Origin of the sequence: Marinobacter lacisalsi (genome assembly GCF_042651045.1) — a bacterium.
Lineage (GTDB): Bacteria > Pseudomonadota > Gammaproteobacteria > Pseudomonadales > Oleiphilaceae > Marinobacter > Marinobacter lacisalsi.
In genome coordinates this window covers 452756-510426 of record NZ_JBHSDI010000001.1, presented here as the reverse complement: position 1 = coordinate 510426, position 57671 = coordinate 452756, and the positions used below count along the sequence as shown (strand labels likewise).

Sequence of the window (57671 nt, the reverse complement as noted above, 5' to 3'; positions counted from 1 at the left end):
ACGGAACTATCCGTCGGCTCTTTGCTTAGTTTCCCATCAAGGCTGACAGGGGTAGGGTCTACTCCCTCGTAGTCGAAGAAACAGAATTTGTGTCCGTCAGGGTGGCTTCTACCCAGAACCTCCACAATCAACTCACGCTCTTCTTCTTCGGAGGTGGACCTTGGCTGTAACAGACTGTCTGGCGCGCTGGACGTGTCTGTCTACTTGCTGACCGGAGCGTCGGTGCTCCGGGTAGCTGGCGTCGGTGCCTCCTGAGCATTCTGCTTGACCGTCGGCCCGGAGTCCGCCTTATCCACCGGCTTATCAATGTGCTCTGCCAGCATCTCGGCCTCCAGCCCGTTGTAGGGGCTGCCGGAGATTTTTTCACCCACGGCAACCGTGCCGTTACCCTCAACGACCTGCCCACCGTGAGACGTCATGCTCCCGACATAGGCAACGGGCTGTCCTTCGCAGAAGACACCGGTCGATCCGGTTTCAATGGTGTCCGATCCGCACTCGCACGCAAGCTTGTCGTTGACGCGTGCAACGGGCAGGCCTCCGGTGGTGACCGTTCTGGCCGCCTTGAAAATCTTGCCACCGACATGGTCCTTGCTGCCTGATTTTTTTGGGCAGACGTGGTAGGCGGTCAGAAAGGCAATGGGGTTTCCCATGATCACAACTCCCTGTGAGTCTCAATGGAGATTTGATGTCGCTGTTGAAATCTGGCGGACGACCGGTCCGAAAAGTATGGATGAAACAGACAATGGGCGAGGGAATTCGAGGGCCTCATCAGAGGCAGGGCACCGCACTCCTTTAGCAAGGATACGATAGACAATACGGGTAGCAGCAGACTTTCCCATCCTGGGTTTTCCTCCGTGAAACGTCCTTGGTTTTATTCCATCAGGCCAGCAGTATACCCATCAGCGCCAGCACGTCCAATGACGTAGTTGGCAATCTACCGTCGCCTCAGGGCACAGTTGCCTTGATGGCTGCCACCCGCCGCGCCAACCCAAACACATGCTCATCCTCAGCCCCCAGATCCTCCAGGGCCCTGGCCAGGTGCAGCAGGTACTCGGCATTGGCCCCGCTGGGCCCATGGGAGCGGGCTATATGTTTCGCCATCTCATCCAGCGGTGCGGGGCCGAGGAAGGCGGCGTTATCGGGGCCGGCGACGTAGACCAGACCTTCCGCATGGCCCTTGTCGGCGAAGGTCATGGGGGTGAAGAAGCGCAGGTAGCCGTTCTTTTCCCGGTGGTCCAGGTGCTCGAAGGTGTCCGGTGATACCCGGTAGGCCATGCCGACGCAAGTTTCGCCCGGGGCTTCCACCAGGGTGGCGACGCGGCCGGGGGCCTGCGGGGTGCCGCGGTGGTCGTGGGAGCCCTGCCAGAAGCGGCGCGCCCAGCCCTGGATGCTGGCCACCCGGCGCTCCAGGTAGGGGAAGTCCACCTTGTAGATCAGCGAGCCATAGCCAAACAGCCAGACGTCATCCAGGTGGTCCAGCTGGTAGCTTTGGCGGTTGAGTTCGGTGGTGTCCAGGGCCATGGGTGTTGCGCTGTTTCCGGGTATTTGTGGGTATACCGCCATTCTCCGTGGCGGGGGCTGTTACGTCCAGAAGGTCCATGTCCGAAAATGACCAGACAAGCCCGGGTGCCGGCGTTAAGCTCTTTCCATGAGTCACCCTATGCCGACTGCCATGATGCTATCAGACGAACAGTGCTATCAGATTATCCACGCCCGGGACGCCCGCTTCGACGGGCAGCTGTACGTGGGTGTGCGCAGCACCGGCATCTATTGCCGCCCGGTGTGCCCGGCGATCCGGCCACGACCTGATAGCTGCCGGTTCTTTGCCAATGCGGCGCTGGCGGAACAATCCGGCTTCCGGCCCTGCCTTCGCTGCCGGCCGGAACTGGCCCCGGGGTTGGCGCCCATGGATGGCTCCCGGCGGCTGGCCTGGGCGCTGGTGGATCGCATCCATGGTGGTGCCCTGGAGGAGTCCGGGCTGGAAGCCCTGGCGCACGAGTTCCAGCTCAGCAGCCGGCAGGTACGCCGGATAATCATGGCAGAGTTCGGGGTAACGCCTCTGGCCATCGCTCGTACCCGCCGGCTGCTGCTGGCCAAGCAGTTGCTCACGGACAGCGACCTGCGGCTGGTGGACGTGGCCTTTGCCAGCGGGTTTGCCAGCGTCCGCCAGTTCAACCGGGTGTTCCGCCAGGCCTATGGGCTGACGCCCTCCAGGCTGCGGCGGTCGCGGGCGTTTCCGGCGGACGAGGGTATCCCGCTGCGGCTGGGCTTTCGGCCACCGCTGGCCTGGGAGGCGTTGACGATGTTTCTGGTCAGTCGTTCCGATGGTCATACCCAGGGGCTGATGGACGGCCACTATGTCCGCACCCTGCGCGTGGGCGAAGTGAAGGGCTGGCTGGCGGCACGGCCCGTAGCGGACAACGTGCTGCAGGTGCAACTGTCCCCGTCCCTGCTCCGCTGCCTGCCGGTGCTGCAGCAACCGCTGCGGCAGCTGTTTGATCTGGATGCGGATTCGCAAAGCATTGGCCAGTGCCTGGCAGGGGACGATCAGCTCGCGCCCCTGGTGCGGCAAACACCCGGGCTGCGCCTGCCCGGCACCCTGGATGGTTTTGAGCTGGCGCTGAGGGCCATTCTGGGCCAGCAGATCTCGGTGAAGGCCGCCACCACGGTGTTCAGGCGTATCGTGGAACGCTTCGGGGAGCCCATGGATACCCCCTTTGCCGGCCTGGATCGCCTACCGCCCACAGCGGAGCGTATCGCCGGCCTGTCGCAACAGGATCTGCTGGACTGCGGGCTCACCCGGCGGCGGTCGGATACCTTGCTGACGCTGGCCCGGGCCGTAGGTGACCACTCACTACGCCTGACTGCGTCTGCCGACCGGGACAAGACCCGGCAACAGTTGCTGGCCTTACCGGGCATCGGCCCCTGGACCACCGAATACATCGCCATGCGTGCCCTGGGCGACCCGGATGCGTTTCCGGTGTCGGACCTGGGGCTGCTCAGGGGCGCTGGCGTCGACAAACCGGCGGAACTGGACGCCCGTTCACAACAATGGCGGCCCTGGCGCGCCTATGCCGCCTTTCACCTTTGGCACGCGCTGGGCCAGGGCGGATAATCGGACCCATCGGGAGGATCACACCATGCATCCACAAACAGACACGGTTTACTACACCGAGCTGGACTCGCCCATCGGCACCCTGCTGATTACCGGCGATGGCGACGCCATTACCGGACTGCACATGGAACAGCAGGCGACCCGACCAACCATGGGCGAACATTGGCACCGTGACGACCAGCGCTTTCAGGAGGCCCTGGAGCAATTAACCGCCTATTTCGAGGGCACACTGCAGCAGTTCGACCTGCCCCTGGCCGGCGCCGGAACCGGCTTCCAGCAAGCGGTCTGGGCGGCGCTGCGGGAGATTCCCTACGGGCAGACGGAAACCTATGGCCAGCTGGCCCGGCGTATTGGCAACCAGAAAGCCTCCCGGGCGGTGGGTCTGGCCAATCGCCGCAACCCCATCGGTATTATCGTGCCCTGCCACCGGGTGATCGGGGCCAACGGGTCGCTGACCGGGTATGCCGGTGGCATTGAGCGGAAACAGTGGTTGCTGGCCCATGAGCAGGCGCACATGGGCTGATAGCGGCCAGTTTCCCTCGCCTCAGTCCCAGTTGGGGGCGAAATCCGGGTTGGCGATGCGCTCGTTCCGGTCCAGGGCGTCGATCGTGCGGATCTCGTCATCGGTCAGCCTGATCTTCAGGGCATCCAGGTTCTGGGTCTGATGTTTGGGCCGGGTGGACGACGGAATGGGCACCACCCCGCGGGCGGCACACCAGGCAATGGCCACCTGGGCCGGGGTGATATGGTGGGCACTGGCGATCTGCTGCAGGGTCTCATCCTCCATCACCTTGCCCACGGCCAGAGGCATGTAACCGGTCACCGGGATGCCCAGTCGTTGGGCATGGTCCACCAACTTGCGGTTGGCCAGGAACGGATGCACTTCCACCTGATTGGTGAAGATGGGCGTGTCGCCGAGGATCTCCCGGGCCTGGTCCATCTGGGCGCAGGTGAAGTTGGACAGGCCGATATGGTCTGTTAACCCTTCCCGCTGGGCGTCCCGCAACGCGGTCAGGTACTCCTCCATGGGCACTTCATCGTCCGGCGAGGGCCAGTGGATCAGTGCCAGGTCCACGTGGTCCGTCTTCAGCTGTTGCAGGCTGGTCTGCAGGCTGTTGATCAGGTCGCTGCGATGGAGACGGTCAAACCAGATCTTGGTGGTGATGAAAATCTCCCGCCGGGGAATGCCACTGGTGGTGATGCCATCGCCCACGGCGGCTTCGTTGCCATACATCTGCGCTGTGTCGATATGACGGTAACCCAGGGACAGGGCACTGCGAACCGCCTCCCTGGCATCATCGCCCTTGAGACGAAAGGTGCCCATGCCGATGGGGGGTAATGCGTCGAACGCCATAGTGTCCTCCTGTCGCTGAAACCATATGATTCGGTAGAATCACTGGATTAGTGTCCGGTTTGGCTCATTCGCCAGACGGGACACTGACCTCAAACCTACGATGGGGCACGCTGATCAGTTCTGCAAGGCCACCGTGACCGGACACGTCCTGCTTTCAGACGTTGCGGGCAGGATCAGGCACAGCGTACGGTTGCGATACAAGACGGAAGGCGTCAAGTATACCATCGCACCGGTTACCATGGATTGCACGGATTCAGCGGAGTGTCACGATAACCTATGGATTTCCGTGCTATTGAGATGCGGTACTTGAGACATCAGCAGACAATGACGACAGATATGATAAAACAAGCAATGATCCGCACGGGCATGGCCGGCATTGTTGCCCTGGCGTTGCAGGGCTGTGCCAGCAGTGAGGAGGAAGCCGCAGTCAAGGCCGAAGCCTCCGAAAAGACGGCGGAGACCCACGTCAGCTGCGATACCGTTTTCCATTGCCCGGCAGACCCGCAGGACATCCGCATCTGCCGTGACCAGCAGCAACTGGAGGTGATCTGGCAGACGCCAGGCATAGAAGCCTACCGCCTGGCAGGCTCCCTGGGCGAGACTTTCACGGCACAGTACAGCCAGCGCTTCCAGGTGATTGAAAACACCCTGAGCTGGCAGCATATGGGTATCCGCTACACCGCCTACCACTACCTGGATGAAAGCCGCCCGGAGACCCTGGAGGCAATCGGCGTCACCCTGGAAACCCAGGGCCGCAGCCGCACCATCTCCTGCAACGACAACGCCGTAAGCAACCTTGCCCGGTTACACCAGGCCACCAGCGCTGGGGAATCTGCTCCCTCAGCGAAGTGACCGGCTGCAACCGGACAGCGCCCCGCTCAGTAGGACGGCCAGCCGTCGTCGGTCCACACGAGGTTATTGATCAGCAGTTTGGCATTGCCGTTGTCGCTGGCATCGTAGGCGTGGCGGGCGATCACGCTGGTACCGGCGATATCCTGGCCACCGGGCCCTACCCAGCGATCATTGCCACCATCCAGCAGGCTGCCGCCGCCGTTCATCATGTCGCGACCGCTACGGTCCACGTAGGGGCCGGTCACGTTCCGGGAGCGGCCATAAAGGATGCGATAGGTACTGTTCACCCCTTCACAACACTTGCCCACTGACACAAACAGGTAGTAGTAGCCGTTGCGATGGACAATGGTGGGCGCCTCGATACCGCCGGACCGGTTGGCCAGGGAGTAGTGGCGGCCCGTGGGCTTCATGGTGGACGGGTTCAGCTTCACCAGTTTGATGCCGGACCAGAAGGAGCCAAAGGTCAACCAGGGTTCGTTGTTGGCATCAATGACCAGGTCCGGATCAAGCGCGTTGAAGTTATCGGCGGTAGTGGAACTGAGCACCGCACCCTCATCCCGCCAGTTGTCCGCTGCCAGGCTGGGGGACGAGGCCAGGCCGATCACCGACTGGTTGGAGCCGAAGGTAGACACCGCGTAGTACATCCATACCCGGCCGTTGTAGGCCTTCACATCCGGCGCCCACACATCATTGCCCTGCTGACCGGGCACGTAGTTGCGCCACCACCAGAGGCCAGAGCCAAACACCGACGGCAGCGGCTCCCAGAAGCGGCCACCATCGTAGGAAATCTTGCGATAGATGCCGGGGCCGGTCTGAAACTCGTACCAGATGCCGTTCTCCCGGGCGATGGTGGGGTCGTGGGTGCCCAGGTTACCGGACAGTTCCCAGAATTCGCTCTGGCCATTGCCGGGGCCCGGATCGGGCGCGGGTGGTTCCGGTTCAGGTTCCGGATCTGGCTCTGGTTGCGGAGATGCCCCGCCGCCGTCGCCCTCAACGCGAACGTCGGCAATGGCGTAGGACTCGAAGTAACTGCTGGCATCGGTGGAAAAGCGGATTGCCAGGCGCTCGGCGCCGGGTTCCAGGGGAAAGACCGCGCTACCGGAGACATTATTCGAGGCTTCAATGGTCTGGAACGGGCCGCCGTTGATGGCCACCTCGATACGGCCGGATTCGCCGGCATCCAGCCGCCTGGTCTGGCGGCTGACGGCCAGCTGCAGGTTGCTGTAACCGGCCACGTCGATGTCAGGGGAAACCAGTGAACCGGGGCTGTAGCCACCACGCAGGGTGACAGAGCCACCTCCGGAACTGACGCGACCAGTCGCATTGAAGGCGCCGATGCCGCTGGAAAAACCTTCTTCGAACAGGACGTCGCCGATGGCGGCAGTGGGGGTGCCGAGGGCCAACACCATCAGGGGAACCGCCCCTGGTTTCAGGATGGGTGTCATTGTTCTTCGCTCCTTGCGATAGTCGTTGTTATTGGCCTTCGCAACATAGCGGCTGAACAATTTTTAGACAATCACTCCAGGCGCGTAAAATACCGGTTGAGCGTTGTTGACATAGGCCGACTTTGACGACGCACGCACCTGGCTCATCCGGGAGTCCCGGTCAGTAAAACATCAACAACACCCCGCCGATGTACAGCACCAACACCGCCATACTCTCGGCACCAATGTGCCCGATACCCTGGCGCTCCCGGCGGATCAGGCCCATGATCAGTATGCCGGACATCAGCAGCGTCAGCGCCACCCAGAACTCGGCATCCTCACTCATGGCATGGTAGATAGAGCCTTTGCGGTAGGCGATGTCCGAGGCGGCGGTAAACAGCGTATCAAAGGCGTTGCCACCGATAATGCCGCCCACCGCCAGGGTCAGGGCCCCACGCCTGACCGCCGCCACGGAGGTCACCAGTTCCGGGATCGATGTGCTGATGGCTGTCAGCAGCACACCGATGACTGTCTGCCCCAGGCCGGTTTCCTTCGCGATAATGGTGGCTGAGGGCTCCAGGGTCCAGCCAGCAAACCCGAGCACGGCCATCATGATGAGGAACTCCACCCAAAGCCGGATCATCGAGGGCATGGTGGTGATGTCGTCCGGCACATCCTCGCGGGTTTCCCGGGTCTGGAAGGGCCGCCACATGGGTGACTCGGAGCTCTTGTGCACCAGATTGATGCCGTACAGGTAGAACCCGAACAGCAAAGGTGTCATGGGATGGATGCCCCATACGGTGACGTCCGGCATCAACGGAGCCAGCATGATGATGGCCAGCAGGCAGATCAGCAGGCCGTTCTGCATCAGGTTGGGAACCGAGGCCGCTGCGTGTTCCAGGTTGGCCCGGCGGTAGAACATATCCGCCACCGCCAGGAAGAACGTCTGTACCGCAATGCCACCAAGGGCGTTGCTGACCGCCAGTTCCGGATGATTGTTCCAGGCTGCCGTTACCGACAGTACCGAACCACCCAGGGAGGTGGCCGCACCCAGCAGGACGGCGCCAGCGGCAGCCTCGCCAATGCCGGTACGGTCGGCCAGCTGGTCGACCACCCGGGTAATACGGGTACCAACGATGGCAATGACCGAGGCACAGACGCCGAACACGATCAGCGCCTGGGTCAGGCTCCAGGCATCGGGATCCAGTGGTATCAAAGTGACAGCTCTACTGCCCGCGCTTGCGACGATGGGTGACCTGTTCGCCGCCGATGCCCCAGTTGTCGGTATTCACTTCGTCAATGACCACCACGGTGGTGGCCGGGTTCTTGCCGAGTACGTCCTGCAGCAGTTGCGTCGCGCCCTCGATCAGGGCTTTCTTGTCTTCCGATGACACGTTTTCGTCAGTAATCTTGATGTTTACGTATGGCACGAACACGCTCCCTCGTCCGGGTAGAAAGAGTTCATATCCTGCGCCCTCAACCCGAGATTGGCAACCACGCCTCAGCGGCGACACAAGGGCAACAGCGACACCAGGCCCAGCACCGGGCCGATCACCAGCAACCAGGTTACTCCCGTGCCCAGCCCCTGCCAGAAACTGGCGGTCAACTGTATGGAAAACACCGTCAGCAGGAAACCGATACTGTTCATGATGGCCAGCGAGCTGCCCACGGATTCGGCAGGGGCGGCCTCGGCCGCCAAGGCGGAAAACTGGGGCGAATCGGCGATGACGGCCATGCCCCAGACCACCAGCAGCAACAACGAGAGCCAGGTAGGCAGGGCGTCCAGCCAGGGCCAGAACAGGCACATCAGCCCGGAAACCGCCAGGGCCACAAACGCCACCAGGGCACTGCCGATACGCCGGCTGACCACGCCTCCCAGCACGCAGCCGACGGTGCCAGCGGCGATGAAGACAAAAGTGGCGGCCGGCACCATGGCCGAATCCGGCTCTGCCTGACCCAGGCTCCGGGCAACCAGCAATGGTGCCAGCGCCCAGACAGCATAAAGTTCCCACATATGCCCGAAGTATCCCAGGGCGGCAGCCCGGAAACGGGGCTGGTGAAACGCGCGGATCACGCCGCCCCAGTCAAAGCGTCCAGTGGCGGGCAGGCCGGGGCCATCGCCGAGCCATGCGATCATGGCGCCGGCGAAGACCGCCAGTACCGACGAGGCAAGCACCACCGGCTGCCAGCCCCAATCCGGGCTGATGGCCCGCATCAGATGGGGAAAGGCGGTACCCAGCGTCAGCATGCCCACCAGCCAGCCCAGGGCAAACCCTTTACGCTCCGGCGCCCAGCTGGCCACCAGTTTCATGCCCACCGGATAGACACCGGCCAGGCAGAGCCCGGTGATAAACCGCCACACCATGGCGGTGTCCGGCCCCGCCGACAGCACAAACAACCCGTTCGCCAGTGCGCCGGCCAGCGCACTGACCAGGAAAATTCGGCTGGCCCGCCAGCGGTCCGCCAGGCCCGACAATGCGAACACCAGGGTACCCAGGATGAACCCCAGCTGGACCGCACCGGTGAGGGCACCGATCTGTTCCGTGCTGGCATTCCATTCGGCCATCAGGGGCGTCATGACGGCATTCGGGGTAAACCAGAGGGACGTCGCCATGAACTGGGCGGCGACGATGACCGCCAGGGCCAGACGTGGACCGCTCACCGAGTCCTCCGCGCTTTCCTTAACAGGAGATCGCGGCGATAGTCCGCGGGTGTGCTGCCGGTCCAGCCGCGGAAGGCGCGAATGAAAGAACTCTGTTCGGAGTATCCCAGTCGCAGGCCGATCTCGGTATTGGAGAGCGAAGGATCTTCCATGAATTGCCGGGCCAGCCTCAGTCTCACCTCAGCCAATATGGAACGGTAGCTGCAGCCTGCCGCACCCAGCTTCCGGTAGAAGGTTCGCAGCGGATATCCCATTACATGGGCAATGTCAGCTGCCGCCACATGACCATATTGAAGTGATTGCACCACCGTGGCGTGCACCTGTGAGATAAACCCGTCACTGTCGTGGCGACGCAGGGTCAGGCCCAGCGCTTTGTTGGCATGCTCCTCCAGCATACGCTGCAACTGGGGATCACGACCGGACAGGCGCATCGCCATGGCGGACTCCGGCACCTCTACGTACATAGCGTCGGCATCGAACCGCACCGGACACCCTACCAACGCTTCGTAGAGCCCGGGCTCAGCCGGCTCACAAAAGGGAAAACCAACGCTGAACACCGGATACTGCCCGTCCACCAACGAGCGATAGAGCTTGAGGAAAACCGCCACGCTGAATTCCAGAGCCAGCCGCGTGTTGGCCACTGGCTGTCGCCAGTTCAGCTTCAGCCCCCGGACCGTCGGCTCCACCCAGCTCTCAAGGCCTCTCTGCAGCAGGGGCTGGAAACGCCGATAACGCCCCAACGCCTGGCCCACGGTGGCGCAGGAGCTCACCAGGTACCCCACCAGCCCGAAACTGGCGAAGTCCACATTGCCACCTAACCGAAGCCCCAGCGCCGGCGAAGGATCGGCCTGGTAAAGTTCGTCCAGCAGATCACACAACACCGTCGCCCCGACAAAGGCATCCTCCAGGGCACGCTCACACCGCGCCCTGAAATCCGGTACCACGAGGTCCCGCTCATCGGCGTAGTGCAGCAGTGGGCGCAGGAATGAGCTGGCAATCACATCCTGTTGGTCGTTCATGCCGTCACTATCGACAGGCTGGCACAAAATGTCAATTTCCGGGAAAAGTGCCAATACCCTTCACCGGGAGCCACCTACCATACCAACGTTTAACGTCCCCTCGTTCTGTCTGGAGAGCACCATGGCCTACGTCGTCACCGAATCCTGCATCAACCACAAGCACACCCTCTGTGTGGATGTCTGCCCGGTGGACGCTTTCCGCGAGGGGGCGGACATGCTGGTGATTGATCCGGCCACCTGCATCGAGTGCAACGCCTGCGTTGCCGAGTGCCCGGAACAGGCCATTTTCCCGGAGTCAGCGGTACCGCAGACCCAGCGTGAATACATCGACATCAACGCAACCCTGGCGCCCGAGCTGCCGCTGATCCGCGAGAGCCGGGACCAGCACGCCGCTGCCGCAGCCGAGGCCGGCAGCGGCGCCCGGTTCGCCGTGGTGGGCTCCGGGCCGTCCGGCTTTTTTGCCGCCGAGGCCCTGATGCGACAACTACCGGCGGCACGGGTGGACATCTTCGAGAAGCTGCCCACGCCGTTCGGCCTGATCCGCTATGGGGTGGCTCCGGACCACCAGCGGATCAAGTCGGTGTCATCCGGGTTTGAACGAATTGCCGAGTCACCCCAGGTTCGCTTCTTTGGCAATGTGGCCCTGGGTCGTGACCTGCAACGGGCCGAACTGCTCAGCCACTACCACGGTGTGATTTACGCGACCGGTGGCTCCCGTTCCCGGCCCCTGGCGATTCCCGGTGCCGACAGCCCCAACACCTTCGGCTCGTCGGAGTTCGTGGGCTGGTACAACGGCCACCCGGACCACCAGGGCCTGACAGTAGACCTCAGTCATCGCCGGGCCGTGATCATCGGTATGGGCAACGTCGCGCTGGATATCGCGCGCATGCTGGTGCTGTCAGAGGCGGAGCTGGCCCGCACCGACATGGCTGATGACGCGCTGGCCTGCCTGGCCCACAGCCAGGTGAATGACGTGGTACTGCTGGCACGCCGGGGGCCCTTGCAGGCGGCCTTTACGCCCAAGGAACTGGAGCAGCTGCTGGCGCTCGAGAATGTGGATATTTCGGTAGACCCGGAAGTACTGGAACAGGCGGCGACCTCCGAGGCCGCGCAGAGCGACAGCTATGAAGCCGCTGAGAACCTGCGCCTGTTGCAGGAGGCCGCTGGCAGGCCGACCCGGGGCGGTAAACGGATCCGCTTCGAGTTCTTTGCCAGTCCCGCCGCTATCGGCCCGGAGGAACCGGCTGGCGGCCGAACCATTACCCTCGACCGGACTCGTCTCGGGACTACGCCGGAAGGGCGCATGGTGGCAGAGACCACCGGCGAACAGGACTCCCTGGACTGCGGTGTGATCGTGCACGCCACCGGCTACCAGGGCGAACCGCTGGACGACGTGCCCTTCAACGCGGACCGGGGCGTGGTGCTGCATGAGGACGGCCGCCTGAGCCCGGCAACCGAGGGGCGCGGCGCGGAATACGCTGCTGGCTGGATAAAACGCGGTGCCAGTGGCGTTATCGGCAGCAACAAGTCCTGCGCCACCGCCTCGGTGGCACAATTGGTGGCCGACCTGTCCCAGAGCCCCCGCCACATCCCCGAGGATATCGCTGCGCTGCTTGAGACGCGCGGTGTTGACTGGGTCAGCTTCGCCGACTGGCGCCTGCTGGACGAGCACGAACAGCAGCAGGGACGAGAGAGCGGCCGCCCGCGCCGCAAGGTTACCGACGTCAGTGCCATGCTGCAGATCATCCGCGAAGCCCGACAGCAGAAGGCCCTTGAGGCCGAGCGGGAGGCCAGCCAGCCAATCCAGACCCACCACCGCAGCTGCACTCTGTGTGAGGCCATGTGCGGGGTAACCATCCGCCATCGCGGCGATACCATTGTGTCCATTGAAGGGGACCCCGACGATCCTCACAGCCGGGGCCACATCTGCCCCAAGGGCTACGCGCTGCAGGATCTTCACAACGACCCGGATCGGCTGAAAACGCCCCTGGAGAAAGTGGACGGTCAGTGGGTGTCCATCGACTGGGATAGCGCCCTGGACAAGGCCGCTGCCAGGTTGGCAGAGATCCAGACTGCCCATGGTGACGACGCCGTGGCCGGCTACTGGGGCAACCCCTCCTCCCACAACCTTGGCGTGATACTGAGCGCCGGCAGCCTGCGCAAGGCCCTCGGGTCGCGCAATATGTTCACTGCCGCCTCCCTCGACCAGATGCCCCATCAGCTCACCTCTTACCTGATGTTCGGTAACGGCCAGATGTTCACCATTCCCGACATCGACCGTACCGACTTCATGCTGATGCTCGGCGCCAATCCGGCGGTGTCCAATGGCAGCCTGATGACCGCCGGTGACATTCTCGGTCGGCTGGAAGGCATTCGCGATCGGGGTGGCAAGGTGCTGCTGGTGGATCCCCGACGCAACGAGACCGCCCGCTATGTGGACGAGCACCACTTTATCCGCCCGGGGACCGATGCCCTGTTCCTGATCGGCCTGATCCGCCACATCATCGACCGGGACCTTTGCGACCCGGCTCACCTCAGCCAGTACATTGATGACTGGGATGGGTTGCTGGCGCTGTTCCGCCAGTTCCCGATGACCGATGTCAGCGAACACTGCGGCATACCCCAGGCCGAGATTGAGCGTATCGCGGAAGCCTTTGCCGCTGCCGACCGCGCCGTCTGCTATGGCCGCATGGGCGTGGCCACCCAGAGCTACGGCACCCTCAATCACTGGCTGATCAACGTGCTGAACATCATCACCGGAAATATGGACCGGCCCGGCGGTGCCATGTTCACCAACCCGGCCTTCCACAAGGCGCTGGATCGACGCTCAGGCAGCTTTGGCACCTATCACAGCCGGGTCCGCGGGCTGCCGGAGTTCAGCAGCTCGCTGCCGTCCGCCGCCATGGCCGAAGAGATGACCCCCCCCGGCGACGGCCAGATAAAGGCCCTGGTCTGCGTGGCGGGCAACCCGGCCCTGTCCACACCCAATGGTGGCCTGATGGAACAGGGCCTGGCAGGGCTCGAGTACATGGTCGCGGTGGACTTCTACCTCAACGAGACCTCGCGCCATGCGGACCTTATCCTGCCCCCTACCGGTCCGCTTGAGCACGAGCAATACGACATCGTGTTCAACCTGCTGGCGGTGCGCAATCTGGCCCGTTACTCCGGCCCGCTGTTCGAGCACAGCCCGGACAGTCGCTCCGACTGGGAGATTCTGCAGGGCCTGACCGCGCGGCTGGCCCACTACAAGAGCGGTGAGCCCGGCCCCTTCCGCATGCCAGACCTCCCGTCCCCGGAGCAGATCCTGGACAAGGGCCTGCGCACTGGCCCTTACAGTGAGCGATTTACCGACTACAATTCCGGAGAGCCGGTGGAATACGACGAGGGGCTGAGCCTCGACGTGCTGCGTCGCTATCCCCACGGTCTGGACCTGGGGCCGTTGCAGCCACAGTTCCCCGGGTACCTGTTTACACCGGACCAGAAGATCCAGGCCCGGCCGGCAGTGGTGGTGGACGATCTACAACGCCTGCTGGCCGAGTTTGGCGGCAGCGAGGGCGACAGCGGCAACCTCCGGCTGATCGGTCGCCGGGACCTGCGCACCAACAACTCGTGGATGCACAACAGTCAGCGACTGGCCAAAGGCCGCGACCGCTGCGCACTGTTCATGCATCCGGACGATGCCAGCAACCGTGGTGTAACAGACGGTGCCGGGGTGCGGGTAACCACCCGGGCAGGGGCAGTATTCACTTCCGTCCGACTGACCACAGACATCATGCGTGGCGTGGTCAGCCTCCCCCATGGCTGGGGTCATGATCGCGACGGGGTTGCCCTGCGTGTTGCCAGTGCCCATGCCGGCGTGAACGCCAACGACGTGACCGATAACCTGGCTATCGACCAGTTATCCGGCAATGCCGCCTTCAATGGCATTCCGGTCCAGGTGTCACCCGTGGACAATAGTCCCGCTGCAGCACCGACCAATCAACAGGAGCCATCGCTGGCGGAGAGATAATGAACACAAGCCCGGACATCCGCGATATCAAGCTGGAACAGATCACACTGGATGGCGTGAGTACGCGTGTGGCGACCTTGGGGACAGGCCCCACGGTGCTGCTGATCCACGGCTGGCCGGAATGCTGGTATTGCTGGCGATCGCAGATGGTGGCCCTGGCCAACGCCGGCTATAAGGCGGTGGCTCCGGACATGCCGGGCTTTGGCGAAACGGACCCGCTACCCGACATGAAGGACTACAACGCCGTGCGTATCGGCCGCTTCATGCTGGCGCTGGCCAATCACTTCGGCGGCACACCGGCAACCTTCATTGCCCATGACTGGGGTGCCATCAACAGCTGGAACTTTGCCCTGCAATACCCGGACGCGGTGCGGCGGCTGGTCATTCTCAGTGTGCCCCTGCGCCCGAGTACTGGTGTCGCCCCTACCGAGGCCTTCAAACGCCATTTCGGTGATCGTTTCTTCTACCAGCTCTATTTCCAGGAGCCCGGCAAGGCCGAGGCCGATTTTGACAAGGACCCACGGGCCATTCTCGAGCGGCTCTACTGCTCACCGGACACGCCACGGGCAATGCCCGAACTCGGCAAGACCCTGGAAGGGGGTGGTGGCTGGCTGGAGCGCCTGGGCAAGCCGCTGGAACAACCCGGCTGGCTGACCGACGAGGACCTGAACTACATGGAGGAAACCTTTCGCCGCAGCGGGTTTGCCGGCGGGCTTCATTACTATCGCAACATCGACCGCAACTGGGAGCTGATGGCCCCCTATGCGGACCAGAAGATTCGCTGCCCCACCCTGTTCATTGCTGGCACCCGCGACAATGTTCTCGCCAGAGCGGGCCGGGACGAGCTCGATCAGATGATGACCCCGCGTGTTCCCGATCTCAGGATGGAACTGCTTGACGGCTACGGCCACTGGATTCAGCAGGAAGCACCGGAAGCCGTCAGCAAGGCGATCGTCCATTTCCTCGCAGACACCGCCCCCCGGGAAGACAACGCTGCCTTCTAGTGCTCCGTCTGGTTAATGCGCTGATGCGCCTGGTGCCCCAAACGGGACACTAGAGCACATTGACCAGTATCATCGTGGCGACAGAGCCGGTGAAAAGCATCCCCAGCAGGGCCAGAAGCCCGTCCAGCGAGATCATGGCAAGACCGAACACCGCCAGGGCAAAGCCTGCGGCGGTGGCAGAGAACGGGATGATTTCCATCAGCGGCATCGCGCAGGCGATCGCTACGCATATGCCCCCCAACAGGTAGCTGCCCGGACCACGCACCACCAGAACCAGCCGCGGGTGGAGGCGGGCGTCGATAAAGGTGGCGGCAGGCTCAAGAAAGCGGATACCTTTCAGCAGTTTGTCACTGGGCAGATGACGTTCCATGATCCAGGCCGGCAGCCAGAAGCCTTCCTGCAGAACCAGGATCTGTACGGCAATAAACAGGATCAGCAGCCCGCTGAGGGTCGGAACGCCCGGGATGCCACTGATAGGAGACAACAGCAGGATGCCAATCGTCATCAGTACAGGCCCGAATGACCGGCTGCCAACGGTGTCGATGACATCGCCAAAGGTTACCTGTCGATCGCGGACAGCCGATTGACTGATACGGTCCAGCACCTGTTGCAGGTTCGCGGGATCACTCATCCGTTGGGCACTTCAGAAATCAGAACATTCATTAAAGATTACGATACCGACAACGTCCGGACAATGGACAGTGAATCATTGGTCATCTGCTAGTGCCCCGTCTGGTCTGACCTTTACACAACGTTTGCCGCCAGCCGGGCTTTTCACCATGTTACCGGAAATAAACATCAGCGAAGACAATCAATGCCAATAAAAACCGGTTCATCCGTTGGCGCTGGCCAGGTCGCCCTCCATCACCTATAGATAATCGTGCTGCAAACACAACGAACGATGTTCAGGGAATACCTTTGGCTTCCGGCACGGACGTCGCAGTGAGGTATCAGGCAGTCCTGTCAGCATCACTCCGCATACCAATGATGAGGAGACGGAACGATGGCAAATGACAAGCCAACCACCACAGATGCCGGCATCCCCGTAGCCAGTGACGAACACTCGCTTTCAGTAGGCCCCAACGGCCCGCTGCTACTCCACGACCACTACCTGATCGAGCAGATGGCCCAGTTCAACCGCGAGCGCATCCCGGAACGGCAGCCCCACGCCAAGGGGGGCGGCGCCTTCGGCTATTTCGAAACCACCGAGGACATGAGCCCCTACACCAGGGCGGCCCTGTTCCAGAAGGGCACCAAAACCGATGTGCTGATCCGCTTTTCCACCGTGGCGGGGGAAAGGGGCAGCCCCGACACCTGGCGCGACCCCCGGGGCTTTTCCATCAAGTTCTACACCAGCGAGGGCAACTACGACATGGTGGGCAACAATACGCCCATCTTCTTCGTACGTGACCCCATGAAATTCCAGCATTTCATCCGCTCCCAGAAACGCCGTGCCGATAACGGCATGCGGGACCATGACATGCAGTGGGATTTCTGGACGCTGTCGCCCGAGTCCGCCCACCAGGTTACCTGGCTGATGGGTGACCGGGGTATTCCCAAGACCTGGCGCCATATGAACGGCTATTCCAGCCATACCTACATGTGGGTCAACAGGAACGGTGAGAAATTCTGGGTGAAGTATCACTTCAAGACGGACCAGGGTATCGACTACCTGACCCAGGAGGCGTCCAACAGGGTTGCCGGCGAGGATGCCGACTACCACCGCCGAGACCTGTTCGAGTCCATCCGCGACGGCCACCACCCCAGCTGGACCCTGTACATGCAGATCATGCCATTCAGGGAGGCGGAAACCTACCGCATCAATCCTTTCGACCTGACCAAGGTATGGCCCCACAGCGATTACCCGATGGTCAAGGTGGGCAAGCTCACCCTGAACAAGAACCCGGTCGACTTCCATACCCAGATCGAGCAGGCGGCCTTCGAGCCCAACAACCTGGTTCCGGGCATTGGTATCAGCCCGGACAAGATGCTGATCGCCCGTGTATTTTCCTATGCAGACGCGCACCGGGCACGGCTCGGGGCGAACTACAGGCAGATCCCGGTCAATGAACCCGTCGCACCGGTTCACAGTTACAGCAAAGATGGCGCCATGCGCATCAGGAATGTGACCGACCCGGTCTATGCCCCCAACTCCAAGGGCGGTCCCAGCGCCGACGGCGAGCGCTACCCCACGGACTCCACCTGGGAAACCAGCGGCGACATGGTGCGGGCGGCCTACACCCTGCGGGAAGACGACGACGATTACAGCCAGGCCAATGTCCTGATCAACAGGGTGATGGACCAGGCCGCCCGGGACCGGCTGGTGAACAATGTGGTCGGGCACGTGAAAGGTGGCGTGAAGGAGCCGGTCCTTTCCCGGGTGTTCGAGTACTGGAAGAACATTGACCAGACCATCGGCGAGCGCATCGAGAAAGGCGTGAAGGAAGGCTGACACCGCAGCCATTGAAAAAATGGTAATACGCCTCGGCCACCCGCTCCTGCTGAAGTGTGCTAACCCTGATAGCAGGCTTATCGACTTCAGCAGGAGGTTACATGTTTATCCACAAGATCAAATCAGAAGGCCTGTCCCACCTTTCGTACCTGGTGGGCAACAACGGCCAGGCGTTTGTAGTCGATCCCCGCCGTGACTGCGAGGTCTATATAGAAGAAGCCGCCAAAGCCGGCTGCCGCATAACGCATGTTTTCGAGACGCACCGCAACGAAGACCTCATCTCCGGCGCGCCCATACTGGCGCAGCTGACCGGGGCCCGGGTTCTCCACGGCCCGAACGCGGCCGGCGATGTCACCTATGCGGACACCACCCGGGATGGGGAGACCTTTGAATTCGGCAACCTCAGAGTGCAGGTACTGGAAACGCCGGGCCACACCGACGACAGTCTCTCCTTCGCTCTGTTCGATACCGATTTCGGCGAGGATGCCGTGGGTGTGTTCACTGGCGACGCACTGTTCATCGGCGATGTGGGCCGGACCGATTTCTACCCGGACCGGGCCGAGGAAGTGGCTGGCCTGCTCTACGACAGCCTTCAGAAGATTATGGCTCTGGGCGACCAGGCATTGCTCTACCCCGCCCACGGCGCCGGCTCTGTGTGTGGCGACAACATGGCGGACCGGGAGTTTTCGTCGCTGGGGTATGAGCGCAGGGGCAACAGGATGGTGGGGATCAACTCACGGGAGCAGTTTATCCGTGAGAAAGTTACCGAGCACCATTACCAGCCGCCCTACTTCCGGCTGATGGAGAAACTGAACCTGACGGGCGCCGATCCCGCACCCCGGGTCGCCACTCCGCCCCCGCTCTCCCCCGGGGAATTCCGCCGTCTCCCGGACAGGACCGCGATCGTGGATGTCCGTAACGTCAGCGCCTTTCTCGGCGCCCATCTACCCGGCAGCCTGGCCATTCCAGCCCCTATGGTTCCCGCATTCGCCGGCTGGTATATCGAGCCGGGGCAACCGGTGGTACTGGTGGCCGCCGATCCCGCCCAGGCCCGGCTCGCATCGGAACACCTGATCCGCATTGGGCTGGATAACCTGCAGGGTTTTCTGACCACTGACATGCCCGAGTGGTCCGCCAAAGGGCTTCCCTTTCACTCGCTCCCCGTCATGCACGTGGACGATATCCGGGAGCGCTTCCGGAAACCTCCGGAAGGTTGGCAGTTGCTGGATGTGCGGAGCATAACCGAATATCAGGGCGAGGCCATTGAGGGTTCGGTTCACGCCTATGTGGGTGAGCTTCCCCAAAAGCTCGACCAACTGGACCGGAATCGGCACTACACGGTGATGTGCGCCAGCGGCGCCCGGGCAACCATTGCGGCATCGATACTGGAGCGAGCCGGATTCAGCCGGGTGGACGTCTTCCTGGGATCGTTCGGCGCCTGGAAGTCCACCGACTGAACGGCTTTGCCTCAGCTATTCGTTGCGGTGGCCTGGTCGTTCACCGGATCGGGCCCCGCCCAGGCCTCCATCAGGCGACAGGCCACCAGGTCGCCGGTGACGTTGATGGACGTGCGGCACATGTCCAGGATGCGGTCCACGCCCATGATCAGTGCGATACCGCTGGCGGGGATGCCCACGGTGTCGAGCACCATCGCCAGGATCACGATGCCCACCCCCGGCGTCGCCGGAGAACCAATGGAGGCGCCCACGGCCATCGCCACCACCAGCGCCATGCTGGCAAGGCTCAGGTCAATGCCATATACCTGGGCCAGGAACACCGTGGCCACCGCCTGGTACAGCGCCGTGCCGTTCATGTTGATGGTCGCACCCAGGGGAATGACAAACTGGGAGATGGAGGATCGCACATGGAGCCTGGTTTCCGCGGTGCGGATCGACAACGGCATCACCGCCGCTGAACTGGAGGTGGAAAAGGCCAGCAGCAGGACATCCCGGGCGTCCCGGATAAAATCCCAGGGGCGGACTCCGCCGAAGGTGCGCAGTAACAGCAGGTAAACCACAAGCATCAGCAACAGGCCGATAATCACGGTAAGGACGTAGGAGGCCATCCCCAGCAGGGCGCCAAAGCCGATGGTAGTGGTCAGTTTGGCCATCAGGCCGAACACCGCATAGGGGGCCAGGTGCATGGCCCAGCGCACCACCGTCATGCAGATCTGCTGCAGGGAATCCAGCAGGTCGAGCATCGGCCGGGCCTAGGCCGGCGCCATGGTCACCAGGGCGATGCCGATAATCACCGAGAAGATCACCACCTGCAGCATCTGGCCCTGCACCATGGCACCGAGGGGATTGCCCGGAAGCAGTCCGATCAGGGTTTGCGGCCAGTCTCCGACAGCGGGCAATGATGCGCCACCCGGAGCCGTGCCGGCTTCTGCCACCAGCATCCCCTCCATTAACCGGCCCGGGTTGATGACACCCCCGATCCACAGCCCGATGGCGGCGGCCAGAGCCGTGGTCACCACAAAGAACAGCGTCACCCGCACACCCAGCTTACGCAGTTGCTCCAGATTCTCGCTGGCTGCCAGCCCCCTCACCACCGAGGCCACCACCAGCGGGATAACGATCATCTGGATGGAGGCAATAAACAACTGGCCCGGGAACGCCAGCCAGCTGCCGATGGTCGCCCCGGTTTGCGGCTCGACCAGCCCGACCGAGGGCCCCAGTATGACCCCGATGACCAGGCCCAGGAACATCCCGATCAGCACCTTGAGCCATAGACGTTCCCGTACCAGGCCGTTGAGATAGCTGCTCAGGTAGCGAAGCGGGCGGAGGGGGATGTACGAGTTGGGGCTCTGGTCAGGCATTACGAGTTCCATCCCTGGCTGACGTCGTGATTAATCGGGTATTGAACAGGGTTTCAGTAATACAGGAGTCAGCTGGTAACGCACAACTGTATGACCGCCAGCCGGGGCACACTATTGACTGACGTCAGTAAAAGGTCGAAATCACGGGGAGGGGGATATCGAATACCAGGCATGGATCCGCTACCGGCCCGAAAGCCGGTAGCGACAGATCAGATCAGTAAAGCTCGCCCAGGGAGGCCTTGCGGAACGGCTCAACCTCGGCCGCACGGCCTTCCTTCACTTTCACCAGCCATTCGGGGTCCTGCAGCAGGGCACGACCCACGGCAATGAAGTCGAACTCGTCGTTATTCATGCGCTCGACCAGCTCATCGATGCCGGACTGCTCCACCGCTTCCTTCTTGCTGGCGAAGGTGCCACTGATGAAGTCTTCGGTCAGGCCAACACTGCCCACGGACATGGTGGGCACACCGGTCAGCTTCTTCACCCAGCCGGCCAGGTTCAGGCTGGAGCCTTCAAACTCCGGCTCCCAGAAGCGACGGGTGGAGGCGTGGAAAATATCGACACCAGCGTCGACCAGTGGCTTGAGGAAGGCTTCCAGCTCTTCCGGGGTCTGGCACAGCTTCGCGTCGTAAGCCTGCATTTTCCACTGGGAAAAACGCAGCATAATGGGGAAGTCCGGCCCAACGCGTTCGCGGATCGCCTGGATGATCTCGATGGCAAAGCGCTGGCGGTTGGCCATGCTGCCGCCGTACTCGTCGTCCCGCTGGTTGGTGCCTTCCCAGAAGAACTGGTCGATCAGGTAGCCATGGGCGCCGTGCACTTCCACGCCGTCACAGCCGATGGCCTTGGCGTCTGCGGCGGCATCGGCAAAAGCCTTGATGACATCCTGGATGTCCTCTTTAGTCATCACATGGCAGACCACCTTGCCCGGCCTGTTCATGCCGGAGGGGCCATAGCCCGGCACGCTCGGATCCGGCTCCATGCCCTCCTTGCGCACAGCACCCACATGCCACAGCTGCGGGAAGATCTTGCCACCGGCTTCATGAACCGCGTCCACCACTTTCTTCCAGCCCGCCAGGGCCTCCTCGCCGTGGAAGAAGGGCACGTTCTCGTAACCGTTGGCGGCCGGGTGATTCACGGTCGTGCCTTCGGTGATCAGCAGACCGACGCCGCCCTCTGCCCGACGCTTGTAGTAGGCCACCACGTCGTCACTTGGCACATTGCCCGGGGAAAAGTTACGGGTCATGGGGGCCATGGCCACGCGGTTGGCGAGTTTGAGGGACTTCATTTCAAACGGCTCGAAAATGGGGCCTAGATTCATGCTCATCGGGTTCTCCTGCAGAGATTCGTATCAGTGACCGGCGCGCGGGACGGTGGAAGAAGACCACCTCCATCCGTTATGGGGGTAACGTTTTCGCTTGCCTAAATCTGGTTTCGTTACGCAACTCTATTGGATCCAATTTCCGCTTGCAAGCCTTAGAGAGCAATCGCTCGTTTTTGGAAAAGCCTTTGGTGCGAAGGCGGCCAGCGAGGGACAGGCAATTGACCAGTGTCAATTTATCCCTGCTACTGCCCAGGAGACTGTCGCTATTTCCGTCATCGCCCCCTACAATGCGAATTCGAATGCGAATGACTAATATTTCTATAATTCAGGAGAACATGATGATCTCACGTACCCAGTCTTCCCTTGCGTTGCTGGCCGCCGCAGCAACCACGCTGGCCGGCTGTGCCAGCCCGGGATCGGACATGGCCCGGTCCGAACCGGTTAGCAAAGCCGACGTCGTTGAACACTATGCCGATCTCGCCCATGCCAATTATGAAGATGCCCTGCTGGCTGCGGTCAGGCTGGACGATGCGGTTGATCAGTTTATCGAAGCCCCCTCCCCGGTCACCCTGGAGGCGGCAAAGAGCGCGTGGCTGGAAGCCCGTGTTCCTTACCAGCAGACCGAGGTGTTTCGATTTGGCAACGCCATTGTGGATGACTGGGAAGGCCAGCTGAATGCCTGGCCCCTGGATGAGGGCCTGATCGACTACGTGGAGCCAGGCGACTACCAGTACGAGCTGGGTAACGAGGGCGCAACTGCCAACATCATTGCCAGCGAGTCCACCATCAACGTGGGCGGCGAAGCAGTCAATGTCACCGTGCTCGACGCCGAGCTGCTGGCCAGCCTGAACGAAATCGGCGGCTCCGAGGCCAACGTGGCCACCGGCTATCACGCCATCGAATTTCTGCTGTGGGGCCAGGACACCTACGGCTTCGAACTCGGCGCCGGTGAGCGTTCCTACACCGACTATGTGCAGAGCGCTGAATGCACCAACGGCAACTGCGCCCGCCGTGCCGCCTACCTGGACGCGGCCACCGACCTGCTGGTGGACGACCTGGCGTGGATGGAGCAGCAGTGGGCCGAGGGTCTGGAAAACAACTATCGCAGCAAACTGCTCGCGACCGACGCCGATGTGGTAATCCAGAAGATGCTGTTCGGCATGGGCTCCCTGTCACTGGGTGAGCTGGCCGGTGAGCGCATGAAAGTCGCCTTGGAAGCCAACTCCTACGAGGACGAGCACGACTGCTTCAGCGACAATACCCACAACTCCCATTACTACAATGGCAAGGGTATCCAGAACGTCTACACCGGTACCTACGAGCGTGTCGACGGCTCCAAGGTAACTGGCCCCGCCCTGTCTGACCTGGTCCGGCAGCAGGACCCGGAACTGGACAATACCCTTCGCTCGCAGCTGGAAGCGTCCATGGCCGCCCTCGGCACCATGAAACAGGTCGCAGAGCGGGACCGGCAGCCCATGCCGTTTGATGTCATGATCGCTCCGGGCAATGAGAAAGGTGAAGCGATCATCAACAGTGCCATCACCGCACTGGTGGAGCAGACCGAGTCCATTGAGATGGCGGCCATTGAACTGGGTATCGAGTCACTCGAGCCGGACGATGCTGGCCATCGTTTCTGATCACCCATAGACTTGCGGAATTTCCGGGCCATGATGCTTCTGCCCGGGCCTTCGGCCCGTTCGGAAACTCATGGCCTGTGATGTTGAGAGAGCCATGAAAAACCTATTCAGAAAGCCAGACGCCCTCGCCGGTTACCTGTTCATCACCCTGGCAGCCGTGTGCTCTTCCCCCGGCACCGCCGCCACTGAGCACGCCGGCTATCCGTTGCAGGCGTCACCCATGACCGGCGGGGATGGCACGGTGGACCAGGCGGATACCAACGCCTACTCCCTGCCCCAGGGCAACCTGTCCATGACCAAACGTCTGGATTTCAGCGTTGGCAACAGCTTCTTCCGCAACCCCTGGGTGGAGGCACCGGCCAGTACCGATGCCCGGGATGGCCTTGGCCCACTGTTCAACACCAACTCCTGCCAGGGCTGCCACATCAAGGATGGCCGGGGGAACCCGCCGTCGGTGGACAGCCCATCCGTTTCCCTGTTCCTGCGCCTGTCGGTGCCCGCTGACCCGGACACCGATGCGCAGGTACTGAAGACCCAGGGTTTCAAACCGGCGCCGGTCTATGGCGGCCAGCTGCAGACCGCTGCCGTCAGTGGCATGAAACCGGAAGCCAACCTGCACATTGAATGGCGGACCCTGACCGAAACCCTGCCGGATGGCACCCGTATCAAACTGCGGGAGCCTGTTTACCGGATCGGCAGCCCCAACTACGGGCCATTGCCGGACGACCTGCTGGTATCGCCCAGGGTCGCCCCTCCCATGATTGGCATGGGGCTTCTGGAAGCCATTCCCATCGAGAGCCTGCAAGGCCTCGCCGACCCTGAGGACAAGGATGGCGATGGCATTTCCGGCCACCTGAACCAGGTCTGGAGCATTGACGGCCAGAAGACGGTGCCAGGTCGTTTCGGCTGGAAAGCCGCCGAGCCGGATGTGCACCAACAGGCCATGGGCGCCTTCGCCGGCGATATGGGCCTGACCTCGTCGCAGCGGCCAAAGACCGACTGTACCCCGCAACAGGGCTGCGACGGTTTCCCCAATGGGGGTGAGCCGGAAGTGAGTGACAAGATCGCCCGGTTTATTACCTTCTATTCCAGATCCCTGGCCATTCCGGCACGTCGTGACATGGACAACCCGGCGGTGCAGGCCGGTGCACGCCTGTTCAACGAGGCCGGTTGTGCCGCTTGCCACACGCCCCGCCACACCACGGGAGAGGTGGCCGACCGGCCCGACCTGAGCAATCAGACGATCTGGCCCTATACCGACCTGCTACTGCACGACATGGGAGATCGTCTGGCCGATGGCCGCCCGGTGTTTGAAGCCGATGGCCGTGAGTGGCGCACACCGCCGCTGTGGGGCATCGGCCTGACCCAGACCGTGAATCCCCAGGCCGGCTTCCTGCACGATGGCCGGGCCCGCACACTGGAAGAGGCCATTCTCTGGCATGGCGGCGAAGCCCGGCCTGCCACCGACGCCTACCGGGCCATGGACGCCGCCGACCGGGCCTCCATTATCCGGTTCCTGGAATCCCTGTAGAGGCACCCCGATGCGACTGACACCCCTGCTACCGATCCTCGCTGTTGTAACGTCCGTGCTGGCAGTACCGCCGGCCCTCGCCGAAGGGGACGGACCGCTGCCCCTGTGGCACGCCGGTATCGAACAGGGCTACCAGCAACTGGCCGAAGCCACGGCGGACCTGGAAACCTCCGCCCGCCGCTACTGCCAGACACCCTCGGACAGTGCCCGGTCACGACTGGATGATCAATGGCGTACCGCCTTCGATGCCTGGCAGGCGGTGCGGTTCGTGGACTTCGGCCCTGTCGAGCAGAACACCCTGGGCTGGCAGTTCCAGTTCTGGCCAGACCCCAAGAACCTTGTTGCCCGTAAGGCAGGCTATTATCTGGGGATGGAAGAGCCAGTCAGTGCGGCCGATGTCGATGAGGCCGGTGTCGCGGTGCAGGGTTTTCCCATGGTCGAGTACCTGCTGTTTGATTCACGGATCAAGGAGGGCGACCGGGGCCTGCCGTCAGACCAGGCGTGCAGCCTGCTGACAGCCGTCAGTGCCCACCTGGCGGAGAATGCTGAGGGGCTTTCGTCCGCCTGGACGACGCTGGAGCGCCCCTACCGGACTAACGAACAATACCGGGGGGCTACCGTGGAATCCGGCATGGCAGCCCTGAGCCTGCTGGAAGAGCGTCGCCTGGGGGGCCCAATGGGGCTTCGCGGCGGCGGCAAGCGGTCGGTCTATGGCGCCGATGCCTGGCGTTCCGGCCATTCCCTGGCCGCTATCCGGGCCAGTCTGCAAGGGCTGTATGATTTCTACCTGCCGGGCCTGGAGAGCGCCCTCAGGCAGGCCGGCAATCCGACGTTGGCCAGTCGCATCCGCTCCCAGTTTGAAGAGACCCTGGCCCGGTTCGACAACCTGCCCGACGCCATGGCGCCGCTGCTGTCAGACGAGCGTTTTGGTGAACTCCAGGGCCTCTACGCTGACCTGAGCCAACTGGCCACGCTGGTCAACGACCAGGCAGGCACGGCACTGGACGTGGTGCGGGGTTTCAATTCCAGCGACGGTGACTGAACCATGCTCTCCCGACGGAACCTCCTCAAAAGTGGCAGTGTCGCCCTGCTCAGCAGCCTGCTGCCGTTAGGCGGCTGGGCCGGCGAGGACGATAGCCGCCTTGCGAGGGCCGTTAGCGCCGCCCGGCTGGCCAGCGGCGAGAACGGGGCCAGCGGAATCGACGACCAGGGCAACCGGCTCTGGCAACTGCCCCTGCCGGAGCGCTGCCATGGCGGCTGTTTCACCCCGGCCCGTGAACAGGTGCTGGTGTTCGAACGGCGTCCCGGCTGGCGGTTCCATGTGATCGACAGTGTCAGTGGTGCGCTGCAACGAAGCGTGGACGCCGAACCGGGTGAACACTTCTACGGGCATGGCGTATTCAGCCCGGACGGCCGCTACCTGTATGCCACCGTCAACCGCTATGACGAGGCCGCCGGCCTGATCGCCGTATACGACCGTGGGCAGGATTATCAGCGGGTTGCCACCTACCCCCTCAACGGCTCCGGCCCCCACGAGCTGCGCCTGCATCCCGACGGCGACACCCTGGTGATTGCCCTGGGGGGCATCGAGACCCACCCGGACTACGACCGCATCAAACTCAACCTGGACACCATGGCCCCGGCGCTGGTGCTGATGAACCGCCACGACGGCCGCATCAGGGCCCGGTTCCGCCCCTCCCATCACCAGCTGAGCCTGCGTCACCTGGACGTGACACCGGCCGGCGAGATCTACGCCGGCTACCAGTTCCAGGGGCCGGCCCATCAGATCCCGCCGCTGGTCGCCCGCTACCGGAAGGGCGAATTTTCCGAAATCCGTTTCGGGGAGGACCTGCTGACGCAGCTTGATCACTACATTGCCAGCGTTGCCGCCCATCCGGAAGACGGCACTGTCGCCGTCACGGCGCCCCGGGGCGGTCTGGTGGTGATCTTCGATGGCGTCAGCGGCACAGTCCGGCAGACCCCGGCTATCACCGACTGTGCCGGGGCCTTTCCCCTGGCGGGCGGTGGTTTCCTGATCTCCTCAGGCCAGGGCGGCCTTTACCGGGTGAAGCCGGACCAGCCGGACGCCGACGCGGTGGCCAGCACGGACCTGTGGTGGGATAACCACTTCATCGTCTGAACCTCAGATAGCCCACCGGTGACACCCTGATGACAATCCGCGTTTCCTAAAGCGGCCCGCGTTGGGTACACTTTGACCATGGCAAGAAAACGTTTTGATGACTCAAGCTGTTCCGTTGCGCGGGCCCTCAACGAAGTGGGGGACTGGTGGTCGCTGCTGATTGTGCTGCAGGCCATGTACGGCACCCGTCGCTTCGTCGACTTCCAGCAGGAACTGGGCATCGCCCGCAACATTCTTGGTGATCGCCTGAACCGCCTGGTGGACAACGACGTGCTGCGCAAGGTGGACGTGGGTGAACATGGCCCCCGTTTCGAATATCGTCTTACCGACAAGGGCCGTGACCTGTTCCCGGTGGTCATTGCCCTGCGCCAGTGGGGCGATCGTTACAACCCCTGTCCGGGCGATCCTCCCCTCGACCTGCGCGACCGTCGCACCGGCAAGCCCATCCGCCAGCTGGAAGTTCAGGACGCAGAGGGCAACCCCCTCTCGGTGCGTGATGTGATCGTGCCTGACGATCCGGACGAGCAGGAACCGGACACTGCCCATCGGGCCTGAACACCGCTGGCCCGGCGGCAGTCTCCGATCGGTCAGATTCTTACCTTTTGAGCTGAATCAATCTTTCCCCGGCAACCCGGATTTCGCCGAAGCACCCTTGTCTTAGATCAATTCCCTGTTGCGCCGCCGGTGTAGCCTTGTCCCGTCAACAACTTATGGCGAGAGGGTTTTGAACTATGTCCTTCAAATTCAAACTGGGAGTGCTGGCAATTGGCGTGATGGCGGCTACCTCTGCGCAGGCTTACCAGGCAGGCGATATTATCGTCCGGGCGGGCGCGGTGACCGTGGATCCTCAGGATTCCAGCAGTAACCTTGATCTTAACGGCACTTCGGTTCCGGGCGCCAGGGTATCCGTGGATTCCAACACTCAGTTGGGGCTGGCTGGCACGTACATGTTTACCGACCATTTCGGTGTCGGGCTCCTGGCAGCCACGCCTTTTCAGCACAACATAGAAGGTGACGGCAGTGTGCTGGGCGGCGCCGGAAAACTGGCCGAAACGAAGCATCTTCCGCCAACACTGACACTGCAGTATTACCCGCTGCACAGCAGTTCGATGGTTCAACCCTATGCTGGCGTGGGCGTTAACTACACGAACTTTTTCGAGGAAAAGACCACCGATACCCTGACCACCACTCTGGGTGCGGCATCCACCTCTATCGAACTGGATGACAGTGTGGGCGTCGCTGCCGAACTGGGCGTCGACATCCGGCTGGATGAGCGCTTTGGTTTGAATGCGGCTGTCTGGTGGGCTGATATCGACACCGAAGCGACCATCAAAGCCTATGACGGCAGCGCCAACCTGGCAGGCACCGGAAAGCTGGATGTCGAGATCGACCCTCTGGTCTACATGGTTGGCTTCACCTACAACTTCTGAGCACTTCAAAAACCGTAGCCGGCACCCATCGCACTGGGCGTTCCGGCTGCGTCCTCCCTTGCGGGGACCGGATTCCGGTACCCCGCTTTTTTTTGCCGATAGCAATAAAAAAAGCCGCCACCGGGCGTTCCGGTAGCGGCTTCTTCTATCGCTGCTGTTTCGGTCAGTTTACATCAGGCTGACTGGCGCTGACCTGAACGACCCTGGCCACGACCACGGCCACGACCGCCTGCTCCGGGGCCGGCCTGGCGACCATCAGGGCGGCCACCGCCATTGCGGGGGTTACCGCCACCGCTGTTACGGCCTCGGGCACGGCTCGGGTCGGCCTTGGCCTTCGGTTTCAGGGGCAGGTTGTTGGTCGGCTCGAAACCTTCCATCTCTTTTCGGGGCAGCTGCTTTTTGATCAGCTTCTCGATATCCGCCAGCATCTTGCCTTCGTCAGCGCTGACCAGCGACATGGCGTGACCACTCTCGCCAGCCCGGCCGGTGCGGCCGATACGGTGAACGTAGTCTTCCGCCACCTGGGGTAGCTCGAAGTTCACCACCTGGGGCAACTGCTTGATGTCCAGCCCCCGGGCGGCGATATCGGTGGCCACCAGCACGCGGATGTCGCCCTGCTTGAACTCTGCCAGGGCCCGGGTACGGGCGCCCTGTGACTTGTTGCCGTGAATGGCGGCGGCAGTGATACCATCGCTTTCCAGTTTCTTGGTCAGGCGATTGGCCCCGTGCTTGGTGCGGGTAAACACCAGCACCTGGTCCCAGTCATTGTCACGCACCAGCTTGCTGAGCAGGGCCGTCTTCTGGCTCTGGTCCACCGGGTAGACGGTCTGCTCCACGCGCTCCGCAGTCTTGTTGCGGGCGGCCACTTCCACCAGCACCGGGTTGTCCAGCAGGCCCTGGGTCAGCTTGCGGATCTCGTTGGAGAAGGTGGCGGAGAACAGCAGGTTCTGCCGCTTCTCCGGCAGCAGCGCCAGGATCTTGCGGATGTCGCGGATAAAGCCCATGTCGAGCATACGGTCCGCTTCGTCCAGCACCAGAATTTCAATCTCGTTGAATTTCACGGCGCCCTGCTGATACAGATCCAGCAGGCGGCCCGGTGTGGCCACCAGCACGTCCAGACCCTTGCGCAGCTTCATCATCTGCGGGTTGATCTTGACGCCACCAAATACCACGGCAGCCTTGGTGGGTACGTATTTGCTGTAAAGATTCACGCTGTCGTGAACCTGGGCCGCCAGTTCACGGGTCGGCGTCAGGATCAGGGCGCGGGGGCCCTTGCCCTCGCGGGGGTTCTCACCCAGGCGCTGCAGCAGCGGCAGGGTGAAGCCGGCGGTCTTGCCGGTGCCTGTCTGGGCGGCAGCCATGACGTCCCTGCCGGACAACACGGCCGGAATGGCCTGTGCCTGAATCGGGGACGGGGTGTCATAGCCCTGGTCGTTTGTTGCACGAACCAGTGCCTCGGAAAGGCCGAGTGAAGAAAAACTCATATTGGATAAACTCTTGATTGTGCTGCCTCCACGAAAGCCGGGGGTACCGGTAGTCAACGCGGGCAGATACCATGACGGTGCATGGAAATAAGACGACTACAGTCGCTCACCGGTATCGGGAGGACGTCCTCTGGCGGGTCGTATGAAGTAGTTGCAAGACGGCTTCTGGGCCGGTAACTGCAGATCCTTAGAGGCAGGATGCGGGCACATTAGCAGGTTACCCGCCCGATGGCCATCGCAATTCCACGTACCTGCCTGGTGGCCCGCCCGGATATATAACAGGCTTAACCCGCCAGCCAGGCAGTCAGCCCTGACGCCAGAGCGCCGGTCAATACCAGCAGCACCATGGACAGGCGGAAGTTCCAGTACAGGCCGATATGTCGCGCCGGGTAGCCGGTCAGGCGTTCCATCAGCAGTGAATTGGCGGCATAGGGTGACCCCGCCGCGGTAATGCCCCAGCCACTCACCATGGCAATACCCAGCCCCAGCACCGCATCAGCCGGCCATAGCGGGCCCAGCACACCCCCCACCAGGGTGCCGATGATAATGGGATTGAAGCCGGCGGTCCCCCCCACATAGAACACCCAGGGCACCAGCAGTGCCATTACCGGAAACGCCCAGCCCGGGAAACGGACATCGTCCCCCAGCAGGTTCAGGGCCACCAGGCTGATCAGCGCCCCGATAAACGCCGAGCCACCGACAATGATCAGCTCGTTGCTGACCGGCGCCATGCTGGGCAGGTCCAGCCGACGGGTGCGCAGGCCGCGAACGGTAAAACCGATAACCACCGCCGCAAAACAGCTGAGGGTCACCGACTTCGAATAACTCAGGCCCGCCAGGCCGCTGAGGGTAAATACCCCGGCGCAGATCAGCGCAATAATGCCGGCAAACCGCAACCACGGCGACAGCCCTGCGCGGGTGTCATCACCCGCCGGCAGCGCCTGTACTTCCGGCTCCCGCTGCCAGGCGCCACCCAACAGGATGAGGACGCCCATGGGCAGGCTGAGGGCGATCAGCTCCCAGCTTTGCAGCCCGGGCAGGAAGGTCACCGTCATGACCACGGAGATGGACAGCGGCGAGCAGATCGGCGACACCGCGAACCCCCGCAATACAGCCCTTACGGCGTTGCGGGTCATGGCGGAATCCCCTTTGTCGCGGATACGGTGCCCGATCAGTGAACCCACCACGCCGACGGAACCGAAGTTCAGGGGCACCGACAGCAGGCCGGTACCAAAGGCCAGGCTGTAATAGCGGGCCAGGGGCCGGCCACTGAACAGGCTGCCGGAGATTCGCACCAGGTCACCGGCATTGCCCAGTACCGACGACAGCAGCATTACGGTCAGGATCAGCGCGGACAGTCGCGTCATGTTCTCACTGGCCGCCAGCAACGCCGAGGGTTGCAGCACTGCCGCCGCAGTGGCGCCCAGTATCACGAAAGCGAACAGCATCCGCGCCACCAGCCGCAGGTCACGCCACGCCAGCAATACCGCCAGCACCACGCAAACCGCGCCAGTCACCGTGGCACCGGGCACAAAAGACAACACCCCGCACAACAGGGCGGTATAGGCCAGCAACGAGCGCAGGCGAACGGGAAACGAAGGGTCAGTCTGGGGCATCAACAATCACATTTCAGGAAGAGTGAGCTATCATCAACTCGCCCGATTCACTATACACCATTCCACTGAATCGTTATAAAACTTATAGTTAGCTGACAATATCAACAAACGGTCCACGCAGACGCCTCACGGGCCTGGCCAACTACCACAGGCAGCCACCATGAAACCCCGCTTCAGCCTGGTCGGACGTTATTCCCTGCTCTCGCTGACCCTGATAGTCGGCGCTGTCGCCGTGCTCAGCAGCCTGTATGCCACGGTGGCCGACTCCGTCACCGAGCGCCTGGCCGGCGAGCGGCTGGAAGCCCAGGTGGCCGGTACCGCCAACCGGCTGACCAACTTTATCGAGAACCGCATCTACCAGCTGGAAACCCTGTCCACCCACCCTTCCATGCCCCTCTATCTCAACTATACCGATGCCGTACCGGAAGGCATCCGGGAACTGGTGCGGGTGGAAGCGGACTCCCCGGACCTGTACGGCATCCTTTTTTTCAACGACCAGAATGAACTCACCGAGGTGGTACCCGGCCAGGCGGCCTCCGGCAAACCCTACTGGGACCGGGGGGGCTGGAATACCAGGGGCCTGCCCCTGGTGATGATGGCCAACAGCGAGATTATCGGCCCCCGGGTAGGCAGCGGAGCCGAGCCGGGCTGGCTGCTGATTCGTCAACCTCTGCGGGACACCGGGGAGGGTCACGTAGCCGGTTCCATTGCCTTGCACGTACGGCTGGCCTCGCTGACGGAACTGATGCGCACCGAGAACCTGGCCGGGGTGCTACGGCCTTATCTGCGAACCCCTTCCGGTGATTTGCTGGAGCCTACCGGCAATCGGCTGGAGACCGTGCCACCGGATCTGCGTACCGGGCCGGAAGTACTACCCGGCTGGCGCATCGACTACCAGGTAGCCGCCGGCGATATCCTAAGCCCCCTGCGTAGCGCCCAGCTGGGGCTCTACGCCCTGGCCGGGGTCATGACCCTGGGCACCGTGGCACTGTTCTGGGCGCTGGCCCGCAGCCTGCGGCGCCGCGTCACACGCCTGGTGCAGGGGGCTGAAGCGTTGGCCAGCGGTGACCTGAATTTCCGGCTGCAGGCACCGAAAAACGACAAGGACGAGATCGACGTGCTGGCCCACGCTTTCAACGCCATGGCCGATCGCCTGCAGGAACTGGTTGGCCGCACCGTACAGGCGGAAAAAATGGCGGTACTGGGGGAGTTCGCCACCGGCGTGGCCCATGAGGTGCGCAACCCCCTGGCCACCATCAAACTCACGGTGCAGGCCCTGGAGAAAGGCGAGCCCGATGACCAGCGCCGCGAGCTGCTGGTGTCGGTGGAATCGGAAATCGATCGCCTTAACCGGGTGGTGGGCGACCTGCTCGACTATGGCCGCCCCGTGCCCGGTGAGCCACAAAGGGTGGAGATCCGGCGGGTGTTCCGCCATGCCACGGTGCTGACGGCAGGGCTGGCGGATCAGCGCCAGGTGACCCTTTCCGCCACGGGCGATTCCCGCCTGGCGGTGTATGCCAGCCCGGACCAGACCATACAGTGCCTGGTCAATCTGCTGGCCAATGCCATCGAGGCCTGCGCACCGGGCGGTGTGGTGCACCTGCGGGCCTTCCGCAACGGCGACCGCATCCATGTGGATATTTCCGACAATGGCTGCGGCATGGATGCCGATACCCTGCAACAGGTTACGGATCCGTTCTTCACCACCCGCCAGGAGGGCACCGGCCTGGGCCTGAGCATTACCCGGCAGCTGATCGAGCTCAACGGCGGCGACCTTCATCTCCACAGCGTCGCCGGCGAGGGCTCAACAGTATCGGTCACCCTGCCGGCGGCAAACAGTGGTAACCTTGACGACAAACCGGAAACACAAGAAAAAAAGTCGGAACATCACCACCATGCGTTCACAGATCCTGATCGTTGATGACGAAAAGAGTTTTGTCCGCTCCATGGGCTTTGCCCTCAGCGAGGCCGGGTTCCGCACCCTCAACGCCCATACCGGCGAGGAGGCCCTGGCCCTGCTGGCCGAGGAAACCCCGGGCCTGATGCTGCTCGACCTGCGCCTGCCCGGCATGAGCGGCATGGATGTGTTGGCGGAAACCGCTCGCCTTTACCCGGAGCTGCCAGTGGTGATGATCTCCGCCCACGGCGACACCCGGGCGGCGGTGCAGGCGGTGAAGGCCGGCGCCACGGATTACCTCACCAAACCCTTTGCCCTGGACGAGCTGCTTCATCTGATCCAGTCGGTCACCGAACGCCGCCAGATGCAGGACGAGCTCAGCTACCACCGCAGCCGCAGCGCCAACGCCTCCGGCCTGGTCGGGTCCAGCGCCGCCATGAAAAGCCTGTGGGAAACCGTGCAGCGGGTGGCCGCCAGCAGTACCGGCCGTATTCTGCTGATGGGTGAGTCCGGTACCGGTAAGGCAGTGGTGGCCAGGGCCATCCACCAGCAAAGCCCCCGTACCGGCAACGCCTTCGTGGAGATCAACTGTGCAGCACTGCCGGAGCAGTTGATCGAGGCCGAGCTGTTCGGTGCCGAAAAGGGTGCCTACACCGGCGCTCACCAGAAGCGTGCCGGGCTGGTGAGCCTGGCCCATGGCGGCACCCTGTTCCTGGACGAGATTGGCGAGCTGCCGCTGTCACTGCAGGCCAAGTTTCTGCATTTCCTGGAAAACGGTGACTACCGGCCCGTGGGCGGCACCGCCAGCCATACCGCCGATGTGCGGGTGGTGGCGGCCACCAACCGCTCGCTGGAGAATGAGGTCCGGGCGGGCCGGTTCCGCGAGGACCTGTTCTTCCGCCTCAACGTCATCGAACTGGTCATTCCGCCCCTGCGGGAACGGGGGGAGGACCTGCGTGAGCTGCTGGATGTGTTTATCGAATCCCAGGCGCGGGAGGAAGGCTGCCGCCCCATCAGCATTCCGCCGGAAACCCTCGACCGGCTGCTGGCCTACAACTGGCCGGGCAATGTGCGGGAGCTACGCAACCTGGTGGAACGGCTGACCATCCTCCACCCAGGGCAGCGCATCCGCCCCGGACAGCTGCCCAATGAGTTCCAGCCCGCCGCCTTCGGCAGCCAGCCGGCCAGGCAGCCGTCCCTGGAGGAGCAGCTACAGGAAACGGAACGCCAGATGATCCGGCAGGCCCTGGAGCAATGCGAGGGCCACAAGGGCCATGCCGCCGAACAGCTGGGTATGTCCCGCCATGCGTTCAAGCGACGCCTGCAGCGCCTCGGCCTGACCTGAGCCGGGTGAGCGATTTTCGCTCGCACGCCACCCTCTTTCGAGCGGATTCCGCTCACGCCCCCGCTCTCTTCGTTCGTCCCGGTTACCACTTACACTGGCAACGGTGCGGTTCAGGGCATGCCAGCCTGATTGGCCCCTGACTTGCTACACAACCTTTAAACGATACAACAATAAACAACCACTGGATCCCGGCCCCGGCCGGATCAGGAGGCAGACGTGCGGGAACCCCGGAACCGTCACCGCCGGTCAAGAGGCAGACCCTTACTGAGGCGAATCACGTCCGGCCACTGGCTACGCCGCCTGGCCATCGTGCTGCTCTATGTCTGCGCCGTACCCCTGCTGCAAGCCCTGCCCGACGCACCGACGGTGGGCCGCGTCGAACTGGGCGCCTCCGCACAACAGGCAGACGCCACCGTGGCCTGCATGTACCCCATGACCGGGCGCTCTGCCAGCTATGGCCGCGACAGCATCGTCGGTATCCGGCTGGCTCTGGAGGAGCTGGCCAAAGACCCGGACGCACCAAGGCTGCGGGTTATCGTGGACGACTCCCGCTCCAAGGCCTCATTCGCCGTGCGCATGGCCGAAGACTTCATCAGCCAGGATAACGCCAACATCCTCTGCGGCATGGTCAGCTCCGGTGTCGGTATGGCCGTCAGCCGGGTGGCCCGGCAGAAACAGGTCATCATGGTGGGCACCGACCACGCCTCGTCCCGGGCCACCCTGGAGGAGGGGCACGACTACTACTTCCGTGTATCCAGCGATACCTGGACCTCCCACGCCGCCGGCGCCCGCTACCTGAAAGACCTCCAGGACACCACCGGCTGGCACAAGCTGGCCTTCCTGGGGCCCGACTATGAATATGGCCGGGTCGCCTGGCGCGACCTCAGGCAGGCACTGGCTCAGCATGGCGTCCAGTACGAGCAGACCGGCACCTACTGGCCCCGGCTGTATGAACCGGACTATTCCCTCTACATCCAGTCGCTGCTGGCAAGCCCGCCGGATGTGCTGGTGGTGGCCCTGTGGGGTGGCGACTTCACCGCCTTCCTGGAGCAGGCCCGTACCACGCAGCTGTTCGACATCATGCGGGTGGCCAATTTCGATACCGGGGGCGATTACGAAACCCTGGTGGCCCTGGGAGACAACCCGCCCCCGGGACTGATCCTGTCGGCCCGTCACCATGTGAACTGGCCGGATACCGAGCGTAACCGCTCATTCGTGAACCGCTTCCATGCCATGTCCGGACGTTACCCCAGCTACTCCGCCCAGGGCGCCTACGCCGGTGTGCTGGCCATCGCCAGTGCCATTCGCAAGGCCGGTGATGTGACCGATACCCGGGCCATGATCACGGCACTGGAGGGCCTGGAAATCCAGCTTCCCAAGGACCCCTACGGCTTTACCTCCTACATCGACCCGGACACTCACCAGATTATCCAGGCCCAGGCCATAGGCACGCCAGAGGCCAATGACCGGTTCCCTCCCGCCAGCGTCATGCTGGGTAACTGGCGGGTCTACGACGCCGAATCCCTAAAACCATCCGTCGCCCTGATCCGGGAGCGACGGGGTAACCCCGGTGGCTGATAGCCACCCTTTTCGTTCAATGCAGCATCCGGAATCAGTACAACAACAACCGAGGAGCACGCAATGACAACCCAACAAACCCTCTCACCGATAAAAGCGTCACTGAAAAAAACCCTGCTGTCGGTCGCTCTCACGTCCGTCGGCGTGATGGGGCTGGCCTCCACCGCCAGCGCCCAGGATGAAAGTTTCAAGGTAGGCTTTGTCACCTTCCTGTCCGGCGGTGCCTCCGGGCCCTTCGGCGTTCCCGCCGCCCAGGGCGCGGAAATCGTGATCAATGCCATCAACGAGGGCACTCTGCCTGCCCCCTACAACAGCAAGGGTGTCAACGGCCTGATGCTGGAATCCGTGGTGGTGGACGAGGCCGGCGGCCCCACCAAGCAGGTGGAGGAATACCGTAACCTGGTCCAGCGGCAGAATGTGGATGCTGTGGTGGGCTACATTTCCTCCGGTGACTGCCTGGCCATCGGCCCGGTAGCGGAAGAGATGGAGATGTTCACCATCGCCTTCGACTGTGGCACCTCGCGCCTGTTTGCCGAGATCGAAGACCCGCAATACATGTTCCGCACCGGCCTGGACGCGGTGGCCGACAACGTGGGCGCCGCCCGCTACCTGGCGGAAACCCGTCCGGACGCCCGGCGCATTGCCGGCATCCAGCAGAACTACGCCTGGGGCCAGGATTCCTGGCAGGACTTTACCCTGTCCATGGAACAGCTGATGCCGGAGGCGGAGATTATCACCAACCAGACCCCGCAGATCTTCCAGGGCAGCTACGGCACCGAGATCTCGGCGCTGCAGACCCGTCGCCCGGAGATCATCCACTCCTCCATGTGGGGCGGTGATATGGAGTCCTTCGTGGCCCAGGCCAATGCCCGCGGTTTGCTGGCCCAGGCTACGGCCCTGCTGACCACTGGCGAATCCGGCCTGCACCGGTTCGAGGGCCAGGCGCCCAATGGCACCATCCTGGGCGGTCGCGGGCCCTTCGGCGCCTTCATGCCGGATAACGAGCTGAGCGAGTGGTTCCGGGAGGCCTATGAGGCGAAGCACGGCACCCCGCCGAGCTACCCGGCTTCCAAGGCGGCCCAGGCTATCCTCGCCCTGAAGTATGCCGCTGACAATTCCGGAGCCGAGGGCGTGCCAAGCGCCGAGCAACTGGCGGCAACCCTCAAGGGTGCGGAGTTCCCGTCTGTCTCCGGTACCGTGAAAATGGGCCTGGCCGATGGTCACCAGGCCGTGCAGCCCATGTACTACGGCGAATACCACTACGAAGACGGCGAGGCGGGACTGCGCAACGTTCGCTCCTACCCGGGTGAGTGCGTCTCAGCCCCCGACGGCTACAACGCCCAGCAATGGATCGAGGAAGGCTTCCCCGGCGCCAAGTGCGACTGATCCATCCACCGACCTGACCGCCACTGGTCCCGAGTGCCTGTCAGACAGACAGGCGCCCGGGGCCAGCGGCGCATACCAACATGGGAGAAGTAACCGATGTTAACGGTCTGGGCGATCCTGATTGACGGGTTCATCTACGCCTCATGGCTGTTCCTGGTGGCAGCGGGGCTTACCGTCATCTACGGCGTGATGAGAATCCTGAACATGGCCCATGGCAGTCTCTATGCCCTGGGCGCCTACGCGGCTGCCTCGGCCCTCGGCTGGTATTACAGTGGTGGCGGTGAGCAGTTGTGGGTGGCGTTTGCCATTATCGCGGTTTCCGCCGTACTGATTGGCGCCGTCACCGGCCTGGTCATCGAGCGGGGCCTGCTGCGGCTGATGTACGGCCGCGACGAGATCCTGATGCTGATCATTACCTTCGCGGTGCTGCTGATCCTCGAGGACGTGATGAAGCTGGTCTGGGGTACCACGCCCTACTTTGCCTGGCAGCCCTATGCCGCCATGGGCCGGATCAGTATCGACGTGCTCACGGTGTCCCTGTACGACATTATGGTGCTGGTGGTGTCGGTGGTCATTGGCGTGGGCCTGTGGTTCTGGCTGGAGCGCACCAACACCGGCAAGATCCTGCGCTCGATCATCCATGACCGGGAGGTATCCGAAGCCATGGGCGTGAACGTGCGCCGTATGTTCACCATCACCTTCATGGTAGGCGCGACCCTCGGCGCCATTGCCGGCGGCGTCACCGCACCGATCATTTCGGTGGTGCCCGGCATCGGCATTGAAGTCATCGTACTGGCCTTTGCCGTGGTGGTCACCGGCGGACTGGGCAGCATCACCGGGGCGGCCATCGGCGCGGTGATTGTGGGACTGGCCCGGGCCACGTCCGTACACACCATGCCCGAGCTTGAGCTGTTCATCATCTACGCGGTCATGGCCGCGGTGCTGGTCTTCCGTCCCCATGGCCTCTTTGGCCAGGCTGTTGCGAGGAAAATCTGATGAAGCTGGAAAGAACCGAGCTGTCCCTGATCGGCGTTGCCATCGCCATCGCTGTTCTTGCCCAGTTCAGTCCCAACTGGCTGGTATTCACCCTGACCCTGGCCATTTCCACCGCCCTGGTGGTGATGGGCGTAGTGTTGCTGATGCGGGCCGGGCTGGTGTCCTTCGGACAGGGCCTGTTCTATTGCCTGGGCGGCTATGCCGTGGGCCTGGGCGGGCGCTTTCTGGGCATCACCGATGCGCTGGCACTGATCGGCCTGGGTGTGGTGGTCACGGTGGTGGTGGCCATGATCCTGGGGTTGCTGATGACCCGCTACCGGGAGATCTTCTTTGCCATGCTGTCGCTGGCCTTCTCCATGATCCTGTACGGCATCCTGGTCAAAAGCCACGGCCTGGGCAGCACCGACGGCTTCGGGGTGACCGACTGGACCCTGCTGGGTTTCACCCCGGGAGATGGTCAGGCCACCACCACCGCCCTGATGCTCGCCCTGGTGCTGGCCCTGGCCATCGCCCTGTTCCTCAACCGGTACTTCCGGTCCAGCATCGGGCTGGCCTGTGAGGCCATTCGCGAGAATGAGGTGCGGGTGGAGTACATGGGCATTTCCCATCGCAAGGTGCTGTACATCAACTATGTGCTGGCTGCGGCCGTGGGCTCTGTCGGTGGTTCCATGACCGCACTGGCCGCCGGCCACGTGGACCCGACCATGGCCTACTGGACCATCTCCGGGGAATTCGTGTTCATCGCCATTCTTGGCGGCACCGGGCATGTGGCCGCGCCCTTCATTGCCGCCCTGATCTTCACCCTGGTACGTACCTACGCGGTGGAGCTGGCGCCCAACGCCTGGCAGATGATCCTGGGCACCGTGCTGCTGCTGATCATCCTGTTCCTGCCGAAGGGCATCTGGAGTCTGTTCACCCGCAGAAAGGGGGCTGCTTCATGACCGAAATACTCCGGACTGAAAGCCTGTCCCGTTATTTCGGGGCCGTCACCGCCGCTGAAGACATCAATGTCACCATCTCCGAAGGCGAGATTGTCGGGGTCATCGGCTCCAATGGCGCTGGCAAGACCACCTTCATCAACATGGTCACCGGCTACCTGCCGCCCTCCAGCGGCACCATCGCCTTTGACGGCGCACCAATCAGGAAGCTGGGGCCGCGTAAACTGATGCGCAAGGGCCTGACCCGGTCGTTCCAGATCCCCCAGCTGTTCCTGGAACTGCCGGTCATCGACAACCTGGCCATTGCACTGTCGGCTGCCGAGAACCGGCAGTTCCAGATGATCCGTCCGGTGCGTACACCTGAACGCATCAAGGCCGCTGAAGATATCCTGCAACAGATGAATATCAGCGACTACCGGGACGACATGGTCACCGCCATGCCCCAGGGGGCCCGCAAGCTGCTGGATATCGCCATTGCCATGCTCGGCAACCCGCGCATGTTGTTGCTGGACGAACCTACCAGTGGCGTCAGCATGGAGGAGAAATACACCCTGATGGACACCGTGATGGAAGCGGTCCGCCAGCGGGGCCTGACCGTACTCTTCGTGGAACACGATATGGAGATCGTCCAGCGTTATGTGACCCGGGTGCTGGCCTTCGCCAGTGGCGTGGTGATCAAGGACGGTCCGGTGGAGGAGGTACTGGCCGATGCCAAGGTGCAGGAGCTGGTCACCGGTAAGCAGCACAGGACACCAGAAAAGGAGGGAGATAGCTGACATGAGCCTGGAAATCGCCAACCTCGATGTGTCGATCGACGGCATCGGCATCCTCAGGGATGTGAACCTGACCATCCCCACCGGCGAAATGGCTGGCCTGATCGGCCACAACGGCGCCGGCAAGACCACCCTGATCCGGGCCATGATGGGGCTCCTGCCGGCGGATCGTGGCAGCATCAGTTTCAAGGGCCGGGACATCACCCGCCAGCCTGCCTACAAGCGGGCCGATATGCGTATCAGCTACATGCCTGAGGACCGGCGCCTGATTCCTGAGCTCACGGTCACCGAGAACATGCTGATGCCGGCCTGGGCCAACAACATCCACGATGGCGAGCAACGACTGAAATGGGTATACGAACTGATGCCCGAAATCGCCGACTTCGGCCAGCGCAAGGCCCTGCAGTTGTCCGGCGGCCAGCAGAAGCTGGTAGCCCTGGGCCGGGCGCTGATTCCGGGCCGGGAGATGATCCTGCTGGATGAACCCTTCGAGGGTGTCGCGCCGGTGCTGGCCAAGCGCCTGTCTTCGGTTATCGCTGACCTGCGGGGCGAAGGCCTGACGGTGCTGATTGCCGAGTCCGATGACAGCCATTCCGCCGATCTGGTGGATTCCACCTGGCGCATCGAACGGGGAGAAGTTTCACAGGGGCGCAGGGATAGTTCAGAATCATCGGGACTGACCGACTACTGAGCGATCTGACAAAGGAGACCCATCATGAAAATCCGAGCCGCTGTATTGCAGGCCATCGGTGCTGAACGACCCTACGGCCAGACCCGGCCGCTGGTGATCGAGGAGCTGGAGCTGGATCCGCCCGGGGATAACGAGGTGCTGGTGGAGATCAAGGCCGCCGGCCTGTGCCATTCCGACCTGTCGGTGATCGACGGTAACCGCCCGCGACCGGTGCCCATGGCCCTTGGTCATGAAGCCGCCGGCATTGTGAAAGAGGTGGGCAACGGCGTGCGCGACCTGAAGCCAGGCGACCATGTGGTGGCCGTTTTCGTGCCCAGCTGCGGTCACTGTGAACCCTGTGCCGAAGGTCGCCCGGCCCTGTGCGAGCCTGCCGCAAAAACCAACAACGCCGGCACCCTGGTTAGCGGTGAACACCGCCTGCACCGGGCCGACGGCACGGCCATCAATCACCATCTGGGCGTATCCGCCTTTGCCGACCACGCGGTGGTGTCCCGGGATTCCCTGGTGAAGGTGGATCCGGACATGCCCCTGCATCATGCGGCCCTGTTTGGCTGCGCGGTGCTGACCGGGGTCGGGGCCTCCATCAATTCCGCCGACATCAAGGCCGGCCAGACCGTCGCCGTAATCGGTCTCGGGGGCGTCGGCCTCAACAGTGTGCTGGGCGCGCTGGTGGCCGGTGCCGGTGAGGTAATTGCCATCGACCTGGACGACAGCAAGCTGGCCCTGGCGAAGGAGCTGGGCGCCACCCATACCTTCAATTCCGGCGAAGAGGGCTGCGTCGACAAGATCAAGGCCCTGACCAACGGCGGGGTCAACTGCGCCATCGAAATGGCTGGCTCCGAGAAAGCCCTGGAGTTCGCCTATCAGATTACCCGCCGTGGCGGCACCACGGTCACCGGTGGTCTGGCCCATCCGGAAAAGAAGGTGGCCATCCAGCAGGTCAGCCTGGTTGCCGAGGAACGTACCCTCAAGGGCAGCTACGTGGGCAGCTGCGTGCCGGTCAGGGATGTGGCCCGCTACGTCAGCCTGTTCCGCCAAGGCAAACTGCCGGTGGACAAGTTACTGACCGACACCCTGACCCTGGACCAGATCAACGAAGGCTTTGAGAAGCTGGCCGCCGGCAAGGCGGTGCGGCAGGTCATTCTGTTTGACTGAAATACCGTAGATAAGAACTACACTTACGCCAGAATTCTTCTCCCTTGCAACACCCACCGGAGGCACTTGCGTGTCACCGGTGGCCGATCACAACAAAAACCAACGCAACAAGGAGAACCACCATGCCATTCCAACCCTCAATCCTGGCCCTGTGCACCGGGGCTCTGTTCGCTGGCGCCTCCGCCATGGCGATGGCTCAGCAGACACCCATGGAAACCCTGCAGAGCGATGCCCCTACCAACTGGGGCAAATGGGGTGACGACGATCAGGTCGGTGCCCTCAACTATCTTGGTGACGCCGAGGTGAAGCAGGGCGCCGCCGCCATCCAGAGCGGCAAAACCTTCACCCTGCAGATCCCGATGACTTCCGGCTCCGGCCCGGTGTTCCCCGGACGCGTACCGACGCAGCACTTCATGGCCACGGACGCGGGCGTCTACATGGCCGGCAAGGCAGAGCCTGCGCCCGGCGGCATGAAGTACTCCGACGACGTCGCCTTCATGTACCTGCAGGGCACCACCCATGTGGATGGCCTGGCCCACGCCTGGTACGGCGACCAGATCTATGGCGGCAAGAGTGAGAAGACCTCCGTGCATGGCCATACCCATGCCGATGTGGGCGAGATCGGCGAGAAAGGCATTGTCGGTCGCGCCGTACTGCTCGACGTCGGCCGCCACATGGGCAGCGACGACCTGCACCGCCTGCCCACCAATACCTGCATCAACCTGGAAGACCTGGAAGCCACCGCCGAGGCCCAGGGCACCACCATCAACAAGCGGGACATCCTGGTGATCCGCACCGGCTCTATTGCCCGGTTCTGGGAAGAGGAACCGGATGAGCAGTGGAACGCCATGAACGAACCCGGCCTGTGCCACAGTCAGGAACTGCTGAGCTGGCTGGACCGCATGGAGACTCCGATGATTGCCACCGACAACATCGCGGTGGAGAAGGTGGTTCAGGAAATCGACGGCCAGCAGTACATCATCCCGCTGCATGGCGCGCTGATGCGGGACATGGGTGTGGTGCTGTCGGAAATCTGGTGGCTGGATGACCTGGCCGCGGACAGCGCCGAAGACGGTCAGTACAGCTTCCTGCTGGTGGCCGCACCGCTGAAGGTGGAGCAGGGCACGGGCTCTCCCGTAAACCCCGTCGCCATCAAGTAGTCAGGGACGCCGGGCTCCTGCCGAGGCTGCCCGGCGTCAGGACCACCTCCCGGAAGGCGAACGTCATCAGTCTTCCAATTCCTCACCGGCGTCATCCCCGGCAGCTTCCGGATTGTTGTATTCCTTCAGGCTCTCCTGTGGGTTTTCCGGCCGGGCTGGCTTCCGGTCCTGCCGCGGATGCTCCTTGACCCGCTCCTCATCCATCGGCACCGGGTCATTTACCTGGTCTGCCTGTTCCGTGGGGGACGGGTCCGGCTGGTTATCTCCCATCGGGCGGATGGCCTGTCCTTCCGGCGTCGCCCATGCCGCGGACGTAACCAGAAGCATGGCGGCGATGGCTGCGGGGTATGACTTGTTCATGTCCTGCCTCCTTACAAGGGTATGTTCCTTTAGCTTGGGGTAAACGCCCGAAAAATAAAGTCCGCAAGATTACCAACAGGTTGCCATTGGCTCTTGTCATACCGCTTCCGGGCTTTTCCGCCAACAAACATCGACCTCTGAAAAAGCACGCAACCAGCCAGGCCCGCCCTGACGAACAGACCGGGCCTGTTATCCGCTACTGCCGTACCACCGTCTCGAAGCCACCGTAGATCAGCCGTTTGCCATCAAATGGCATGGGGTTGGTGTCCGGGTGCATGCGGGGGTCTTCCATGACCTGCTGCATGCCACGATCCCGGGTGGCCTTGTCGGGCCAGACAATCCATGAGAACACTACGGTTTCCTCCGGCTGGCACTTCACCGCCATGGGGAATGAGGTGACCTCTCCGTCCGGCACCTCGTCACCCCAGCATTCCACGAATTCCGTGGCGCCGTATTCCCGAAACACCACCCCGGCATCGCTGGCATGGCGAATATACCGGTCACGGTTGGCTGTAGGTACGGCCGCTACAAACCCGTCTATATAGCTCATCACGTTGTCTCCTGTTGATCCTTTGGTGGCAGTTCCCGAACGGGCCGGACCTCGATACTGCCCAGGCGCGCCGGTGGTATATGGCTGGCCAGTTGCAGGGCCTCATTAAGGTCACGGGCCTCCAGCAGATAGAAACCGGCCAGCTGTTCCTTGGTTTCCGCGAAGGGGCCGTCTGACAGCAGTACCTCGCCATCCCGGACCCGTACAGTGGTGGCGGTTTCCACCGGCTGCAGGGCCTGTCCTGCCAGGTAGTGTTCACCCTCCGTGAGCTTCTCGACACAACCAAGGCATTCCTGGTTCAGGTCATGCCAGGCCTGTTCGGTCATGTCGTTTATAGTGCCTTCCTGGTAGTACACCAGGGCTACGTATTTCATGGGCTGTCCTCCTGATCTGCCGGTTTTTCAACATTGATCATCCATCCGATGCCATAGCGGTCCTCCACCATGCCAAAGGCTTTGGCCCAGAAGGTCTCCTCGAAGGGCATATGGATGGTGCCGCCTGCGGACAGTTGCCGGAACACCTGCTCAGCATGGGCGATATCGTCATATTCGAGCTGTACGCGGGCGCCGGTGGGTGGCGTATAACACTCGGCATTCATATCGCACCCCATGATCCGGTGACCCCGGATTCTGATCACGCTGTGGGCGATCCGGTCCCGGGTCGCTTCCGGTACGTCATCCGCCATGGGCGTTTCAGAGAAGGGAATCATCAGCTCCTCTTCCCCGCCGAGCAGATCGGCATAGAACGCCATCGCCTCCCGGCACTGCCCTTCGAACACCAGATGAGTATTGACCTGCCGGGGTTGCCGCGCCAGCCGTTCGCCCAACTGCCGGTGCCGCTCCACCCCCGGGCCGGGCTCGAAGTCCGCCAGTTCGCAGAAACGGCGCAGTTCCAGGCGGGCATTGCCATCCCCGTCCATGGTCGGCCATTGCCGGGCCCACTGCAGGGCTTCTTCCGGTGAATCCACGTCCAACACCGAGAAGCCGGCTATCAAGGCATCCGGTTCCGCCAGCGGCCCTTCGACAATCTCCGGTTCACCCTGGTGGAAGTTGATGCGATACCCGTCCCGGCTGGGCCGCAATCCCTCACCGAATACAAAGACACCATCCGAAGCCATTCGCTCGTTGTAGCTGGCCATTTCCTGAAGCATGGCGTCGGATGGCAGCCTGCCCTGCTCGGTATCCGCATCCGCGCGCCTGATCAACATGAATTTCATGAAAGCTCCTCCCTGTCATTGTCACTTGATAACGCCGAACCGGACCGCGACATAGGCTGAGGTCCCATGGTGCCCGGATATCAACAGGTCGGTTGGGAGGGTCGAATTTCGACAGGGAACGAATGTTTCTTTCAGGAGGCGTCGAGTTCATCCAGGCGTTTCTGCAGGTAACGACGCTCCGGCTGCTGGCGGGCCAGGGTCAGCGCCCGTTGATAGGCGGCTCGCGCCCTGTCGGTTTCATCATTGCGCCTTAACAGGTCGGCCCGGGCGGCGTGGTACAGATGGTAGCCCTGCAAGGCTTTGTCACTGGCCAGCTCGTCGAGAAGTTCCAGGCCCCGGGCCGCGGAATCCCGCATGGCGATAGCCACAGCCCGGTTCAGGGCCACCACCGGTGTCGGCCACTGCTGGTAGAGCAGGCCATACAGGGCCGCGATATCATCCCAGTCAGTCTGGTCCGGATCGGTGGACTCGGTGTGGGCTGCGGCAATAGCCGCCTGCAGTGTGTAGGGTCCCGGACCGGGATGGGCCATGGCCCGCAACAGCCACTGCCGGCCCTGTTCAATCTGATCCCGGTTCCACAGGCTCCGGTCCTGCTCGTCCAGCGGAACCAGGTCTCCATTCGCATCCTGGCGGGCGTCACGTCGGGCATCGTGCAACAGCACAAGGGCCAGCAAACCGAACACCTCCGGCCGGGGCAGCAACTGCGACAATAGCGCCGCCAGCCGGATAGCCTCGCTCGAGAGGCTGACATCCACCACCGTGTGTCCATCGCTGGCGTTATAGCCTTCATTGAACATCAGGTAGATAACCCGCAGCACCGGCGACAGCCGCTCAGGCAGGTGCCGCTCCTCCGGTACTTCGTAGGGAATTCCGGCTTCCCGTATCTTGCGCTTGGCCCGCACGATACGCTGGGCGACAGTGGCGGGCTTCTGCAACAGGCCGCTGGCCACCTGTTCGGTGGTCAGTCCGCACATTTCCCGCAGGGTCAGGGCCAGCTGGGCTTGCAGTCCCAGTGACGGGTGGCAACAGGTGAAAATCAGCCGTAACAGGTCATCCTGATAGACATCTGCCTCGGGGGCGGCCGTATCTTCCATGCCCTGCACGAGATGATGGCTGTAATGGCGGGCGGTCTGTAAACGCCGGATATGGTCAATAGCCTTGTGGTGCCCGGTTCGCACCAGCCAGGCGACCGGGTTGTCGGGAGTTCCCTGCTCCGGCCACTGGCTGAGGGCGGCCGCAAAGGCTTCCTGCAGGCATTCCTCGGCCAACTCGAAATCTCCCACCAGCCGGATCAGGCTGGCCAGTACCTGCCGGGAGTGTTGTTGATACACGCGGTCCAGTTCCAAGATAGCCCCCATCCCTTAACGGTTGGCCCATCCTGATTCTGATTTCTTCGATCGCCTTTGTCCCGTGAATTCACGCACGAATCGGACATTTACCAGCGCCCAGTCGTCAGTCCGACTCACCCACGGCCCATCCCCTGGGAAAACGGCGGATTCTCAGGGTCAGGTAGACACCGACAACCAGCACCACAAAGGTGAACCCGAACGCCACCCGGAAGCCGCCGCCCATCTCGATCAGCCAGCCCGCCACTGCGGGGCCGATCAGCTGGCCGGTAGCGAAGAATACGGTGACAAAACTGAAGGCAATGGGGATATAGCGGGGCGCCACCTGGTCCGTGGCACTGGCCTGGATCAGCGCAAACATGCCGTTCACCGACAGCCCCATGATCAGGAAGTGAAGGAAGAAGACCAGCAGAGACTGATCCAGCAACGGCAGTCCCATAGCCAGGGTAACCAGGGCCATGGCACTGGACAACGAATTACCCCGACCCCAGTGGTCCGACAGCCAGCCCCACAGCGGTCCCGCCGCAATGGAAAGCAACCCCATAAGGGCCATGAACGCCCCGGCAGTGGCCTCACTGTGGCCCTCTTCCACCATGAAGCTCACCATGAAGATAGCCTGCACGATGTAGGTTACCCCGATAATGCCGTACACCGTAGCCACCGTCACCACCCGACCATTGCGGTAAATCAGCCACTTGTCATCGGAAGGCGGCTTCTCGGCGGACCCTGTGGCCAGTCGGGGTGGGTCCTTGGCAAACACTGTGATCAGCACCGCCACCACCAAGGCCACGGCACAGAAAATGCCCCAGCTGACCCGCCAGCCGTCGTCGCCGAACAGGCGGGTCATCCAGGGTACCAGCGCGCCCACCAGCAGCATCCCCAGCCCCACGCCGCTGGTCATCAGGCCGATCACCAGGCCCCGCTTTTCCGGGTACCAGGTGGCCAGCAGTGACACCATGGGCGCAAAGCTGAAGGCCGTGCCGAAGCCCAATAACGCCATCAGGGCCAGCAACAGCCAGAAATCAGAAGCCATGGTCAGGCCGGCAAACCCCACCGCCACGGTCACCAACCCGAACACAATGGTCAGCCGCGCCCCGAAGCGTGCGGCGGCAATACCCCCCGCCAGCACAAACCCCAGGTAGCCAAGGGCGGTAATAGTGCCAAGCACCCCAGCCTGCTGGTAGCTCAGCCCCAGGTCAGCACGCATGGGCGGTAATATCAGACCATAGGCCATACGGGCAAAGGCAATAACCACCAGACTGGTGAGCAGGCCACAGGTCACCATGATCAGCAGGTTGGGGCGTTCCTGGGTCGGAGACATCGTTACTTCCAATTCAATATGGGGAACCTGAGCCCCACCACCAGTGATGGGGCGCCGGGAGGATCAGGGACGGTAGCAGCCGTATAAGCTAGTGGCTGGCAGCAGACCTGTCATGCCCGTTATGCACCGGGCCGACACGACGGTCGATTTCCTGTTCCAGCGACTTGCAGAGGCCGAAACCAAAGGCCGCCTCGGCCACCACGAACAGGGGGCCGATCAGCAGGCCCACGATATCGTCCACGAAGGCGGGTTTGCGGCCTTCATAGTAATGGCCGATAAACTGCGCCACCCAGCCCACCACGAACAGGCCAATGCCCCAGGCCAGCCAGGCGGTGGTCGACAACGCGGCCACCTGCATGCCCACCCATACCGCCAGGGCCATAAGGACGGCCATGACCACGCCAAAACGCAGGTCGAGCACCAGGTAGTAGATAACACTGGCGAGGGCGATAAACCAGATGGGGGCCATGATGACACCCGCCACTTCAAAGGCCGGCCGGGACAACAGGATGGCTATCGCCACCACGATCATCGGGATGCCGATGAAGTGGGTAATGATATTGCGTCGGTCACGATGGTAGCTGGCGTAGTTGGCCAGCTGATCCGTTATTGTTTTCATTAGGGGCTCCTGATCAGCAGGCCCGACGGACAGGCTCCGACGGGCACGACCACCTGTAAAGATAGCTGCCTACAGGACTAAATGCCAGAGCTTTGCTCTCCGGCAGCCCCTTCCGGGAAAGCGATGCCCGGCTACTTGCGCACCCAACGGTCGTTTACCTGAATGTACTGTCCCGGGGGGGTCTTCTCGATGGCCTTCTTGCCGGCAACCGCTTCCACCTGGGTTACGGGAATGTCGTGTTTCTCGGCAATACGGGTGTACTCGTCGCGCCGTGCCTGATTGATGGCCTCGACAATGGCCGCCGCGTCGCCGCCGGCCGATACCACGCCCAGATAGCCGGTAGGCATTTCGCCCACCTGCCCCTCGCTCTTGGCGGTGTCCAACCGGCTCTTGGCCTCGTCCAGGGACAGCGCCATGGCCGGCAAGGCAAGCGCCATGGCCATCAGCAGTGCAGTCGCGTATTTAAGCAGTGTCATCATGCAGCTCCTTGAAACCGTGCGTACCAGGCTCAGAACAGACCCTGGTCGGTGAAGAGTTCATCCACTTCGCGGTCCACCTTGACGTAGATCTCGTGCTGGATCTTCACGTTAAGGTTGACGGTGATAGGCTCCTTCGGGGCAGCCATCTGTACGGTTGGGGTACAGGCAGCCGACAGACTGCCCAGCAATACCGCGACAATCGCTACCCCCGCGCGGGTTCTGACCATTGTGACTTCTCCTTGCGTCTTTTGATCCGGTCACCTAGTGTACCGTGCGGTTCATTCGCTGACCTACTGCGTGTCGACATCGTCCTGTTGCAACCGTTCCCGGACCCGTTCGGTGATGGCCTCGTTCACCCGCCCACTCAGCTGCAGGCTGGTAAGCAGTGCCGGTATGTCCTCCTCCAGATTGATATTGAGCACCACCGGGCGGTCGCTGTCCACCCCCGGACTGGAGCCCCTCATTGTCAGGTCCAGCAGCAGCGTACCGTCCTCGGCATAGTGGATGCCACTCTCCAGCAACCGGTAATGAAAGTCCTCCATGGCCTTTGCCACCAGCGCCATGGCCTGATTGGACTGTGCCATGCCGCCAAGCTTGTCCGCCGGCAATTGCAGGCGACCACCCGGTGGCAGCGCGGCGATCCGGCCATCCTCTATGCGCACGCCGCCTGGGCCAATTATAACGGGCAATTGGCCTTCCAGTGTCCCCTTGCCGGCAAGACCCTCCGTGGGATAGAGGTTCATTAACGCCGACAGCTGGACACCACGAACCTCCACCGGAACACGCCAGGACGCTTCACTCATGTTCCACACAGTGTCGCCCGCCACACTGAGGGTGCCTTCGGCGAAGCCCGCCGAGGCGTTGTCCAGATGCAAAGTCCCCTGAGCCGGTGCATCGGTCTCTGCCCGATAACCGGCACCTATACGAATCGGCCCAATGGGCACACCGGGATTGAGCTGCGCCAGTTCGAGGGTATCGGTGGACAGCACCAGCTCACCGTCACGCCAGTGACCCTGCACTGCGCCTGAAAGCGTTTGCCAGGCCATGGTTTCATAGAGCCCCGAGGCACTCTCGAAAACCACATCCGCGGCGATCTCGGGCTGGCCATCCGGCCGCCACCGGACCGTCGCTTCAGCGTTCACCTGACCACTTTCCAGGGTCAGGGTTTCCGGCCAGGCTACCACCGTATCCGCCAGGTGATTGGCCTCGTTGTCTGGCGACAGTTGCATGGAGAGCCGTGCATCCAGCTCGCCCGCCGGTTGCAACCCAACCCGGAACGGCAGGCTTGCACCGGCAGCGTTGGTCAGTTCCCCCTGCGCTGTCAACGACTGCTGCCACCGCACGTCGGCCTCGGCCTGCCAGGCCTGGGTCACCAGGCCGGGATAACGGACCTCTCCGGCAGACAGCGCCACCGGACCGTTTACCTGGAGCTGGCCATCGTTATACCGCACGATCGCCCCCCCAGGTGACAGAGCCACCTGATCCAGCCACATCAGCTGTTCCGATTCGAGTGCGTCCATATGGCGGACCGAGATAACCGCCTCCGGCGAGAGCTTCAGCCGGACCTGAGCCGCGGAAACCGTTCCGCTCAATGGCAGGTCCGCCCGGAGGGTTTCCAGCAACCACCCAGACTGCCGCCACTGATGCAGCGAGGCTGTGAGCCGCCCCTGGCCAATGTCCAGGCGCCAGGGGTCTCCGGTATGCAGTATCACCCGTCCCCTGAACGCCGGCTGTGCGCCCCCCTCCGTGGTCAGCTCGACCCTGATCGGCCACTGCCCGGGTGCCGCTTCTTCACCGGGGGAAAATGTTACGGTGGCCGTGGCGGGGACCAGCCGCCGAATATCCGCCGCCAGGGATGGCGGCAGCCATGGCCGGATACCGCTGACCTGGAGTTCGCCATCGGTGACACTCTGACTGTCGGCGCCCGAGCCAAGGCGAACGTTGCCCTGAATGGCCAGTGTGTTCTGTTCGCGGGTCAGCGTTGCGTCCACCCGGGCGGTCGCAGACTCCGCCTGCCGGTCGAACCGGAGGTGGCCCTGAAAGCGGCATTGCACCCCCTGGCAGGGAAAGGACGCCTGCAGAGTTTCGATTTCAAGGTGACGGGGCAGCCAGAAGGGCATGGTCTCCGGCAACGTCAGCTCAAAGGCATTACCATCGCCGGAGGGAGGTGGAGGCGAAGAGGGAGCGCCATGAATACTGGCGGTGTGGGTAACTCGCGTCTGGCCGGCCACCAGCTGGTCCAGCTGCCAGTCGAACCAGTCCAGGGTCAGCCGGGGGTTGTCGGTTTCCACCGACAGGGAGCGGCCATCGCCGGTCCACCTCAGGCTCACTGAGCGAAAGGAAACGCGGTTCCAGCCCAGATCGGGGCCGGAAAAGCGCACCTGCTCGATACCAAACTCCGCCAACCTGGCCTGGACCACCGCCCAGCCACCCCAGAGGGCTCCAGCGATAAGCAGCAGGAGGATAAGTAATACGCGCAGACTACGACGGATAGCCAATCACTTTCCCTTCACGATAGTGCCCGGACCGGACACCAGCATAGCGATAGCGGTATTGCCTTGAAAATGGTTTATGGTGAAAGTGGTCTGCAGATACATACACCCACGATGGTCAAAGGAATACGAATGGATATTCAACGAACCGGCAACACCCACAGCGTGGTAATTGGTTACCTGCTCTGGATCTTCGGCTTTCTGGGCTCGCACCGTTTCTACTACGGCAAACCGGTGACCGGCACCATCTGGTTCTTCACGTTGGGGCTGTTCTTTGTCGGCTGGATTATCGACCTGTTCCTGATTCCCGGAATGGACCGGGAAGCCGATATCCGCTACCAGCCGGGGCCCATCGACTACAACATCACCTGGATACTGCTGACGTTCCTGGGGGCCTTCGGTGTCCACCGGATGTACATGGGCAAGTGGATCACCGGCATCGTCTACCTGTGCACCCTGGGGCTGTTCGGGCTTGGCGTAATCTACGACTTCTGGACCCTGAACGAGCAGATTACCCTGAAGAACAGCGAAGGCCTCTGATACGGCTGGCCCTCACCGGAGTTTGCCGGTGAACGCCAGTTTCGCCTCCCGTGCCATCAGTTCCAGCAGCTTTCGCAGCTCGGGCTGCTTCCGGGGCGGTATGGCCTGTCTGGGCACATCCAGCACACTGGTCACCCTGAACCGGTTGCCACCGACTCGCTCCACTTTTCTCGACAGGCTGCCAAAACGGTGCCGGAAGTCCAGTTCCGGGGGGACATCCCGCAGGGCCCAGAGATCGCCCAGGTCAACGTCAAACCGGCTGGTCACCCTGAGGCCCGCGAATTCCGACTCATAGAGTCTGTTCGCCGGATAGACACTCTCCAACTCGGCCTGCAGCCAGGCGTCGTATTCGAAATAATCCAGGTCAACGTCCGTTTCCAGGAACGGCGGATAGTCCACCCGGGAAGACACGGTCAGCCGGGGCGCCAGCGTACTGACCTGGTCAAAGTCAAACTCGGGAGTTACCACGTCAGACACCACAGCGGCATACTGTTTCTCCGCCCATTCGTGACGCTCCCTTGATGTCTTGCCATCCAGTACCGAGCGCAGCGTGCCAGCATAAGCCCCCTGATAGGACCGGACCTGCTGTTCCGACTGACCACCGTTGCTGTGGAAGGTCAGCTCGGTATTGACGTCCAGAGTCCAGCGGTACTCATCACCGGGAATCACCATCGGCTCCGCGCCAGGCCGCAGCGGCAACGCGACCCTGCCCTGGATCCACGCCGGGGTTGTGGTGGCATCGGTATAGGCGTCGGTGGCATCCATGCAGGCAATACCATCCGGCAGATCCCTGCAGATAACCATGTGATCAAAATAGCCCATGGCGGGCACCCGCAGTTGCTCGGGGTCGCGACGGTCGGTGGCCACCAGCACCGGATAGGGCTCGTAACCCAACTCGGTCAACAGGTAGGTGAGCAGTGCAGACTTGTCCTTGCAGTCACCGTAACGCGACTCCAGAACCTCGGCGACGGTATGGGGCGTTATGGTGTTGCCGTATTCGGAGAGCGACACGTAACGGATATCCCGTGCCACAAAGTCGTGTACCCGGGACATTCCCTCTGATGCGGTCGCATCCGGCGGCGCCAGCTGGGCCAGTACAGCCGACGCCCCGGTGACATCGTCACCGGCCCTGGTGAACTCGGTCAGCGCGCGGTTCGCAACATCCTGCCAGGACATGGGAGTGGCAATAACAAGCTGGTCCAGCGTATCCGCCACCAGCATGCCCTCCTCCCACTCTACTGGTGGCAGGTCCCGGCCCTCACAGGTCAGCTCGTTGGCGCCCTGCTGGCAAGAGACCGTGTCGCTGCTGTTGGACCAGACGGGCGCCTCCGAGCCATTCCAGGTCACCGACAGCCCGAACCGCTCCACGGGAAGAAACATTTGCGTGTACCAGGTTTCCATCCAGGGCATTTCCAGGACGGTACGGTCTTCCACCAGTTCATAGTCCAGCAAGGTGACCGAGCCGGCACCAATACCGGGAATGGTCAGCACCGCCTTTCGGGAATCGGTGAAGATGTTGTCCTCCTGAACATTGGTGACACGCAGGGTGTCAGCCTGCATCTGGCGGAGTTCGCCATAACGGTCAATGGAGGCGGCCGTATGAATGGTCAGGGATTGCGAATGCCGGTTGAACGTGACCGAATCGGTGCCGTAATCATGGGCGTCGGCCGTGTCCGGATAGAACCAAACGTCACGGACCCGTTTTCGGACCGAGTCCTCGCTGATGCGAATGCTCACATCCCTGGTCAGCAGGGTCAGCTCTTCCGGCAGGGATTCCCGTGCCTGGATGTCATTGGCGTGATGCCAGAGCAGGTCGGTGTCCGGCTCACCCCACAGGACACTACCGCTGGCGGACAGGCTGGCCAGTAACAGCAGGCCCAGAACGATCCCTCTTTTCATAACACTTCAAACCCTCTCACCATGGCCCGTATCTCCGGCTCCAGCTGACTGAAAGAAAAGCGGGGTATATTCATGTAGCCAAGCATTTCATAGGTGCCGTCGGCGGTTTCCACAACCGTACCGGTCCACAGGGCAGGCTCTGTGGCGCTGGAGCCCCGGCAGGAGTAATGAACGACAACCGACAGCTCCCGGCCGGACAACACCCGGCGTTCGTCACAGGTACTCAGGCTCATATCCTCATGGGCCATGTCCTTGCGCCAGTCCATCACGTCGTCGACCGTGGATTCGGGGAAATGATTGATGGTCATATGGACATAGTCGTGGGGGCCGCGGAATTCGTAGAGCGTGTACTGATCACCAAAAGCACCGGGCACGACCCGACTCCAGTTGTCACCGGTCACCTTGAAACTGACCTCTCCATGATCCCCCAGGAAGGCTGAACCCGGCGCCAGTGTCTCGATTTCCTCTACCAGAAGCGGCTCGACATCCGTCAGGAAGAGAAGCCCAAGCACCAGTGGCACCAGCGGGACCACCAGAACCCATTCGAGCACCGAGTACCCGGCCCGATGTTTCTTCAGGGCTACCTCGGTCTCACCCAGGGACCGCTTGATCCGGTTGAAGCGGCTCTCCAGCCAGACACATAACGCGGCCCAGGCCAACAGGCAAAGGGTGGCAAACCAGCCGGGAACCGCCACCCAGTTGAGGGCAATAGTGACAACCGACAGCACCAGCAACAGACCAAGCCATAACCAGGCGATCATCCCCCATGGCGCCAGGCCGCGAGCCTGCTCGACCTCGTCAAGGCGTTTGATCATCTTTGGATAGGCAATGGGCTGGGCCAGGACAACGATGGGGGTGAAGAACCAGAGCCAGGGGGTAAAGGAGTAGCCGCTGAGTTGCCGCAACTCGCGGATCCTCGCCACCATCCAGAACAGTGAGTAGATCCCGAAAGTACAGAAGTGCAGGAGAAAATCGAGTATCAGTGGGCGCGGCGACTTCATGGGGCGGCCCAGGTCAGACCCGGTTGTTGCCGGACCCGGCTCATGAAGGCCAGGGGCCAGATCCAGGGGCTCATTGTCCCGGACATCGGTATGCATCAGCGGTCTTCCTTCCGTGGCTTTTAAATAGCGGCAAACAAACAGAGCCTGAAAAAGATTACCTGTTCGTCATCTTCGCATCCATGCGTTAGCGCAAGATATCAAAACCCGACCCACATTCCCGTCGGCAACACGGGAATCATGAACCTGATCACAGTTTACTGCCGCTCAGGCCAGCCCCTTTCCAGCGCCAGACCAACACCTTGCCAGAACCGGCAGCCGGGACCAGACAATCCGCGATCGGCTACGCGCCCGGGAATGACGCATCGGGTTGATTGGGAAAATTAATTAAGATTCGTCAATCTCATGCATCCAGCGCAAAACCACCGCCGTAGAACTACCCAGCATCGATGCAGAGACAACCCAACGAAAATCACCGGGGCCGACACGGCCCTGCAAGCAAGGAGTTGGATATGACGATTCGCACATTTGCTATTGCACTGATTGCTTCTCTTGGCCTGGCGGCCACCGCACAGGCCGATCACCACAAGGACGGCGGCATGAAAGACAAGCCCACCGTCACTGATATCGTGGTCAATTCCGACCAGCACACCACACTGGAAACCGCCTTGGTCGAAGCCGGATTGGCAGAGACCTTGTCAGGTGAAGGCGAGTTCACGGTATTCGCTCCAACCGACGAGGCCTTCGCAGCGCTGCCTGAAGGAACTCTGGAAACCCTGCTCAAGCCGGAAAACCGGGATCAACTCACCAACATTCTTACCCACCACGTTGTCGAGGGTTATTACCTGACCACATCAACCCTGCTCACAGTTGAGATGGGCGGCACAGAAAAGCCCTCGGTCTTTACGCTGAACGATGAGGAGATTTCGTTCAATAAAACGGGCGATACGATCACTGTTCAGGATGCGCAGGGAAACAAGGTAAACGTCATCATGACTGATATAAAAGCCAGCAACGGCGTCGTTCATGTCATCGACGGCGTACTGATGCCCTGAACCAAAACTACGGTCTCAAATTAATGGGGGGTGACACTCAGGCACCTACCCGGCCCCGCTGCCTTACGGCACCGGGGCTTTTTTTCACGGATAACCTGAGAGCTTCCCGGGGCTGCTTACTGTTTTTCCGGCGACAGCCGGAAACCGTATCGCGGAAAGTGCACGTTCAGCTTGCCCGCCCGCTCATCTTCCCGGCTTACAACGATCCGCTCCGCATCCTGATAGACCAGGGTTCCCGATACCGGATCCACGCCGTAATCCATGGCAGCCACCGACACCGGCTGACCCACTTCGATTCCGTTCCGGTCCTGGAACCCGCTTTCCGGCAGTGATGCCGGCGTACTGGTTCTGGCTATCTCGACGGCTTCTGCCGAGTCCAGATCGGTCGGTTCGCCATGGCCGCATGCCGCCACGGCATCGAGCCAGGCCTGAACCTGCGGGTAGGGATCAAGCATGTCTGCTACAGCCTTGTTGCTGCGCACAAACCACAGGGGGTGGTAGTAGGCGAAATCGGCGATGCACGGCTCTTCACCCAGCAGGAAGGTACCGCTGTCCTCAAGCTGCTGTTCCAGACGGCCCAACAGGGTCGGCCACTGGGACAGGGCCTGGGCCGGATGCAGTGGCGAGGCGCTGCCGCCTTCAAACAGTTTCTTGCGGTCGGCGACAAAGGCCTTCATCACATTTTCCGGCGCACCCTTGAATCGTTCCGCCACGGCATGGGGCTGAAAATTCAAGGCTACCCCGTGCTGGAACATCACCTGATCGGCAAACTGGGCAGCGCTGGCGGCGACGGCGACCCGGCCTTCCGGATACAGGGCCGGCAGCGGCTGGATACGATCCAGCTGGTGGGCGATCATAGCGGTATCACAGAAGATATCGGCGCCAACCTGCATCACGGGCGTCTTGCGATAGCCACCGGTCAGGGCGGTCAGGTCCGGCTTGGGCATGATCGGCGGTATGTCCACCGAACGCCAGGCAAGCCCTTTGAAACCCAGCATCATGCGGG

Annotated in this window: 50 protein-coding genes and 2 pseudogenes (1 of these 52 cut by a window edge); 26 read left to right on the top strand and 26 right to left on the bottom strand. The window is 62.4% G+C overall.

Annotated elements, in window-relative coordinates:
• Positions 1-200 precede the first annotated feature (200 nt).
• Together ACFOZ5_RS02360 and ACFOZ5_RS02355 are read right to left on the bottom strand one after the other, a co-directional pair.
• Positions 201-650, bottom strand: a complete 450-nt coding sequence (locus tag ACFOZ5_RS02360; protein ID WP_379885131.1) for a PAAR domain-containing protein — start codon at positions 648-650, stop codon at positions 201-203.
• Positions 651-945: 295 nt separating this feature from the next.
• On the bottom strand, positions 946-1521 hold the full coding sequence (locus tag ACFOZ5_RS02355; protein ID WP_379885130.1) for a gamma-glutamylcyclotransferase: 576 nt from the start codon (positions 1519-1521) through the stop codon (positions 946-948).
• Positions 1522-1660: 139 nt separating this feature from the next.
• Here ACFOZ5_RS02355 and ACFOZ5_RS02350 point away from each other — a divergent pair, with 139 nt between their 5' ends.
• Together ACFOZ5_RS02350 and ACFOZ5_RS02345 are read left to right on the top strand one after the other, a co-directional pair.
• On the top strand, positions 1661-3115 hold the full coding sequence (locus tag ACFOZ5_RS02350; protein WP_379885128.1) for a DNA-3-methyladenine glycosylase 2 family protein: 1455 nt from the start codon (positions 1661-1663) through the stop codon (positions 3113-3115).
• Between the two features lie 25 nt (positions 3116-3140).
• The gene (locus tag ACFOZ5_RS02345) at positions 3141-3638 is read left to right on the top strand and encodes a methylated-DNA--[protein]-cysteine S-methyltransferase (RefSeq protein ID WP_379885127.1); all 498 of its coding nucleotides are present in this window, start codon (positions 3141-3143) and stop codon (positions 3636-3638) included.
• Between the two features lie 21 nt (positions 3639-3659).
• On the opposite strand, the gene dkgB is transcribed toward ACFOZ5_RS02345, so the two are convergent.
• Positions 3660-4469, bottom strand: a complete 810-nt coding sequence (gene dkgB, locus ACFOZ5_RS02340; RefSeq protein WP_379885126.1) for a 2,5-didehydrogluconate reductase DkgB — start codon at positions 4467-4469, stop codon at positions 3660-3662.
• A 336-nt stretch (positions 4470-4805) separates the two neighbouring features.
• On the opposite strand from dkgB, the gene ACFOZ5_RS02335 reads away from it, so the two are divergent.
• Positions 4806-5321 carry a hypothetical protein gene (locus tag ACFOZ5_RS02335; RefSeq protein WP_379885124.1) on the top strand — a complete coding sequence of 172 codons (516 nt, stop codon included), beginning with the start codon at positions 4806-4808 and terminating at the stop codon, positions 5319-5321.
• Between the two features lie 26 nt (positions 5322-5347).
• On the opposite strand, the gene ACFOZ5_RS02330 is transcribed toward ACFOZ5_RS02335, so the two are convergent.
• The 5 genes from ACFOZ5_RS02330 to ACFOZ5_RS02310 all read right to left on the bottom strand — a co-directional run bounded on the left by ACFOZ5_RS02330 (position 5348) and on the right by ACFOZ5_RS02310 (position 10426).
• Complete coding sequence (locus tag ACFOZ5_RS02330) at positions 5348-6766, bottom strand: glycoside hydrolase family 43 protein (RefSeq protein ID WP_379885123.1); 1419 nt, start codon at positions 6764-6766, stop codon at positions 5348-5350.
• Positions 6767-6926: 160 nt separating this feature from the next.
• A complete protein-coding gene (locus ACFOZ5_RS02325; RefSeq protein WP_379885122.1) occupies positions 6927-7961 on the bottom strand; it encodes a sodium:calcium antiporter in 1035 nt (344 codons plus the stop codon).
• A 10-nt stretch (positions 7962-7971) separates the two neighbouring features.
• Entirely contained in the window at positions 7972-8175 is a 204-nt protein-coding gene (locus ACFOZ5_RS02320; RefSeq protein WP_379885121.1) for a 2-hydroxymuconate tautomerase family protein, read from the bottom strand.
• Positions 8176-8246: 71 nt separating this feature from the next.
• Complete coding sequence (locus ACFOZ5_RS02315; protein ID WP_379885120.1) at positions 8247-9407, bottom strand: MFS transporter; 1161 nt, start codon at positions 9405-9407, stop codon at positions 8247-8249.
• Positions 9404-10426, bottom strand: a complete 1023-nt coding sequence (locus tag ACFOZ5_RS02310; RefSeq protein WP_379885119.1) for an AraC family transcriptional regulator — start codon at positions 10424-10426, stop codon at positions 9404-9406. The genes ACFOZ5_RS02315 and ACFOZ5_RS02310 overlap by 4 nt, the downstream gene beginning before the upstream one ends.
• On the opposite strand from ACFOZ5_RS02310, the pseudogene ACFOZ5_RS02305 reads away from it, so the two are divergent.
• From ACFOZ5_RS02305 to ACFOZ5_RS02295, 3 genes and pseudogenes are all read left to right on the top strand, one after another.
• A pseudogene (locus ACFOZ5_RS02305) lies at positions 10425-11480 on the top strand (FAD-dependent oxidoreductase); the annotation flags it as partial. The gene ACFOZ5_RS02310 and the pseudogene ACFOZ5_RS02305 sit on opposite strands and share 2 nt — an antisense overlap.
• A 678-nt stretch (positions 11481-12158) precedes the next feature.
• Entirely contained in the window at positions 12159-14435 is a 2277-nt protein-coding gene (locus tag ACFOZ5_RS02300) for a molybdopterin oxidoreductase family protein (protein ID WP_449288618.1), read from the top strand.
• Positions 14435-15439, top strand: coding sequence for an alpha/beta fold hydrolase (locus ACFOZ5_RS02295; RefSeq protein ID WP_379885118.1), 1005 nt, complete (start codon positions 14435-14437; stop codon positions 15437-15439). Before ACFOZ5_RS02300 ends, ACFOZ5_RS02295 begins: the two co-directional genes overlap by 1 nt.
• Positions 15440-15488: 49 nt before the next feature.
• Here the strand turns inward: ACFOZ5_RS02295 and ACFOZ5_RS02290 are convergent, their stop codons facing one another.
• On the bottom strand, positions 15489-16070 hold the full coding sequence (locus ACFOZ5_RS02290; protein ID WP_379885117.1) for an exopolysaccharide biosynthesis protein: 582 nt from the start codon (positions 16068-16070) through the stop codon (positions 15489-15491).
• 372 nt (positions 16071-16442) lie between these two features.
• Here ACFOZ5_RS02290 and ACFOZ5_RS02285 point away from each other — a divergent pair, with 372 nt between their 5' ends.
• Both ACFOZ5_RS02285 and ACFOZ5_RS02280 read left to right on the top strand, forming a co-directional pair.
• Positions 16443-17891: a catalase gene (locus ACFOZ5_RS02285; RefSeq protein WP_379885116.1), complete on the top strand. Its 1449-nt coding sequence runs from the start codon at positions 16443-16445 to the stop codon at positions 17889-17891.
• A 101-nt stretch (positions 17892-17992) separates the two neighbouring features.
• Entirely contained in the window at positions 17993-19348 is a 1356-nt protein-coding gene (locus tag ACFOZ5_RS02280; protein WP_379885115.1) for an MBL fold metallo-hydrolase, read from the top strand.
• 11 nt (positions 19349-19359) lie between these two features.
• Here the strand turns inward: ACFOZ5_RS02280 and ACFOZ5_RS02275 are convergent.
• Both ACFOZ5_RS02275 and ACFOZ5_RS02270 read right to left on the bottom strand, forming a co-directional pair.
• Positions 19360-20709 (bottom strand): annotated as a pseudogene (locus ACFOZ5_RS02275) (dicarboxylate/amino acid:cation symporter).
• 214 nt (positions 20710-20923) lie between these two features.
• Positions 20924-22036, bottom strand: a complete 1113-nt coding sequence (locus ACFOZ5_RS02270; protein WP_379885113.1) for an NADH:flavin oxidoreductase — start codon at positions 22034-22036, stop codon at positions 20924-20926.
• 335 nt (positions 22037-22371) lie between these two features.
• On the opposite strand from ACFOZ5_RS02270, the gene ACFOZ5_RS02265 reads away from it, so the two are divergent.
• From ACFOZ5_RS02265 to ACFOZ5_RS02240, 6 genes are all read left to right on the top strand, one after another.
• Positions 22372-23670, top strand: coding sequence for an imelysin family protein (locus ACFOZ5_RS02265; protein WP_379885112.1), 1299 nt, complete (start codon positions 22372-22374; stop codon positions 23668-23670).
• Positions 23671-23764: 94 nt separating this feature from the next.
• Positions 23765-25201 (top strand): di-heme oxidoreductase family protein, encoded by a 1437-nt coding sequence (locus ACFOZ5_RS02260; RefSeq protein WP_379885111.1) that lies wholly within the window; start codon positions 23765-23767, stop codon positions 25199-25201.
• 10 nt (positions 25202-25211) lie between these two features.
• Positions 25212-26243 (top strand): imelysin family protein, encoded by a 1032-nt coding sequence (locus ACFOZ5_RS02255; RefSeq protein WP_379885110.1) that lies wholly within the window; start codon positions 25212-25214, stop codon positions 26241-26243.
• Between the two features lie 3 nt (positions 26244-26246).
• On the top strand, positions 26247-27341 hold the full coding sequence (locus ACFOZ5_RS02250) for a DUF1513 domain-containing protein (protein ID WP_379885109.1): 1095 nt from the start codon (positions 26247-26249) through the stop codon (positions 27339-27341).
• A gap of 78 nt (positions 27342-27419) precedes the next feature.
• Positions 27420-27896 carry a winged helix-turn-helix transcriptional regulator gene (locus ACFOZ5_RS02245; protein ID WP_379885108.1) on the top strand — a complete coding sequence of 159 codons (477 nt, stop codon included), beginning with the start codon at positions 27420-27422 and terminating at the stop codon, positions 27894-27896.
• Between the two features lie 176 nt (positions 27897-28072).
• Positions 28073-28771 carry an OmpW/AlkL family protein gene (locus ACFOZ5_RS02240; RefSeq protein WP_379885107.1) on the top strand — a complete coding sequence of 233 codons (699 nt, stop codon included), beginning with the start codon at positions 28073-28075 and terminating at the stop codon, positions 28769-28771.
• Between the two features lie 173 nt (positions 28772-28944).
• Here ACFOZ5_RS02240 and ACFOZ5_RS02235 read toward each other — a convergent pair whose 3' ends face one another.
• Complete coding sequence (locus ACFOZ5_RS02235; RefSeq protein ID WP_379885106.1) at positions 28945-30255, bottom strand: DEAD/DEAH box helicase; 1311 nt, start codon at positions 30253-30255, stop codon at positions 28945-28947.
• A gap of 284 nt (positions 30256-30539) precedes the next feature.
• A complete protein-coding gene (locus ACFOZ5_RS02230; RefSeq protein ID WP_379885105.1) occupies positions 30540-31871 on the bottom strand; it encodes a hypothetical protein in 1332 nt (443 codons plus the stop codon).
• Positions 31872-32031: 160 nt separating this feature from the next.
• On the opposite strand from ACFOZ5_RS02230, the gene ACFOZ5_RS02225 reads away from it, so the two are divergent.
• The 10 genes from ACFOZ5_RS02225 to ACFOZ5_RS02180 all read left to right on the top strand — a co-directional run bounded on the left by ACFOZ5_RS02225 (position 32032) and on the right by ACFOZ5_RS02180 (position 43790).
• Positions 32032-33792, top strand: a complete 1761-nt coding sequence (locus tag ACFOZ5_RS02225; protein ID WP_379885104.1) for a sensor histidine kinase — start codon at positions 32032-32034, stop codon at positions 33790-33792.
• The gene (locus tag ACFOZ5_RS02220; protein ID WP_379885103.1) at positions 33767-35113 is read left to right on the top strand and encodes a sigma-54-dependent transcriptional regulator; all 1347 of its coding nucleotides are present in this window, start codon (positions 33767-33769) and stop codon (positions 35111-35113) included. The genes ACFOZ5_RS02225 and ACFOZ5_RS02220 overlap by 26 nt, the downstream gene beginning before the upstream one ends.
• A gap of 216 nt (positions 35114-35329) precedes the next feature.
• Positions 35330-36691: an ABC transporter substrate-binding protein gene (locus ACFOZ5_RS02215; protein ID WP_379885102.1), complete on the top strand. Its 1362-nt coding sequence runs from the start codon at positions 35330-35332 to the stop codon at positions 36689-36691.
• Between the two features lie 63 nt (positions 36692-36754).
• Positions 36755-38077, top strand: a complete 1323-nt coding sequence (locus ACFOZ5_RS02210; RefSeq protein ID WP_379885101.1) for an ABC transporter substrate-binding protein — start codon at positions 36755-36757, stop codon at positions 38075-38077.
• A gap of 96 nt (positions 38078-38173) precedes the next feature.
• The gene (locus tag ACFOZ5_RS02205) at positions 38174-39073 is read left to right on the top strand and encodes a branched-chain amino acid ABC transporter permease (protein ID WP_379885100.1); all 900 of its coding nucleotides are present in this window, start codon (positions 38174-38176) and stop codon (positions 39071-39073) included.
• Positions 39073-40014, top strand: a complete 942-nt coding sequence (locus ACFOZ5_RS02200) for a branched-chain amino acid ABC transporter permease (RefSeq protein ID WP_379885099.1) — start codon at positions 39073-39075, stop codon at positions 40012-40014. The genes ACFOZ5_RS02205 and ACFOZ5_RS02200 overlap by 1 nt, the downstream gene beginning before the upstream one ends.
• Positions 40011-40787 (top strand): ABC transporter ATP-binding protein, encoded by a 777-nt coding sequence (locus tag ACFOZ5_RS02195; RefSeq protein ID WP_379885098.1) that lies wholly within the window; start codon positions 40011-40013, stop codon positions 40785-40787. The genes ACFOZ5_RS02200 and ACFOZ5_RS02195 overlap by 4 nt, the downstream gene beginning before the upstream one ends.
• Position 40788: 1 nt before the next feature.
• Positions 40789-41475, top strand: coding sequence for an ATP-binding cassette domain-containing protein (locus ACFOZ5_RS02190; RefSeq protein WP_379885097.1), 687 nt, complete (start codon positions 40789-40791; stop codon positions 41473-41475).
• A gap of 24 nt (positions 41476-41499) precedes the next feature.
• Positions 41500-42630, top strand: coding sequence for a zinc-dependent alcohol dehydrogenase family protein (locus tag ACFOZ5_RS02185; protein WP_379885095.1), 1131 nt, complete (start codon positions 41500-41502; stop codon positions 42628-42630).
• 122 nt (positions 42631-42752) lie between these two features.
• Complete coding sequence (locus ACFOZ5_RS02180; protein WP_379885094.1) at positions 42753-43790, top strand: cyclase family protein; 1038 nt, start codon at positions 42753-42755, stop codon at positions 43788-43790.
• Between the two features lie 66 nt (positions 43791-43856).
• Here the strand turns inward: ACFOZ5_RS02180 and ACFOZ5_RS02175 are convergent, their stop codons facing one another.
• The 10 genes from ACFOZ5_RS02175 to ACFOZ5_RS02130 all read right to left on the bottom strand — a co-directional run bounded on the left by ACFOZ5_RS02175 (position 43857) and on the right by ACFOZ5_RS02130 (position 52179).
• Positions 43857-44150 (bottom strand): hypothetical protein, encoded by a 294-nt coding sequence (locus ACFOZ5_RS02175; RefSeq protein WP_379885093.1) that lies wholly within the window; start codon positions 44148-44150, stop codon positions 43857-43859.
• A 196-nt stretch (positions 44151-44346) separates the two neighbouring features.
• Entirely contained in the window at positions 44347-44700 is a 354-nt protein-coding gene (locus tag ACFOZ5_RS02170) for a DUF1428 domain-containing protein (RefSeq protein WP_379885091.1), read from the bottom strand.
• Positions 44700-45074, bottom strand: coding sequence for a YciI family protein (locus ACFOZ5_RS02165; protein WP_379885090.1), 375 nt, complete (start codon positions 45072-45074; stop codon positions 44700-44702). Before ACFOZ5_RS02165 ends, ACFOZ5_RS02170 begins: the two co-directional genes overlap by 1 nt.
• Positions 45071-45916 (bottom strand): YciI family protein, encoded by an 846-nt coding sequence (locus ACFOZ5_RS02160; RefSeq protein WP_379885089.1) that lies wholly within the window; start codon positions 45914-45916, stop codon positions 45071-45073. Before ACFOZ5_RS02160 ends, ACFOZ5_RS02165 begins: the two co-directional genes overlap by 4 nt.
• Positions 45917-46047: 131 nt before the next feature.
• Entirely contained in the window at positions 46048-47274 is a 1227-nt protein-coding gene (locus ACFOZ5_RS02155; RefSeq protein WP_379885088.1) for an RNA polymerase sigma factor, read from the bottom strand.
• Between the two features lie 94 nt (positions 47275-47368).
• Positions 47369-48583 (bottom strand): MFS transporter, encoded by a 1215-nt coding sequence (locus ACFOZ5_RS02150; RefSeq protein ID WP_379885087.1) that lies wholly within the window; start codon positions 48581-48583, stop codon positions 47369-47371.
• A gap of 88 nt (positions 48584-48671) precedes the next feature.
• On the bottom strand, positions 48672-49202 hold the full coding sequence (locus ACFOZ5_RS02145; RefSeq protein ID WP_379885086.1) for an Mpo1 family 2-hydroxy fatty acid dioxygenase: 531 nt from the start codon (positions 49200-49202) through the stop codon (positions 48672-48674).
• 131 nt (positions 49203-49333) lie between these two features.
• Entirely contained in the window at positions 49334-49681 is a 348-nt protein-coding gene (locus tag ACFOZ5_RS02140; protein ID WP_379885085.1) for a YdbL family protein, read from the bottom strand.
• A 29-nt stretch (positions 49682-49710) separates the two neighbouring features.
• Positions 49711-49908 (bottom strand): YnbE family lipoprotein, encoded by a 198-nt coding sequence (locus ACFOZ5_RS02135; protein ID WP_379885084.1) that lies wholly within the window; start codon positions 49906-49908, stop codon positions 49711-49713.
• 63 nt (positions 49909-49971) lie between these two features.
• The gene (locus ACFOZ5_RS02130; RefSeq protein WP_379885083.1) at positions 49972-52179 is read right to left on the bottom strand and encodes an intermembrane phospholipid transport protein YdbH family protein; all 2208 of its coding nucleotides are present in this window, start codon (positions 52177-52179) and stop codon (positions 49972-49974) included.
• Between the two features lie 126 nt (positions 52180-52305).
• On the opposite strand from ACFOZ5_RS02130, the gene ACFOZ5_RS02125 reads away from it, so the two are divergent.
• The gene (locus tag ACFOZ5_RS02125; protein WP_379885082.1) at positions 52306-52713 is read left to right on the top strand and encodes an NINE protein; all 408 of its coding nucleotides are present in this window, start codon (positions 52306-52308) and stop codon (positions 52711-52713) included.
• Positions 52714-52725: 12 nt separating this feature from the next.
• Here ACFOZ5_RS02125 and ACFOZ5_RS02120 read toward each other — a convergent pair whose 3' ends face one another.
• Together ACFOZ5_RS02120 and ACFOZ5_RS02115 are read right to left on the bottom strand one after the other, a co-directional pair.
• Positions 52726-54612: a DUF3857 domain-containing protein gene (locus ACFOZ5_RS02120; RefSeq protein WP_379885081.1), complete on the bottom strand. Its 1887-nt coding sequence runs from the start codon at positions 54610-54612 to the stop codon at positions 52726-52728.
• A complete protein-coding gene (locus ACFOZ5_RS02115) occupies positions 54609-55709 on the bottom strand; it encodes a DUF4234 domain-containing protein (RefSeq protein WP_379885080.1) in 1101 nt (366 codons plus the stop codon). The genes ACFOZ5_RS02120 and ACFOZ5_RS02115 overlap by 4 nt, the downstream gene beginning before the upstream one ends.
• Before the next feature lie 413 nt (positions 55710-56122).
• Here ACFOZ5_RS02115 and ACFOZ5_RS02110 point away from each other — a divergent pair, with 413 nt between their 5' ends.
• Complete coding sequence (locus ACFOZ5_RS02110) at positions 56123-56665, top strand: fasciclin domain-containing protein (RefSeq protein WP_379885079.1); 543 nt, start codon at positions 56123-56125, stop codon at positions 56663-56665.
• 116 nt (positions 56666-56781) lie between these two features.
• On the opposite strand, the gene ACFOZ5_RS02105 is transcribed toward ACFOZ5_RS02110, so the two are convergent.
• A protein-coding gene (locus ACFOZ5_RS02105) for a glutathione S-transferase family protein (RefSeq protein ID WP_379885078.1) crosses the window boundary here: on the bottom strand, positions 56782-57671 show its 3' portion. Its footprint extends 52 nt past the window's final position; only the last 890 of its 942 coding nucleotides appear in the window; its start codon lies beyond the right edge, outside the window — the gene reads right to left on this strand; its stop codon occupies positions 56782-56784.

Coding starts and splice junctions, on each gene's coding strand:
- ACFOZ5_RS02345 (WP_379885127.1), top strand. CDS start 3,141: ATGCATCCACAAACAGACACGGTTTACTACACCGAGCTGGACTCGCCC.
- ACFOZ5_RS02125 (WP_379885082.1), top strand. CDS start 52,306: ATGGATATTCAACGAACCGGCAACACCCACAGCGTGGTAATTGGTTAC.
- ACFOZ5_RS02145 (WP_379885086.1), bottom strand. CDS start 49,202: ATGAAAACAATAACGGATCAGCTGGCCAACTACGCCAGCTACCATCGT.
- ACFOZ5_RS02230 (WP_379885105.1), bottom strand. CDS start 31,871: ATGCCCCAGACTGACCCTTCGTTTCCCGTTCGCCTGCGCTCGTTGCTG.
- ACFOZ5_RS02265 (WP_379885112.1), top strand. CDS start 22,372: ATGATCTCACGTACCCAGTCTTCCCTTGCGTTGCTGGCCGCCGCAGCA.
- ACFOZ5_RS02165 (WP_379885090.1), bottom strand. CDS start 45,074: ATGAAATACGTAGCCCTGGTGTACTACCAGGAAGGCACTATAAACGAC.
- ACFOZ5_RS02210 (WP_379885101.1), top strand. CDS start 36,755: ATGACAACCCAACAAACCCTCTCACCGATAAAAGCGTCACTGAAAAAA.
- ACFOZ5_RS02185 (WP_379885095.1), top strand. CDS start 41,500: ATGAAAATCCGAGCCGCTGTATTGCAGGCCATCGGTGCTGAACGACCC.
- ACFOZ5_RS02245 (WP_379885108.1), top strand. CDS start 27,420: ATGGCAAGAAAACGTTTTGATGACTCAAGCTGTTCCGTTGCGCGGGCC.
- ACFOZ5_RS02160 (WP_379885089.1), bottom strand. CDS start 45,916: ATGAAATTCATGTTGATCAGGCGCGCGGATGCGGATACCGAGCAGGGC.
- ACFOZ5_RS02155 (WP_379885088.1), bottom strand. CDS start 47,274: ATGGGGGCTATCTTGGAACTGGACCGCGTGTATCAACAACACTCCCGG.
- ACFOZ5_RS02355 (WP_379885130.1), bottom strand. CDS start 1,521: ATGGCCCTGGACACCACCGAACTCAACCGCCAAAGCTACCAGCTGGAC.
- ACFOZ5_RS02240 (WP_379885107.1), top strand. CDS start 28,073: ATGTCCTTCAAATTCAAACTGGGAGTGCTGGCAATTGGCGTGATGGCG.
- ACFOZ5_RS02360 (WP_379885131.1), bottom strand. CDS start 650: ATGGGAAACCCCATTGCCTTTCTGACCGCCTACCACGTCTGCCCAAAA.
- ACFOZ5_RS02225 (WP_379885104.1), top strand. CDS start 32,032: ATGAAACCCCGCTTCAGCCTGGTCGGACGTTATTCCCTGCTCTCGCTG.
- ACFOZ5_RS02295 (WP_379885118.1), top strand. CDS start 14,435: ATGAACACAAGCCCGGACATCCGCGATATCAAGCTGGAACAGATCACA.
- ACFOZ5_RS02115 (WP_379885080.1), bottom strand. CDS start 55,709: ATGCATACCGATGTCCGGGACAATGAGCCCCTGGATCTGGCCCCTGGC.
- ACFOZ5_RS02120 (WP_379885081.1), bottom strand. CDS start 54,612: ATGAAAAGAGGGATCGTTCTGGGCCTGCTGTTACTGGCCAGCCTGTCC.
- ACFOZ5_RS02180 (WP_379885094.1), top strand. CDS start 42,753: ATGCCATTCCAACCCTCAATCCTGGCCCTGTGCACCGGGGCTCTGTTC.
- ACFOZ5_RS02330 (WP_379885123.1), bottom strand. CDS start 6,766: ATGACACCCATCCTGAAACCAGGGGCGGTTCCCCTGATGGTGTTGGCC.
- ACFOZ5_RS02195 (WP_379885098.1), top strand. CDS start 40,011: ATGACCGAAATACTCCGGACTGAAAGCCTGTCCCGTTATTTCGGGGCC.
- ACFOZ5_RS02270 (WP_379885113.1), bottom strand. CDS start 22,036: ATGAGCATGAATCTAGGCCCCATTTTCGAGCCGTTTGAAATGAAGTCC.
- ACFOZ5_RS02190 (WP_379885097.1), top strand. CDS start 40,789: ATGAGCCTGGAAATCGCCAACCTCGATGTGTCGATCGACGGCATCGGC.
- ACFOZ5_RS02205 (WP_379885100.1), top strand. CDS start 38,174: ATGTTAACGGTCTGGGCGATCCTGATTGACGGGTTCATCTACGCCTCA.
- ACFOZ5_RS02290 (WP_379885117.1), bottom strand. CDS start 16,070: ATGAGTGATCCCGCGAACCTGCAACAGGTGCTGGACCGTATCAGTCAA.
- ACFOZ5_RS02335 (WP_379885124.1), top strand. CDS start 4,806: ATGATAAAACAAGCAATGATCCGCACGGGCATGGCCGGCATTGTTGCC.
- ACFOZ5_RS02175 (WP_379885093.1), bottom strand. CDS start 44,150: ATGAACAAGTCATACCCCGCAGCCATCGCCGCCATGCTTCTGGTTACG.
- ACFOZ5_RS02220 (WP_379885103.1), top strand. CDS start 33,767: ATGCGTTCACAGATCCTGATCGTTGATGACGAAAAGAGTTTTGTCCGC.
- ACFOZ5_RS02310 (WP_379885119.1), bottom strand. CDS start 10,426: ATGAACGACCAACAGGATGTGATTGCCAGCTCATTCCTGCGCCCACTG.
- ACFOZ5_RS02350 (WP_379885128.1), top strand. CDS start 1,661: ATGCCGACTGCCATGATGCTATCAGACGAACAGTGCTATCAGATTATC.
- ACFOZ5_RS02135 (WP_379885084.1), bottom strand. CDS start 49,908: ATGGTCAGAACCCGCGCGGGGGTAGCGATTGTCGCGGTATTGCTGGGC.
- ACFOZ5_RS02150 (WP_379885087.1), bottom strand. CDS start 48,583: ATGTCTCCGACCCAGGAACGCCCCAACCTGCTGATCATGGTGACCTGT.
- ACFOZ5_RS02285 (WP_379885116.1), top strand. CDS start 16,443: ATGGCAAATGACAAGCCAACCACCACAGATGCCGGCATCCCCGTAGCC.
- dkgB (WP_379885126.1), bottom strand. CDS start 4,469: ATGGCGTTCGACGCATTACCCCCCATCGGCATGGGCACCTTTCGTCTC.
- ACFOZ5_RS02300 (WP_449288618.1), top strand. CDS start 12,159: ATGCTGCAGATCATCCGCGAAGCCCGACAGCAGAAGGCCCTTGAGGCC.
- ACFOZ5_RS02260 (WP_379885111.1), top strand. CDS start 23,765: ATGAAAAACCTATTCAGAAAGCCAGACGCCCTCGCCGGTTACCTGTTC.
- ACFOZ5_RS02110 (WP_379885079.1), top strand. CDS start 56,123: ATGACGATTCGCACATTTGCTATTGCACTGATTGCTTCTCTTGGCCTG.
- ACFOZ5_RS02235 (WP_379885106.1), bottom strand. CDS start 30,255: ATGAGTTTTTCTTCACTCGGCCTTTCCGAGGCACTGGTTCGTGCAACA.
- ACFOZ5_RS02255 (WP_379885110.1), top strand. CDS start 25,212: ATGCGACTGACACCCCTGCTACCGATCCTCGCTGTTGTAACGTCCGTG.
- ACFOZ5_RS02280 (WP_379885115.1), top strand. CDS start 17,993: ATGTTTATCCACAAGATCAAATCAGAAGGCCTGTCCCACCTTTCGTAC.
- ACFOZ5_RS02140 (WP_379885085.1), bottom strand. CDS start 49,681: ATGATGACACTGCTTAAATACGCGACTGCACTGCTGATGGCCATGGCG.
- ACFOZ5_RS02170 (WP_379885091.1), bottom strand. CDS start 44,700: ATGAGCTATATAGACGGGTTTGTAGCGGCCGTACCTACAGCCAACCGT.
- ACFOZ5_RS02200 (WP_379885099.1), top strand. CDS start 39,073: ATGAAGCTGGAAAGAACCGAGCTGTCCCTGATCGGCGTTGCCATCGCC.
- ACFOZ5_RS02250 (WP_379885109.1), top strand. CDS start 26,247: ATGCTCTCCCGACGGAACCTCCTCAAAAGTGGCAGTGTCGCCCTGCTC.